59 protein-coding genes, 2 pseudogenes and 2 riboswitches (1 of these 63 running past the window's edge) are annotated in these 57,302 nt (G+C 41.2%); of the genes and pseudogenes, 23 read left to right on the forward strand and 38 right to left on the reverse strand.

Going from position 1 to position 57,302, the window contains the following annotated elements:
* Positions 1-201 precede the first annotated feature (201 nt).
* A complete protein-coding gene (locus AYJ08_RS17800) occupies positions 202-1,089 on the reverse strand; it encodes a nucleotidyltransferase-like protein (RefSeq protein WP_064018837.1) in 888 nt (295 codons plus the stop codon).
* Between the two features lie 247 nt (positions 1,090-1,336).
* Here AYJ08_RS17800 and AYJ08_RS17805 point away from each other — a divergent pair, with 247 nt between their 5' ends.
* Positions 1,337-1,753 (forward strand): DUF2614 family zinc ribbon-containing protein, encoded by a 417-nt coding sequence (locus AYJ08_RS17805; RefSeq protein ID WP_003335390.1) that lies wholly within the window; start codon positions 1,337-1,339, stop codon positions 1,751-1,753.
* A 90-nt stretch (positions 1,754-1,843) separates the two neighbouring features.
* On the opposite strand, the gene AYJ08_RS17810 is transcribed toward AYJ08_RS17805, so the two are convergent.
* The 3 genes from AYJ08_RS17810 to nth all read right to left on the reverse strand — a co-directional run bounded on the left by AYJ08_RS17810 (position 1,844) and on the right by nth (position 5,161).
* The gene (locus tag AYJ08_RS17810) at positions 1,844-3,580 is read right to left on the reverse strand and encodes a glycosyl hydrolase family 18 protein (protein ID WP_064018838.1); all 1,737 of its coding nucleotides are present in this window, start codon (positions 3,578-3,580) and stop codon (positions 1,844-1,846) included.
* A 269-nt stretch (positions 3,581-3,849) separates the two neighbouring features.
* On the reverse strand, positions 3,850-4,287 hold the full coding sequence (gene perR, locus AYJ08_RS17815) for a peroxide-responsive transcriptional repressor PerR (protein WP_064018839.1): 438 nt from the start codon (positions 4,285-4,287) through the stop codon (positions 3,850-3,852).
* 196 nt (positions 4,288-4,483) lie between these two features.
* On the reverse strand, positions 4,484-5,161 hold the full coding sequence (gene nth, locus AYJ08_RS17820) for an endonuclease III (RefSeq protein ID WP_064018840.1): 678 nt from the start codon (positions 5,159-5,161) through the stop codon (positions 4,484-4,486).
* A 245-nt stretch (positions 5,162-5,406) separates the two neighbouring features.
* Between nth and AYJ08_RS17825 the strand changes: the two genes are divergently transcribed.
* Complete coding sequence (locus AYJ08_RS17825; protein ID WP_064018841.1) at positions 5,407-6,333, forward strand: complex I NDUFA9 subunit family protein; 927 nt, start codon at positions 5,407-5,409, stop codon at positions 6,331-6,333.
* A 68-nt stretch (positions 6,334-6,401) separates the two neighbouring features.
* On the opposite strand, the gene AYJ08_RS17830 is transcribed toward AYJ08_RS17825, so the two are convergent.
* Genes AYJ08_RS17830 through bcp form a run of 4 tightly spaced genes read right to left on the reverse strand, consistent with a single transcriptional unit; the run spans position 6,402 to position 9,308 of the window.
* Positions 6,402-6,950 carry a cob(I)yrinic acid a,c-diamide adenosyltransferase gene (locus AYJ08_RS17830; RefSeq protein ID WP_064018842.1) on the reverse strand — a complete coding sequence of 183 codons (549 nt, stop codon included), beginning with the start codon at positions 6,948-6,950 and terminating at the stop codon, positions 6,402-6,404.
* Positions 6,951-6,993: 43 nt separating this feature from the next.
* Positions 6,994-7,746 (reverse strand): class I SAM-dependent methyltransferase, encoded by a 753-nt coding sequence (locus AYJ08_RS17835; RefSeq protein WP_081873151.1) that lies wholly within the window; start codon positions 7,744-7,746, stop codon positions 6,994-6,996.
* A 17-nt stretch (positions 7,747-7,763) separates the two neighbouring features.
* A complete protein-coding gene (locus AYJ08_RS17840; protein WP_064018843.1) occupies positions 7,764-8,813 on the reverse strand; it encodes a M42 family metallopeptidase in 1,050 nt (349 codons plus the stop codon).
* A 27-nt stretch (positions 8,814-8,840) separates the two neighbouring features.
* Positions 8,841-9,308: a thioredoxin-dependent thiol peroxidase gene (gene bcp / locus AYJ08_RS17845; protein ID WP_064018844.1), complete on the reverse strand. Its 468-nt coding sequence runs from the start codon at positions 9,306-9,308 to the stop codon at positions 8,841-8,843.
* A gap of 158 nt (positions 9,309-9,466) precedes the next feature.
* Here bcp and AYJ08_RS17850 point away from each other — a divergent pair, with 158 nt between their 5' ends.
* Together AYJ08_RS17850 and AYJ08_RS17855 are read left to right on the forward strand one after the other, a co-directional pair.
* Positions 9,467-10,093, forward strand: coding sequence for a helix-turn-helix domain-containing protein (locus tag AYJ08_RS17850; protein ID WP_081873077.1), 627 nt, complete (start codon positions 9,467-9,469; stop codon positions 10,091-10,093).
* A gap of 34 nt (positions 10,094-10,127) precedes the next feature.
* Complete coding sequence (locus AYJ08_RS17855) at positions 10,128-10,799, forward strand: HAD family hydrolase (RefSeq protein ID WP_064018845.1); 672 nt, start codon at positions 10,128-10,130, stop codon at positions 10,797-10,799.
* Positions 10,800-10,882: 83 nt separating this feature from the next.
* Here AYJ08_RS17855 and AYJ08_RS17860 read toward each other — a convergent pair whose 3' ends face one another.
* From AYJ08_RS17860 to AYJ08_RS17875, 4 genes are all read right to left on the reverse strand, one after another.
* Complete coding sequence (locus tag AYJ08_RS17860; RefSeq protein WP_031309436.1) at positions 10,883-11,524, reverse strand: ECF transporter S component; 642 nt, start codon at positions 11,522-11,524, stop codon at positions 10,883-10,885.
* A 279-nt stretch (positions 11,525-11,803) separates the two neighbouring features.
* Positions 11,804-11,958, reverse strand: a riboswitch (FMN riboswitch).
* 72 nt (positions 11,959-12,030) lie between these two features.
* Positions 12,031-12,819, reverse strand: a complete 789-nt coding sequence (locus tag AYJ08_RS17865; RefSeq protein WP_031411832.1) for an ABC transporter permease — start codon at positions 12,817-12,819, stop codon at positions 12,031-12,033.
* 4 nt (positions 12,820-12,823) lie between these two features.
* A complete protein-coding gene (locus tag AYJ08_RS17870; RefSeq protein ID WP_064018846.1) occupies positions 12,824-13,618 on the reverse strand; it encodes an ABC transporter permease in 795 nt (264 codons plus the stop codon).
* A 1-nt stretch (position 13,619) separates the two neighbouring features.
* Positions 13,620-14,615 (reverse strand): ABC transporter ATP-binding protein, encoded by a 996-nt coding sequence (locus AYJ08_RS17875; RefSeq protein WP_064018847.1) that lies wholly within the window; start codon positions 14,613-14,615, stop codon positions 13,620-13,622.
* Positions 14,616-14,769: 154 nt separating this feature from the next.
* Here AYJ08_RS17875 and AYJ08_RS17880 point away from each other — a divergent pair, with 154 nt between their 5' ends.
* The 4 genes from AYJ08_RS17880 to AYJ08_RS17890 all read left to right on the forward strand — a co-directional run bounded on the left by AYJ08_RS17880 (position 14,770) and on the right by AYJ08_RS17890 (position 22,223).
* On the forward strand, positions 14,770-16,065 hold the full coding sequence (locus AYJ08_RS17880; protein WP_003344121.1) for a glutamate-1-semialdehyde 2,1-aminomutase: 1,296 nt from the start codon (positions 14,770-14,772) through the stop codon (positions 16,063-16,065).
* 145 nt (positions 16,066-16,210) lie between these two features.
* Positions 16,211-16,369: a hypothetical protein gene (locus tag AYJ08_RS24085; protein ID WP_197490748.1), complete on the forward strand. Its 159-nt coding sequence runs from the start codon at positions 16,211-16,213 to the stop codon at positions 16,367-16,369.
* A gap of 317 nt (positions 16,370-16,686) precedes the next feature.
* Positions 16,687-21,267, forward strand: a complete 4,581-nt coding sequence (locus AYJ08_RS17885) for a glutamate synthase-related protein (protein WP_064018848.1) — start codon at positions 16,687-16,689, stop codon at positions 21,265-21,267.
* 272 nt (positions 21,268-21,539) lie between these two features.
* Positions 21,540-22,223 carry a zinc metallopeptidase gene (locus AYJ08_RS17890; RefSeq protein WP_064018849.1) on the forward strand — a complete coding sequence of 228 codons (684 nt, stop codon included), beginning with the start codon at positions 21,540-21,542 and terminating at the stop codon, positions 22,221-22,223.
* A 71-nt stretch (positions 22,224-22,294) separates the two neighbouring features.
* On the opposite strand, the gene AYJ08_RS17895 is transcribed toward AYJ08_RS17890, so the two are convergent.
* From AYJ08_RS17895 to fabL, 7 genes are all read right to left on the reverse strand, one after another.
* Positions 22,295-22,909, reverse strand: a complete 615-nt coding sequence (locus AYJ08_RS17895; RefSeq protein ID WP_064018850.1) for a DL-endopeptidase inhibitor IseA family protein — start codon at positions 22,907-22,909, stop codon at positions 22,295-22,297.
* A 52-nt stretch (positions 22,910-22,961) separates the two neighbouring features.
* Positions 22,962-24,167 (reverse strand): MFS transporter, encoded by a 1,206-nt coding sequence (locus tag AYJ08_RS17900; RefSeq protein ID WP_064018851.1) that lies wholly within the window; start codon positions 24,165-24,167, stop codon positions 22,962-22,964.
* A gap of 69 nt (positions 24,168-24,236) precedes the next feature.
* Positions 24,237-26,030 carry an ABC transporter ATP-binding protein gene (locus AYJ08_RS17905; protein ID WP_064018852.1) on the reverse strand — a complete coding sequence of 598 codons (1,794 nt, stop codon included), beginning with the start codon at positions 26,028-26,030 and terminating at the stop codon, positions 24,237-24,239.
* A complete protein-coding gene (locus AYJ08_RS17910) occupies positions 26,027-26,308 on the reverse strand; it encodes a hypothetical protein (protein WP_064018853.1) in 282 nt (93 codons plus the stop codon). Before AYJ08_RS17910 ends, AYJ08_RS17905 begins: the two co-directional genes overlap by 4 nt.
* Before the next feature lie 8 nt (positions 26,309-26,316).
* Positions 26,317-26,859 (reverse strand): DUF402 domain-containing protein, encoded by a 543-nt coding sequence (locus AYJ08_RS17915; RefSeq protein ID WP_064018854.1) that lies wholly within the window; start codon positions 26,857-26,859, stop codon positions 26,317-26,319.
* A 45-nt stretch (positions 26,860-26,904) separates the two neighbouring features.
* Positions 26,905-27,318 carry a GNAT family N-acetyltransferase gene (locus tag AYJ08_RS17920; protein WP_031411844.1) on the reverse strand — a complete coding sequence of 138 codons (414 nt, stop codon included), beginning with the start codon at positions 27,316-27,318 and terminating at the stop codon, positions 26,905-26,907.
* Positions 27,319-27,421: 103 nt separating this feature from the next.
* Positions 27,422-28,180, reverse strand: a complete 759-nt coding sequence (gene fabL / locus AYJ08_RS17925) for an enoyl-[acyl-carrier-protein] reductase FabL (RefSeq protein ID WP_031411845.1) — start codon at positions 28,178-28,180, stop codon at positions 27,422-27,424.
* Positions 28,181-28,718: 538 nt separating this feature from the next.
* Here fabL and AYJ08_RS24090 point away from each other — a divergent pair.
* Together AYJ08_RS24090 and AYJ08_RS24095 are read left to right on the forward strand one after the other, a co-directional pair.
* Positions 28,719-28,871: a hypothetical protein gene (locus AYJ08_RS24090; RefSeq protein ID WP_003344102.1), complete on the forward strand. Its 153-nt coding sequence runs from the start codon at positions 28,719-28,721 to the stop codon at positions 28,869-28,871.
* A 133-nt stretch (positions 28,872-29,004) separates the two neighbouring features.
* Positions 29,005-29,166, forward strand: a complete 162-nt coding sequence (locus AYJ08_RS24095; protein WP_197490750.1) for a hypothetical protein — start codon at positions 29,005-29,007, stop codon at positions 29,164-29,166.
* A 53-nt stretch (positions 29,167-29,219) separates the two neighbouring features.
* Here the strand turns inward: AYJ08_RS24095 and mutY are convergent, their stop codons facing one another.
* Complete coding sequence (mutY, locus tag AYJ08_RS17930) at positions 29,220-30,332, reverse strand: A/G-specific adenine glycosylase (RefSeq protein WP_064018907.1); 1,113 nt, start codon at positions 30,330-30,332, stop codon at positions 29,220-29,222.
* Between the two features lie 284 nt (positions 30,333-30,616).
* Here mutY and AYJ08_RS17935 point away from each other — a divergent pair, with 284 nt between their 5' ends.
* Positions 30,617-31,624 carry a metal-dependent hydrolase gene (locus AYJ08_RS17935; protein ID WP_064018855.1) on the forward strand — a complete coding sequence of 336 codons (1,008 nt, stop codon included), beginning with the start codon at positions 30,617-30,619 and terminating at the stop codon, positions 31,622-31,624.
* A gap of 51 nt (positions 31,625-31,675) precedes the next feature.
* On the opposite strand, the gene AYJ08_RS17940 is transcribed toward AYJ08_RS17935, so the two are convergent.
* Both AYJ08_RS17940 and AYJ08_RS17950 read right to left on the reverse strand, forming a co-directional pair.
* On the reverse strand, positions 31,676-32,590 hold the full coding sequence (locus tag AYJ08_RS17940; protein ID WP_064018856.1) for a cation diffusion facilitator family transporter: 915 nt from the start codon (positions 32,588-32,590) through the stop codon (positions 31,676-31,678).
* Between the two features lie 536 nt (positions 32,591-33,126).
* Positions 33,127-33,735, reverse strand: a complete 609-nt coding sequence (locus AYJ08_RS17950) for a superoxide dismutase (RefSeq protein ID WP_064018858.1) — start codon at positions 33,733-33,735, stop codon at positions 33,127-33,129.
* Between the two features lie 222 nt (positions 33,736-33,957).
* Between AYJ08_RS17950 and AYJ08_RS17955 the strand changes: the two genes are divergently transcribed.
* Positions 33,958-34,725 (forward strand): TSUP family transporter, encoded by a 768-nt coding sequence (locus AYJ08_RS17955; protein ID WP_031411854.1) that lies wholly within the window; start codon positions 33,958-33,960, stop codon positions 34,723-34,725.
* A gap of 123 nt (positions 34,726-34,848) precedes the next feature.
* Here AYJ08_RS17955 and AYJ08_RS24100 read toward each other — a convergent pair whose 3' ends face one another.
* A complete protein-coding gene (locus AYJ08_RS24100; RefSeq protein ID WP_022585652.1) occupies positions 34,849-35,025 on the reverse strand; it encodes a hypothetical protein in 177 nt (58 codons plus the stop codon).
* Between the two features lie 12 nt (positions 35,026-35,037).
* Positions 35,038-35,277: a YneF family protein gene (locus AYJ08_RS17960; protein WP_003335431.1), complete on the reverse strand. Its 240-nt coding sequence runs from the start codon at positions 35,275-35,277 to the stop codon at positions 35,038-35,040.
* Positions 35,278-35,424: 147 nt separating this feature from the next.
* Here AYJ08_RS17960 and AYJ08_RS17965 point away from each other — a divergent pair, with 147 nt between their 5' ends.
* Both AYJ08_RS17965 and AYJ08_RS17970 read left to right on the forward strand, forming a co-directional pair.
* Positions 35,425-36,162 carry an N-acetylmuramoyl-L-alanine amidase gene (locus AYJ08_RS17965; RefSeq protein ID WP_064018859.1) on the forward strand — a complete coding sequence of 246 codons (738 nt, stop codon included), beginning with the start codon at positions 35,425-35,427 and terminating at the stop codon, positions 36,160-36,162.
* 39 nt (positions 36,163-36,201) lie between these two features.
* Entirely contained in the window at positions 36,202-36,843 is a 642-nt protein-coding gene (locus tag AYJ08_RS17970; RefSeq protein ID WP_064018860.1) for a hypothetical protein, read from the forward strand.
* A 38-nt stretch (positions 36,844-36,881) separates the two neighbouring features.
* Here the strand turns inward: AYJ08_RS17970 and prpE are convergent, their stop codons facing one another.
* From prpE to AYJ08_RS18005, 8 genes and pseudogenes are all read right to left on the reverse strand, one after another.
* Positions 36,882-37,736 (reverse strand): bis(5'-nucleosyl)-tetraphosphatase PrpE, encoded by an 855-nt coding sequence (gene prpE / locus AYJ08_RS17975; RefSeq protein WP_064018861.1) that lies wholly within the window; start codon positions 37,734-37,736, stop codon positions 36,882-36,884.
* A gap of 96 nt (positions 37,737-37,832) precedes the next feature.
* Positions 37,833-38,462, reverse strand: coding sequence for a response regulator (locus AYJ08_RS17980; RefSeq protein ID WP_064018862.1), 630 nt, complete (start codon positions 38,460-38,462; stop codon positions 37,833-37,835).
* Positions 38,437-39,588 carry a HAMP domain-containing sensor histidine kinase gene (locus tag AYJ08_RS17985; protein ID WP_064018908.1) on the reverse strand — a complete coding sequence of 384 codons (1,152 nt, stop codon included), beginning with the start codon at positions 39,586-39,588 and terminating at the stop codon, positions 38,437-38,439. Before AYJ08_RS17985 ends, AYJ08_RS17980 begins: the two co-directional genes overlap by 26 nt.
* Positions 39,589-39,607: 19 nt before the next feature.
* Positions 39,608-39,895, reverse strand: a pseudogene (liaF, locus tag AYJ08_RS25060) (cell wall-active antibiotics response protein LiaF); the annotation flags it as partial.
* A 519-nt stretch (positions 39,896-40,414) separates the two neighbouring features.
* Positions 40,415-40,690, reverse strand: a pseudogene (locus AYJ08_RS25065) (LiaF transmembrane domain-containing protein); the annotation flags it as partial.
* Positions 40,691-40,743: 53 nt separating this feature from the next.
* Positions 40,744-41,295: a class I SAM-dependent methyltransferase gene (locus AYJ08_RS17995; protein ID WP_064018864.1), complete on the reverse strand. Its 552-nt coding sequence runs from the start codon at positions 41,293-41,295 to the stop codon at positions 40,744-40,746.
* A gap of 59 nt (positions 41,296-41,354) precedes the next feature.
* On the reverse strand, positions 41,355-42,059 hold the full coding sequence (locus tag AYJ08_RS18000; RefSeq protein WP_064018865.1) for a PspA/IM30 family protein: 705 nt from the start codon (positions 42,057-42,059) through the stop codon (positions 41,355-41,357).
* 44 nt (positions 42,060-42,103) lie between these two features.
* Positions 42,104-42,535 carry a LiaF transmembrane domain-containing protein gene (locus tag AYJ08_RS18005; RefSeq protein ID WP_064018866.1) on the reverse strand — a complete coding sequence of 144 codons (432 nt, stop codon included), beginning with the start codon at positions 42,533-42,535 and terminating at the stop codon, positions 42,104-42,106.
* A gap of 373 nt (positions 42,536-42,908) precedes the next feature.
* Positions 42,909-43,047, forward strand: a riboswitch (cyclic di-AMP (ydaO/yuaA leader).
* Between the two features lie 6 nt (positions 43,048-43,053).
* On the opposite strand from AYJ08_RS18005, the gene AYJ08_RS18010 reads away from it, so the two are divergent.
* From AYJ08_RS18010 to AYJ08_RS18020, 3 genes are all read left to right on the forward strand, one after another.
* Positions 43,054-43,506: a C40 family peptidase gene (locus AYJ08_RS18010; RefSeq protein ID WP_064018867.1), complete on the forward strand. Its 453-nt coding sequence runs from the start codon at positions 43,054-43,056 to the stop codon at positions 43,504-43,506.
* Positions 43,507-43,708: 202 nt separating this feature from the next.
* Positions 43,709-44,434: a response regulator transcription factor gene (locus AYJ08_RS18015; protein WP_064018868.1), complete on the forward strand. Its 726-nt coding sequence runs from the start codon at positions 43,709-43,711 to the stop codon at positions 44,432-44,434.
* A gap of 3 nt (positions 44,435-44,437) precedes the next feature.
* A complete protein-coding gene (locus AYJ08_RS18020) occupies positions 44,438-45,817 on the forward strand; it encodes a sensor histidine kinase (RefSeq protein WP_064018869.1) in 1,380 nt (459 codons plus the stop codon).
* 141 nt (positions 45,818-45,958) lie between these two features.
* On the opposite strand, the gene AYJ08_RS18025 is transcribed toward AYJ08_RS18020, so the two are convergent.
* The gene (locus AYJ08_RS18025; RefSeq protein ID WP_064018870.1) at positions 45,959-46,516 is read right to left on the reverse strand and encodes a hypothetical protein; all 558 of its coding nucleotides are present in this window, start codon (positions 46,514-46,516) and stop codon (positions 45,959-45,961) included.
* Between the two features lie 240 nt (positions 46,517-46,756).
* The gene (yhfH, locus tag AYJ08_RS23120) at positions 46,757-46,900 is read right to left on the reverse strand and encodes a protein YhfH (RefSeq protein WP_081873078.1); all 144 of its coding nucleotides are present in this window, start codon (positions 46,898-46,900) and stop codon (positions 46,757-46,759) included.
* A 443-nt stretch (positions 46,901-47,343) separates the two neighbouring features.
* Here yhfH and AYJ08_RS18030 point away from each other — a divergent pair, with 443 nt between their 5' ends.
* The 3 genes from AYJ08_RS18030 (at position 47,344) to AYJ08_RS18040 (ending at position 48,821) form a co-directional block, all read left to right on the forward strand.
* Entirely contained in the window at positions 47,344-47,931 is a 588-nt protein-coding gene (locus AYJ08_RS18030) for a TetR/AcrR family transcriptional regulator (protein WP_064018909.1), read from the forward strand.
* Between the two features lie 225 nt (positions 47,932-48,156).
* The gene (locus AYJ08_RS18035) at positions 48,157-48,504 is read left to right on the forward strand and encodes a DMT family transporter (RefSeq protein ID WP_064018871.1); all 348 of its coding nucleotides are present in this window, start codon (positions 48,157-48,159) and stop codon (positions 48,502-48,504) included.
* Between the two features lie 2 nt (positions 48,505-48,506).
* The gene (locus tag AYJ08_RS18040; protein ID WP_031411870.1) at positions 48,507-48,821 is read left to right on the forward strand and encodes a DMT family transporter; all 315 of its coding nucleotides are present in this window, start codon (positions 48,507-48,509) and stop codon (positions 48,819-48,821) included.
* 99 nt (positions 48,822-48,920) lie between these two features.
* Here the strand turns inward: AYJ08_RS18040 and AYJ08_RS18045 are convergent, their stop codons facing one another.
* Positions 48,921-49,751: a transglycosylase domain-containing protein gene (locus AYJ08_RS18045; protein WP_064018872.1), complete on the reverse strand. Its 831-nt coding sequence runs from the start codon at positions 49,749-49,751 to the stop codon at positions 48,921-48,923.
* A gap of 234 nt (positions 49,752-49,985) precedes the next feature.
* Entirely contained in the window at positions 49,986-50,327 is a 342-nt protein-coding gene (locus AYJ08_RS18050; protein WP_064018873.1) for a hypothetical protein, read from the reverse strand.
* Positions 50,328-50,633: 306 nt separating this feature from the next.
* On the opposite strand from AYJ08_RS18050, the gene AYJ08_RS18055 reads away from it, so the two are divergent.
* Together AYJ08_RS18055 and AYJ08_RS18060 are read left to right on the forward strand one after the other, a co-directional pair.
* The gene (locus tag AYJ08_RS18055; protein ID WP_064018874.1) at positions 50,634-51,584 is read left to right on the forward strand and encodes an RluA family pseudouridine synthase; all 951 of its coding nucleotides are present in this window, start codon (positions 50,634-50,636) and stop codon (positions 51,582-51,584) included.
* A gap of 352 nt (positions 51,585-51,936) precedes the next feature.
* Positions 51,937-53,469: an ABC-F family ATP-binding cassette domain-containing protein gene (locus tag AYJ08_RS18060; RefSeq protein WP_064018875.1), complete on the forward strand. Its 1,533-nt coding sequence runs from the start codon at positions 51,937-51,939 to the stop codon at positions 53,467-53,469.
* Positions 53,470-53,704: 235 nt separating this feature from the next.
* Here AYJ08_RS18060 and AYJ08_RS18065 read toward each other — a convergent pair whose 3' ends face one another.
* Both AYJ08_RS18065 and AYJ08_RS18070 read right to left on the reverse strand, forming a co-directional pair.
* Complete coding sequence (locus AYJ08_RS18065; RefSeq protein ID WP_064018876.1) at positions 53,705-54,970, reverse strand: MFS transporter; 1,266 nt, start codon at positions 54,968-54,970, stop codon at positions 53,705-53,707.
* Positions 54,971-55,169: 199 nt separating this feature from the next.
* Positions 55,170-55,529, reverse strand: a complete 360-nt coding sequence (locus AYJ08_RS18070; RefSeq protein WP_064018877.1) for a GIY-YIG nuclease family protein — start codon at positions 55,527-55,529, stop codon at positions 55,170-55,172.
* Positions 55,530-55,855: 326 nt separating this feature from the next.
* Between AYJ08_RS18070 and AYJ08_RS18075 the strand changes: the two genes are divergently transcribed.
* On the forward strand, positions 55,856-57,302 hold the 5' portion of the coding sequence (locus AYJ08_RS18075) for a formate--tetrahydrofolate ligase (RefSeq protein WP_064018878.1). The gene runs 185 nt beyond the window's last position; only the first 1,447 of its 1,632 coding nucleotides appear in the window; the start codon lies at positions 55,856-55,858; its stop codon lies off the right edge, out of view.

Genomic DNA, 57,302 nt, shown 5'->3' on the forward strand with positions numbered 1-57,302 from the left:
TTTACTGTTCAGTTTTCAAGGAACATTCGTTCGCTCTTCACTAGAGGCGACTCTTATATAATATCATGTCTCTTTTCGTTTTGCAAGTCTTTTTTTCATTTACTTGCGAAGCTTTTTTCGTGTACTTCAGAACATTGCGTCCGAGACAACGTAGATTAATATAGCATGTGGATACCTGTTAAGTCAATAGCTTTTTTATTTTTATTTTTCATGTACTGCCATATAGGCTTTTTCACGTAAAAACTCTACTTCTCCGGGCAAGAATAGCTCGTGTAATAACCCACGTTTAACCATCTTATCAAGCAAAAGTGGCATGCTTTCTTTATAGTCCTCTGATTTAAATAACTTAAGCATTTGCTCTAGTCTCCATGGACGATATTCATTTTGCATTTGTTCTAAAAGAAATTCCGATCCTATTTTTATTTTAGCCATCAATTGAATTTCGATTGGAAGCAAAAGCAATTCTATCCGCTTATCCAATAGTTCTAAACTAGTTATAACTTCTTCATATAACTTATACACCGTAGGAGCTATTGTTTTTACTTTATAAAATACAGGCTCATCAAATATCTCGTCAGCTTCTACTAGCTCAAGACATGCCCAGTGAAACAAAGCTTGCAAAGCGTTCTGAAAAGAGTCTGGTATCTTTTGTTGCTGCAATAGTTCCTTAGCTTGAGAGAAATGATGTAATAACGCCATATAGTGTTTATAAATAAGCTGCTTTTTCCTCTCTCTTGGCAATTGGAGAAGACAGGACATTTTATCTTTCATAAAATTAGATTTATCAAAGATTATATCTGCCTGTTTCAGAAGCTGTCTTGCTCGTTTGGGAGCCCCTTGTAAACACCATTGCTGAATTTGCCACTGACTAACAGTGTGCTCCTCCAATGCAATTTTTTTAAATTGGTACTGTTTGACCAGCCAATTAGGTTCGTGATCATTAACAATAATAAAGGATATGAGGTCAACACCTTCTGAAAGAAGTTCAATCTTTTCGGCTTGCTCAATAGCCATAACAGACACAACACCCGCATCCATGGTCTTTTCCCATAAATACTGCTGATGATATTCCAACAAGCTCTCTTTCATCGCTCCTCACCCCCCCAATCCGGTTTTCTTACTATATAATCACGAAAGCCTTAACTCCTTTTAACAGGTTCGCTATATCAGGAAAGTTTCCTTCTTCTCTATTAAAGTTACATCTCTGCAAAAACAACCTTGATCAGAATGAGTATGCTTAACTCTTAACAAGCACATTACAATATCCTGACTATGGAAATAACTATAAAACTTTTTTGAATCCTTATGCTATACTGACAACGGGAGGTATGCACTTATGAAAAATGTAGACCGTTTAAGTAAGATTAAGCGAATTCGCGGATGGGCTAATTGGAATATGCTGATCGGTATCATCCTCATGTACATAGGGTATATATCTTTTGCCGGTTATTTATTCAAATGGTTTGTCGACATTCCATTGCTTGGCACGCTTAGTCAACAGCTCAAAGGCTCTCATATGACTTTTACCATCATCCTGATTATCGGCTTTCTGATGATGATGGTCAGTACCGTTCTATATATGGTATCCGGTATGGTCTCAACAACATCCCCACAGGTGCAGTGCCCTTCTTGTGGCAAAGTAACTAAAATGCTGGGAAAAGAAGATGCTTGTATGTTTTGCGGCCAACCACTTTTACTAGAAGAGGATACTCCAGAACCTCCATCTTCTCTTGAACAGAAGATACGTTCTTAAAGTAGTACAAAAACCAACAGCCCGCCATGCTCTTTCCTCATCACATAGAATAAAAAAAGGCAGCGAGAAAATCTCCTGCCTTTTTTCATATTAATTTAAATTGCTATGAATATGCTGCCAAATCTCTGGCTCCTCAAAGCCGCGGCGCCATGAGGCAACTCCTGCCAAATCATATTTTTTGGAAACCTCAATCCGCTTTTTGAGTGAAGTCTCATCTTCTAGCCACATCTTGTATGTCGCGTTTTCTTGTTTATCAAAATAGCTCACATAATTTTGTCCAGTAGCTTCATCATAAGTGGCTTTTAGATTACGCTCCTCCATCCACTTTTTAGCCCCCGACATGTACAAAGCGCGTGAGGACACCTTTACACTGCCATCATCTTGCTTTACTTCCTTCCATAAACGGGTGTAGAAAGGCATACCTAGTAAAAGCTTCTCTTTAGGCACTTCCGTCAACACTTGCTTCAAGCCGTTCTCTACCCATGGCAGTGACGCTACAGAACCTGCTACAGGGCTAGAGCCCCAATGTTCGTCGTAAGCCATCAGCATCGTGTAATCCACTGCTTCAGCTAAAGCCTTGCGATCTAAGAAATTAGACCAACGATCGCTCCCATGCATCATGGTAACATCAACAGACACCGTTAACTCCTGCTCATGTAAATATGGTGTTAATTCGCGAACAAATTGAACAAATCGCTGCTTGTCATCTAAATATACATCCTCAAAATCGATATTGATCCCGTCAACCTGATACAAATTAGCATATTGCACAATCTGTGTAATCATCTTTTGACGAGTTTCAAAATCAGATAGCACTGCCTTAGTCCAGTCTGGATTAAATCCATTAGATACAACTGCCCATACTTTATATCCTTCGCGATGAGCCCATCTTACATAGGAAGCGTCCGCTTTATTGCCAACCGTTCCTTTGTCGTCTTTTAATTCAAACCAAGTAGGAGCTACCACATGCAATCCCTGCATTTTAGGGATGCTATCCAATTTAGGATTTCGGTTAACCACTTGCTCCCAAACCACATTTAATTTTTGTCCGTCCGGCTTCCATGCAGTATTTCTTTCCTTTGGAGCATCAATATTCACTTCTACCTGATAAGAATCTAATTTCTTAACCTGATCCATTGGCAAATAACCAAGAACCCCTTCATTCGATAAAAGATGATACCAGCCGTTTGTTTCGTTTAAGATTGTTACCTTTTGACCGTCTACAAGATCAGAGACAATGGGACTTTCTTTAGTTGCATCTAATCTCATTGGTAATGTCTTATCTTTTTCAGAGATAACCTGTCCTTGCTGAATGGTATCGCCGTTGTTTTCCACTGAAATAACATCTTTGCCTTCCATTTTCCGCAAATGAATACCATATATTTTTTCTAACGGGCTAACCGGAACGTATTTTTCTCCGTCAATAATTGTGACAGGTACACGTAAATCAACTGGTTTTTTATTAACAAATGCTTGTAATTTTTCGCTCGGCATTTGGATAACTTTATCTTTGGTAGTAATGATAACAGAGCGACTAGGTTCATCCCAATATAAGTGCTGGTCGATTTGTTCCTTTAAAAATGAAAAAGGTAACAGGACCTCGTCCTCTTTCATTTGATAGGATTGCAAAACTGCCTTTCCTTTATGTACGATTACCTGTTGGCGCCCATCATATGGAGTAACTCGCTGATGACTACCGTATTGTACATACATCCAGATAAAATATCCTACTACAGCAAGTATGACCAAAAATAGCAACTTAGGAAAAAGCCTATTCCTTCTTCTTTTTCGCCTTGGACGTTTTGACGTCTCTACATGTATGCTCATGACTCCTCCCAATGTATCTCAGTTCTGTTTGTTCTTCATTATAGAGACAGTTTTCAAAGCTATTTGGTTACAAACTTCTGTACATTTTGCAGTAAAATTCATAAAATGTCGAATCCTATTATGTATAGCCACTGGTTCCTTATTGCTCAGAATGCGGTTTAATGGAACTTATACGTCCGCCATGCCAATTATGCTATCAAAATATACAAAAAAAGAACCCTGCACGTCTCATACAACTGACATGAAGAGTTCTTCCAAAACACTTGTTATTACTTTGGCTTATTTTCTTGACAGCTTTGGCATACACCATAAACTTCCATACGATGTCCAGAAACATGAAAGTTAGCTTGTTCACAGGCTGCTGCCTCTACCTGAGACAAGTACGGGAAGTGAAAATCCTGAATAGCCCCGCACTCAGAACAAATAATGTGATAATGTTCATCTTCTACATTCGCATCGAATCGACTGGAAGCATCTCCGTATGTTAATTCGCGAACCAACCCCGCTTCTTTAAATACTCGCAGGTTATTATAGATGGTTGCCACGCTCATATTAGGAAATTTCCCTTCCAATGCTTTATAAATTTCATCAGCAGTTGGATGAGTCATCGTCTCAAGTAAATACGCTAATATGGCATGACGTTGCGGAGTCATACGAACACCTTGATTCTTTAAAATCTCGACAGCTCTCTCGACTTGTTGCATCATCGCCATGCACCTCACATAATATGACCTTTAAAAAGTACGTAATTAGAAATATTCTTATCCGTTAACAATAATCTAATTAGAATTGTTATAAATAAGTGTACGCTGATTCTGGAGGTTCGTCAATAACAAGCTTGAATTTGGGGCTTTGTTTCCCTTATTAGCTTGTCCAAGCCTCTCTTTTTTTCAAAAGTTACATTTAAGATGTCTTCTTAGCTGACACTCTTGGCTTCTTGTTTACTTTTCGAGCTTTCTTCCGCGTTGGGCATACATCCTCTAGGGGGCAAATGTCACATTGCGGGCTTTGTGCCTTGCAGTGATAACGACCGAAAAAAATCATTCGATGATGAGTGTCTGACCAATCCTTCTTGGGAATCTTTTTCATAAGAATTTCTTCTACCTGAACAGGAGTAGCATCGTCAGGACAGAACCCCAATCGTTTCGATATTCGCTCTACATGTGTATCTACAGCGATAGCAGGCACCCCAAATGCAACACTGACTACAACGTTAGCCGTTTTCCGTCCAACACCAGGCAGCTTTACCAGCTCTTCATGCTTGTTAGGCACTTCTCCTCCGTATTCTTCTAACAAAAGTCGACAGAGCGACTGGATGTGTTTAGCCTTGTTTTTGTATAGACCAATTTGTCTAATATCGTCTTGGAGCTCTTCTAGCGAAACCTTCAAATAGTCTTCTGGGGTCTTGTACTTTTGAAATAGGTGTTCTGTCACTTGGTTTACTTTTTTATCTGTACACTGCGCTGACAACAGTACCGCAATCGTCAACTCAAACGCGTTACTATGAGTAAGCTCACAATGCGCTTCAGGAAACATATCCGCGAGCGTCTGTAAAAATAATTTCATGGATAATCGACGCATTTCCTTTTCCCTCCTACTATACTCCGAACCAGTTTTACTTTATGCATGCGTTCTATTGTAACATATGAAAAAATTTGATGAACCCTCTTCCACTAGGGAATTCCATAGTGAAAAAAAGGGAAGAGAACATATGTAATAAGCGCCATGAGATTTGAATGTAATTCGGTTAGGGAAATGAAATAACAGGTAAATAGAGGCATGTCATAGAATGATGAATGGACAAGAGGTGTAGAGGAGGAACTTTCGTGAAAGTATTGATAACAGGCGGGTCAGGATTTGTAGGTCAAGGCATAATCGCCGCCTTACTAGAAGCTTCCCATGAGGTACACTGCTTACTTAGACAAGGCTCCGAATCAAAAATGAAAAAATTGCTTTCGAAGGCCGATCATCTCCATCTCCATACGGGCGACATTTTTGCGATAGACTCTCTCCGTGCAGCTATGCGAGATTGTGATGCGGTTATTCATTTAGTAGGTATTATAAGAGAACAGGCTGGTAAAGGAATTACTTTCTCCCGCATTCATATTGAAGGAACACGCAATGTACTGCAAGTAGCGAAAGAGCTGTCTATTCACCGCTTTCTATTCATGAGCGCGCTTGGTACGCGTCCTCAAGCTGTTAGTGGCTACCATCAGACAAAATATGAAGCGGAACAATTGGTGAAAGCATCTGGAATCCCTTATGTGATATTTCGTCCCTCCGTTATTTTTGGTCCAGGCGATGAATTCGTTACTATGCTGGCTGATTTAGTCCGCCTTCCTTTTACTCCTGTCATTGGAAGTGGGACATATCTCTTGCAGCCTGTGTCTCGCAAAACAGTAGCAGAGGTGTTTACGCAAGCACTCACTAGTGAGCTAGCTACTAATCAGATTTATGAAGTAGGCGGCCCACACCAGCTTTCCTACATGCAAATCCTACGGCACATTGGACATGCGATTGGAAAATCACATGTAAGGACGCTTCATGTACCACTATGGATGATGAAACCTATCGTTACAATGATGCAAGGGTTTTCCTTTTTTCCTATCACCACAACTCAATTAACGATGCTACAAGAAGGTAATTTTTGTGAAGATGGTGAAAAATTATACCAAGATTTTCAGATTAACAAAATTGAATTCTCTTCTGGTATATCCGAATATCTTTCACAGACTAGAACGAAGACCAGATAAATTGAAGGAGCTGGAATAAAAAACAGCCTTTCCTTATACACACATATAAGAAAAAGGCTGTTTGAGATTTATTCATGTAAATTAGGTTCAGCTTCTCCTAACTGACTATTAACATACCGAGCTGCTACAAATAAAAAGTCTGATAAACGGTTCAAATATTTAATAGCAATTGGGTTAATTGGTTCTGTCTCCATAAGCTGGGTTGCTCCGCGTTCAGCACGTCTTACTACCGTGCGAGCTACGTGAAGAGCAGCACCGGCAGGATGACCTCCTGGCAAAACAAAATTTGTCAGCGGAAGTAGCTTCGCATCTAAACAATCAATTTGTTTTTCTAAATAATCTACGTCCTCATCAACGATAGGCCAACCTACCTTTTTTCCTTCAGGTGTAGCTAGCTCTGCTCCAATATGAAATAACTTGGTTTGGATCAGATGAAACGTTTCTAACAACTCAGCCCACTTGTGCTCTTTAGGTAAAAAAGATACTGCTGCTCCAACATGCGAGTTAGCCTCATCGCACGTTCCGTATACTTCTACTCGTGGTGCATGCTTAGGAACACGTACGCCATAAACTAAAGATGTTTGACCTTTGTCTCCTGTTTTTGTATAAATCTTCATGTCATACCCACCTTTTCTTCATTTTTATAAGCAACGTAAATAATTACGCTGGGCTAGCCACTATAATGAATTCAGTACTAGTTGCATCAAATGGAGCTTTTGCAAAGCTACCGTAGCGCTCTAAAACCTTAAAACCGGCTAAACGCAATAAATGATGCAATTCTGTCGGGAAGACGTAACGCAATGTAAAGCGTCCAGTTACACGCTCCTGCATTTTTCCATTCTGATCTAGACGTTCATAGCTACGTGTCACTTCTGCTACTTGTTGAAAATAATCGTAGCGAGTAAAATCATACATCGCAACTTCCTGTCCATCCCCCAACGGATACATGCCACGAAGCGTCAATTTTTCACTCTCTTCATAGAGATGCTTGATATGTGGTACAAAGACATTAAAGACTAGCTTACCACCAGGCTGAAGATGCTCTCGTATGCAGCGCAATGCCTTCATTTGTTCCTGAATATGAAGCAAATGTAAAAAGGAGCGATAGGGTATCATGATTAAGCCAAACTTTTTTCCTAAGGAGAATTGACGCATATCCCCTTGAATAAAAGACAAACGCTCGATCACACCAGCTTCTTCTGCCTTTGTTACGGCTTTCTCCAGCATTTCCCGAGAAATTTCAAGCCCAGTCATGTCGATGCCTGCCTTAGCAAGCGGAATGGTTACTCGTCCAGTCCCACACCCTAATTCTAAGACTTCCCCTTTTGCTGCTTTAGCATATTCTTCATAAAAAGCCAAATCTCCTGCTAATCCTTGCTGTGTGAGATCATAATAGTCAGCCCAATGATACATATTCACCACTGACCCTCCTATACTACCAACTCGTCCGATAAAATATAAGCCATGACTAATTTAGCAGTATTGTCAAAAGCAGAGGAATGAGTACGCTCATGCGAGTGGGAGGCATCTACACCAGGTCCAATCAATCCATGAACAATATCATATCCAGCTCGCAGTGCGGCACTAGCATCGGAACCATAATACGGATAAATATCAACCTGATAATTAAGTCCGTTTTCATCAGCCAATGCAACTAATTTCTTGCGGAATCCATAATGATAAGGTCCAGAGGAATCCTTGGCGCAGATAGAAACACAATATTCATCGGTTGTTTGGCCCGTACCGATAGCTCCCATATCCACTGCCAAATACTCTACAGTAGCTGACGGAATGCTTGAATTACCGCCGTACCCAATCTCCTCATTATTACTGATCAAAAAATGTGTCGTGTACGGCAGCTCTAGCTTATCTTCCTGAACTGCTTTTATTATACCTAAAAGAATGGCTACGCTTGCTTTATCATCTAAGTGGCGAGATTTCACGAATCCGCTCTCTGTCACAGTCGTGCGAGGATCAAAAGAGACAAAATCACCAACGCTAATTCCAAGAGCCTTGACCTCTTGAGCATCTGTCACCTTTTCGTCCAGTCTGACCTCCATCAAATCTTCTGTACGCTCTGCCTTGCCGCTGTCGCGATACACGTGAACGGATGCTTTAGAGGTTAAAATCGTTCCTGTATAAATGTGTCCCGTAGCTGTTTCAATCTGGCAATGCTCACCTTCGATCGCATTCCATGCATAGCCACCCACCATCGAAAGCTTGAGGCGACCATTGCTTTTTATTTCTTTCACCATAGCACCGAGTGTATCTACATGAGCCGTTAATAAGCGATGCTTATCATTGTTGCGTCCTGATATTGTCGCTAACAATGCCCCTTTATTAGTCCGCTCAACATGTACACCGCTTTTGCTCAATTCCTCTGTTACCCAGGAAATTACTTGATTGGTGTTACCAGATGGGCTTGGGATTTGTGCCAATTTGACAAATGTATCAATCATGTAAGACAGGGACAAGTTCATCGAATCCTTCCTCTCCTCTTGCTGTTTTTAGACTAGATGTTCTTTTATGTATGCTACTACTTGCTGCACATGATCCTTTACTTTAACTTTGGGGTATATCTGTGCAATCTTGCCTTCTGTATCTAAAATAAAAGTGGAACGCTCAATACCCATATACTCTCGGCCATACATTTTTTTGAGTACCCACACTCCGTACGATTCTGCAACACTATGGTCTTCATCCGCAATTAAAGGAAACGGCAATTCGTGTTTTGCAATAAACTTATCATGGGAAGTAACGCTATCCGGACTTACCCCAAGCACAACTGTGTTAAGAGTGGCAAATTCAGCATGATAATCTCGGAAATCACATGCTTCCGTCGTACATCCAGGCGTGGAGTCCTTTGGATAAAAATAAAGCACGACGTTTTTGCCGCGATAATCTTCTAGGTTTATCGTTTGCCCATTACTTGCAGGTTTTTTAAAAGTTGGTGCTATTTGACCGACTTCCAACATGAAAATCCCTTCTTTCCTTCATTTTTTTTATTGTAACAAAAGTTAGGTTCAGGAAAAAGAAAAGGGAGAAGATGCATTGCACTTTACTTAATAAAACATTACGATTACATAATAGTAAAAATTCCGACCTTTCCAAATAGAAAAAGGAGAACCTGGTGGTGGCTAACGTGATAAAAGAAGTATTTGAAATAACAGATCCTGAGGCACTTAAATCCTTCGCTGTGCCTGAAAGAGTTAAAATTTTACAGCTTTTTGAAGACCTAGAGCCTCGAACTGCAAAGCAAATTGCTACTGAACTGGGGGAAAACGCGGCACGGCTACATTACCATGTTAAGGAATTGGTAAAAGTTGGTCTGTTACAACAAGTGGATACCCGTGTAAAAGGCTCCATTGTAGAAAAATACTATCAGCCAATTGCAAAAGTCATCAGGGCTAATTTGCACCTCGTTGTGGAGGAAAATGCTCAGCAATTAAGTGAAATCATGTTCTCTCCGTTACATGCGGCTGAACAGGAGCTTCTTTATACCATGAATCATCTGGCTGCATCTGACATTGATAAACGAAAGGACTATCAAGACACCTTTGCATACAACTTTGGGAATTTACATTTGACAAAAGAAGAACGTAATCAGCTTTTTAGTGAAATGAAGGATCTCTACCAGCGTTATAAAGACAACAAGCCGTCAGCCGATCGTCTAAACTTTCATTACCTAAATCTGCTTTTCCCGACTTCACCGCGTCAAGATGATCCAGATAATGCTGAATTCGTAGACGATGATGAATAAGTAGCCCAACCTATCCAGAAAGGAGCTGCCATGCATGCATAAGTCCGAAGCATACACCGTACTGTTTGATTTTGATGGAACGATTGCTGATACATTACCAGCCATTTTTACAGCCATGCGCCATACCTTTTATACGTTTCTGCAAGAGGAGTATTCTGATCAGCAGATTATGGAATTATTCGGGCCACCGGAAGCAGGAATTATCAAAGACAAGATTCCGTCTGAGAGATATGAGGAAGCTCTTCAATGCTTTTATGACAAATATGTAGATGAGCACCGCGGACTAGTAACCCCTGCACCTCTGCTCACTATGCTGGAAGCTTTAAAGCACGCAGGTATTCAGATGGGAATTATTACGGGGAAAGGCAGAAGAAGTGCCGATCTTTCTCTTGAGGCATTAAAACTGACCGATTATTTTCAAATTGTCATAGCAGGTGATGAAGTAACAAATCATAAGCCGCATCCTGAAGGCATTCTTCATGCAATGCAACAGCTCCGAGCCTGCCCGGAACATACTCTTTATGTAGGAGACAGCCAAGCTGATGTCACCGCGGCTAGAGCTGCCGGCATTTATGCGGTTGGTGTGAATTGGTTTCCTGCATCGCAGAGCAATGGGATTTTTGATCCTTCTCCCGATGTATTATTTACAGAACCTTTGATGATGATGGAATGGCTGTTAAAAAGATGGAATATAGACAGTAAATAAGCTCAAAGAAAAAAGAGGCCTCCCTTATCTAGCTAGGAGCAACCTCTTTTTTTCTTTCTGTTTTATGCAAAATTCGTCTTAGCTTACGAAATAACTGGTTTACTTGACGAAGCAGGATTGGTGACTAGTAAGCCAAGTCGTGCAGACATTTTGACAAATACCGGGTAAGCAATCAACGACAGCAGGACACCTTTGATAATATTAAAAGGTACAATACCAAGTAAGATCATACTCCACAGACTTTCCATATGGAACATCTGCAGTAATTGCTCTATCGAAATTGAGTAGAGTACCGCATAGAAAGGCAACAATAAAAAGTAGTTGGCCATAGCCATAATCACTGTCATAACAAGCGTACCTGCCGATAGCCCCAAAACAAAACCGACTTTATTTTTATATAAGCGCTGTGTATAAACAGCCAAAAACACAAAGCTTCCGCCTGCAAGCGTATTCGCAATTTCTCCAATAATAAAACCATCTGTGTTTTTTAGCAGAAGATGCAAGCCATTTTTTAAGACTTCAATGAGCACTCCCGCTGCTGGGCCAAAGACAAGCCCGCCAATAATGGCTGGTACCGTACTAAAATCAAGCTTTAAAAAAGTCGGCATCAACGGCACATGAAACTCCAGATAGTACAAAAGAAACGCAATGGCTGAAAGCATAGGGATCGTAACTAGCTTTCTCAGACGCTGTCTTTGAATCGTGTGACTTGTTTTTCCTTGCATGTTGACCATCCTCTCTTTATCTTTCTCCTTCTTGAGAGATGGCAACAGCAATCCGCAACCACGTGTTATTTTTTCACTCTACTGCAAAACAAACTTACGACGACTGTTCCGCTCTTAGAAAAGAATAAAAAAGCCCCCAAAAAAGCATCATGCTTCTTCAGGGGCATACTGACGATCTTTACCATAATCCAGAGGGTATAGGGAAACAAAGGGCTGTTTATCGAGCAGTCCTCTCCCTCAGCCGACACAACAAAATAAGCACGTGTGCATCGTACTGTCGTCATCCTTCTCCCATCCAGACTGTACTGTCGGCTCTGGATTCTCACCAGATCCTGCACACTTCTGCCTCATTTTGAGCAAAAGTGGCTCGCGGGCTAACGCTCGATATGCGCATCACCGCCGGTCGGGAATCTCACCCTGCCCCGAAGGAATTGTGAAATTTTTCTCACGCAACTATTATACTCTGAAATTCCACGTATGACAATATCATTTTATGCAGCTATTCCTCACGAGCCTGCACCGCTATATTTTTTAACCCCTTGGTTCCAGATTAAAATCCCTAAGGTAAAAAAGATGATTCCCATCACAGGAGTCAGCATTGTGTACCCATATAAATCCTCTTTTTTCAAAAAATAAGCAGAAGGATAGAAGCCTACAAATGCGAATGGCAAAATCCATTTCAATAAAATTGCGATTGCATTGTTGTAAATGTCTACTGGATATCGCCCATAGTTTTGAATATTCCAGATCATAGGAGCAATTCCCGTACGTGAGTCGCTATAAAAGCTCACGGATGCTATTGCAGTATAAACACCACCGTAGATCAAGGTACTGCTCAATACTAACAGGATAAAGATAATGGGATCGTACCAGGAGATTGTAAGCTGTAGCTTCCATCCCGCATACAGCATAATTAACAGCCCCGTCAGGACTCCAAATATACGATCTGGTGAAATGGATTCCAGCGAAATTTGCGCTAAATGATTGACAGGCCGCGTCAAGATGCGATCCATCTCTCCTCTGATAATATAGCGCTCATTAAAATCCCAAAAACCAAAAAACATCGTAAACAAGGCATAGGGAACTAAAAAGTATCCATAAATAAAAATAATCTCATACATCGTCCAGCCCTGAATGTTTGGAACATGTGTAAATACAACTAAAATGAATACCAGATTTAACAGTTCACTTACGATATTGGACAGCAATTCAGCGATGAAGTTGGCCCGATACGACAGTTTTACTTTAAAATACTGGCTGAGATAATCTTGAAACAAACGTATAACTTGCCCCATCTGGCTATCCTCCTTGCACGACCAAATTTCGTTTTGCACGTTGCCACAACAGAATAATTGGTATAAACAATAACGCGATCCAAATAACCTGTGTGCCAATTGCTATCCAGGCTTTCTCACCATGGAGTGCCCCTGTAAAAATCATACTAGGCGTAAAATTGATAGCCTGAAACGGCAGATATTGCAAGATCGTTTGGGTGACTCCAGGAAAGAAACTAATCGGAATAACAACACCTGACAGCAAATCTACCACCATGCGCTTTGCCATAATCATCCCTTCATTTCTCATGAAGAAAAACGTTAGTAGGCCTGTGAGCAAATTAATTTGGGTATTTACCACAAAACCAAGTAACAAGCTTGCACTGTACATCCCCCATATTTCCCCACTGTTCGGAAATTCGAACGGAATGAACAACCGAACGATGAGAAGTCCCGGAAAAGCAAAAAACACAAGGCGAAAAATCCCTTCTCCCAATGCTTGTGCTGTTTTGACTGACAGGTAATTATAAGGACGAATCAGCTCAGTAGCTACTTTTCCTTCTCTGACATCCTGACCTATTTCTTGGTCGATATTGTTAAAGTAGAAGGCACGAGACATCCAAGCAATTGCTACATAAGAGGTCATTTGAACCAAAGACATGCCAACGAGATTGTCCTGCCCGGAATAGATTGCTCCCCATAAGAAGTAATAAGCTCCGATATTAATCGCATAAATGATGATCCCGCTGTAGTAATTTACCCGGTAAGCAAGCATGGTCAGAAAGCGAATTCGTATCAGCTCTTGATAAAGTTTCCACATGCTAAAATCCCCCGCTTGTCGTCGAGTAAATGTTACGTACAATCTCTTCCGTGGAGGTTTCTTTGATTGTTACATCGGTTAGTTCAAAGCTAGCCATCACTTGCGTTAAAATGGCCGGCAGCTTTTCATGCTGAAAGGAAACAGATAGGGAGTATGCATTGATGCCCTCAATACTACATTCAAAATCAGATAAAGTAGCCCGCAGATTCTCTGCAGTCATTTTTTGTTTAAATTGGAATACTACTTCGGTTTTATTCCCCCAGCGTTCCTTCAAATCAGTTAAGAGTCCGTCAAAAATCAACTTGCCGCTGTCCATCACTAAGACTCGTTTACACAGTGCTTCAATATCAGATACATCGTGTGTAGTAAGCAAAACGGTGGTATTTTCTGTTTCGTTTAGACTTTTTAGGAAGTCGCGAATCTTTTGTTTTACCAGTACATCTAAGCCTACTGTTGGCTCATCAAGGAACAACAGCTTCGGTTTATGAATCAGAGCAGCAGCGATTTCACAGCGCATTCTCTGTCCAAGACTTAATTTGCGAACAGGCTGCTGAATGAATGAGCCCATGTCTAATTCTTCTATTAAACGATCCTGCCACGCCTGTCCTGCTTCCTCCTCTACCTTATAGACCCGGCGCAATAGACGAAACGACTCTAATGGAGACAAGTCCCACCACAGTTGTGAACGTTGCCCAAAAACAACCCCGATCGACTCAACATATTTTTCTCGATCCCGGTACGGATGATAGCCATTAATTAAAATCTCTCCGCTTGAAGGGGTTAAAATGCCTGTCAGCATTTTGATAGTTGTTGATTTACCGGCTCCATTTTCACCGATTAAGGCAAACATCTCACCTGCTTGTACCTCGAAGCTAAGCTCATGAACAGCACGAACTGTTTTATATTCTCGTTGAAAGAGATCGCGAAAAGCACCAGACAAGCCATTGCGAGCTTGGTGAATGCGAAATACTTTCTCTAATTGCGTAACATTTATCATATTTCTCGCGTTCCTTCCTCTCCTGCTTTATGATGTAACTGCCACGATAGATAGTGTATATGAGCCAAAGACAACTTGCAAAAAGAAACTTGCCCCAAATACACTTGGTATCCTATGTTATGATAAAAGGGTCGAAAAAGGAGTGAAAGAAATCATGAATCGTGAACAATCAACTAAACTGCATGAACAAGCTTACGGTGTTATTGTCGGGGGCGTAAACAGCCCTTCCCGTTCGTTTAAGGCCGTTGGTGGCGGTTCTCCTGTCGTCATGGCCAAAGCACAAGGAGCTTATTTTTGGGACGTAGATGGAAATAAATACATAGATTATCTGGCAGCGTACGGTCCCATCATTACTGGGCATGCTCATCCACACGTTACAAAGGCAATCGTGGACGCGGCACAAAATGGCACACTGTATGGCACGCCAACTCCTTGGGAGATTACCTTTGCTGAGATGATTCGGGAAGCCATTCCTTCCATGGAGCGTATTCGTTTTAATAACTCAGGTACAGAATCTGTTATGACGTGCATTCGTGTAGCTCGTGCCTATACCAATCGCACAAAAATCATTAAATTCGCTGGCTGCTACCACGGCCATTCTGATTTAGTCCTAGTAGCTGCCGGTTCTGGTCCTTCCACACTAGGTATTCCGGATAGCGCTGGTATCCCACAAAGCATTGCTAACGAGGTTATTACCGTTCCGTTTAATAATGTTGACGCGTATAAAGATGCGCTAGAAAAATGGGGACATGAAATTGCTGCTGTTTTAGTTGAGCCAATTGTTGGTAACTTCGGGATCGTAATGCCTCAAAAAGGATTCCTGGAAGAAGTTAATCGCCTGACTCACGAGGCCGGAGCCCTTGTGGTATATGATGAGGTAATTACTGCCTTCCGCTTCTGCTATGGTGGAGCACAGAACTTATTAGGAGTAGAGCCTGATTTGACTGCCTTAGGTAAAATTATTGGCGGCGGGTTGCCAATTGGGGCATATGGCGGTCGTCGTGAAATCATGGAGCAAGTAGCGCCTCTTGGACCTGCTTATCAAGCTGGTACACATGCCGGAAACCCTGCCTCCATTAAAGCGGGTATCGCATGCTTAGAAGTGCTCAAACAACCAGGCGTATACGAAGAGCTCGATCGTCTCGGCATGCTCTTGGAAGCTGGGATTAGTAAAGCCGCAGAAAGCCACGGCATAACCATTCGCATTAATCGCGTAAAAGGTGCTTTAGCTGTTTATTTTACCGATGCAACCGTTACGGATTATGATGGAGCCCAAAGTGCTGATGGAGAACAGTTTGCCCAATTCTTCCGTTTGTTATTGGACGAAGGAATTTGTCTGGCTCCTTCTAAATATGAGGCTTGGTTTATCACAACAGCTCATACTGAGTCAGATATTAAACAGACAATCGAAGCAGTAGACCGTTGCTTTGCTAAAATGGCACAGAAATAAAACATCACAAAGGCCTCCAAACGTGTAAGAGTATGGAGGCCTTTCTTATTTTCCATTTGGAAAAAAACGATCGGGGAAACTTCTGGCTTTCGGGGAAAACTACTGGTGTCTTCACTCAAAAAGCGTAATACAGGAGGGCTAGTCAATGTCCAGAGGTAAAAACGACTTTCCACAAGCACCAGAGCAAACCTTTACTGATCCCAAGATGAGTGCAAAGCCACTGGAATTTTTAAGCTTCCAGAATCCACGTAAAACAGAACATCACAAAACAAAGCAGCATAAAACAGAAAATCAGGACGAGTAGTCATGACAGCCCCCATTATAGGGGGTTGTTTATTTGTATAAATTATACAATTTCATACCAAAATATTGCTTATCAATTCGATAAACACACAAATATCAGAAAAAAGTTTGCATAAAAACGCTTACATTTGTATAATTAACTGTTTTGATATTGTTTTGCTTGCCTCTTTCGTGTTATTCTCAATGGTAACTAACGATATGCTTCCCCTGTTTGCACAATGAACATCCACATTGAGTCCAATCTTCTATAAAAAGGACTTATACTCAACTGTCTTAGAAGAACTAAGGAGGTGGAGGTCAGACCTACTGACCGTTACTATGCAAAAGAGAAATGAAAAGCATATGCACATCAGCAACTTTCGGAATTATCACACAACAGAACATGATAGCTGTGGAATCATCTGTATCATCGAAAAAACAGGAACACCTACAAGGAAAAATGTAGATGAAACGATTCGGACCTTAGTACAAATGGAGCATCGCTCTGGATTTATTGATGGAGAAGGTGACGGATGTGGTGTATTAACTGATATCCCTCGCTATCTTTGGGAGAAATATTTAGAAAACTCACTCTTCGAAAGTGATTTGGCTTATGATCCTTCCTTTGCAGTTGCTCATATTTTTGTTCCTCGCAAAGGACATGAGGTAAAAAAAGTCCAGGAAGAAATCGGCTTGCTTATCAAAAAACACGGCTTAACTATTTTAGCTGAGCGTGAAAATCAAGTTCATTCAAACGTGTTAGGAAAAAACGCACAGCAGGATGAGCCACTCTTTTGGCAAATCGCTTTAATGCCGGACCAAGCCATCCATCCAACCACATTAACGCCTGAACAATACGCCGGATTATTATTTGAACTCCATGTTGAAATTGAAGATACCTATCATGTACATGTTGCTTCCCTCAGCAATCACACCGTTTCTTATAAATTGATGGGTGCAGCGAACATCTTACCCCACTATTTCATAGATTTAGCTGATCCATCCTTTACCTCTACTGTTACAATCGGTCATAATCGTTACTCAACCAACACATTGTCTAATTTTTTCCGAGTTCAGCCCTTTTCTTTATTAGGACATAATGGAGAAATTAATACCATTAGTAAACTTGAAGAAGAGGCCCGCATGCTACACGTACCGTTAGTCGAAGGTGGCAGTGACTCTCAAAATCTAAATCGTACCATCGAAACCTTTATTCATCGCTATGGATTAACCTTATTTGAATCCTTAGAGGTTATTTTTCCACCTATCCACAATGAAATAAAATTATTTTCTCATGATTTACAGGATTTATACACGTACCTCCGACAGGCTTGGGGGCACTTTGCTCAAGGTCCCGCTGGTATTGTTTCTCGCTACGCCGATCAATGCGTCTTTAGTGTGGACTCCTTGGGATTGCGCCCCGTCTGGATGGTAGAAAGCGAAGAATCCCTTTATTTCTCCTCCGAGCAAGGCATTATTCCTGTGTCTGAAATGGTAAGCGAGCCAAAATCATTAGCCCCTGGCGAGAAAATTGGTGTACAGCTAAGCCAGCAAGGTATCAAAATCTTTAGTCATTCAAAGCTGCAAGAGCTTGTTAAAGCTAGCTTTCAGACAAAAATTTCCTGTCAACACTTCCGACAGCATTTACATTACGCCTATCAAAGCGAAATGGTCGCTCCTTCTTATGATTATGAAGCACCTACTGCTCAAGCATTTAGTGCATTTGGTTGGGATCGAGAGCAAATCCAGCTTATTGAGCAAATGGCTTCTAATGGTGCAGAGCCGATTCGTTCGCTTGGCTATGACGGACCACTCGCTGCCCTGTCCAAAGAACGCCAAAATATCAGCGATTACATTAAAGAAAGCGTGGCAGTCGTAACTAATCCGGCAATCGACAGAGATCGAGAAATTGAACATTTTTCAACGCGTGTGGTTTTAGGAAAAAGAACATTCCTATCACAAAAAGAAACCGAACCACATACTCGGATGGAGATCGCCTCACCGCTGCTCGTGGAGGGACAATCGTTCCAAGAGCTTGCATCTCCTCAAGGTATGATGACTTTAGAACAAATTATTTCTTGCTTCCATACAAATCCGCATAGTGTAGTCGTCTTGCCAACCGTATTTCGAGAAACAGAACGCTTATCGGAAGCTCTGGATCGCCTTGCTCAAGAAGCTTGTCAAGCTGTGGAAAAGGGAGCAACTTTATTAATTCTTGATGACTCAATGGTTCATATTGAAAATCAATATTTTATCGATCCTTTACTGATAACAGCCCATATTGACAGAGCGCTCAAGCAAGCTGAATCCCCTAGTCATAATCTACGCAGACAAGTAAGCATCATCGTTCGATCCGGTGCTATTCGTTCCTTGCATGACATCGCTCTTCTACTGGGAAGCGGTGCAGAGGCAGTGGCTCCACACATATTGTTTGCCACTGTATTTGCAAAGGGAGGAACAGAAGCAGTTCAAAATCTATTTAATGCTTTAACAAAAGGGCTCGAAAAAGTAACATCAACAATCGGTATTCATGAGCTACGTGGCTACGGTCGCCTTTTTTCTGCAATAGGTCTGCATGCGGAAGTAGCTAATATTCTACAAATCCCAACCTTCTGTGGTTCAGATAAAGCTGGCCTATCACTTGACCAGTTAGAAGAAGAAAGTCGTCAGCGCTACGAATTATATAAGGACGAAAAAGCACGTGAGGCACGAACCTTCCACCTATTCCCACGGTTATGGAAGGCTATCGGGCAAATTGCAAGCGCTGAAATTCCTTATGTCGACTACGCATTGAAATTAGAAGAAAATGAGCAGGAAAACCCGATCTCCATCCGTCACTTAACCGATATTGCCTATGAGAAAAGAAGCACTCAGCAAGATACGGCTCGAATTGAACCCGATCAAGTGAACAACAGCGTAGGGGAGCATTCATTGCCGTTTATGATTTCTTCTATGTCATTTGGCTCACAGAACGAGACAGCCTTCCGTGCTTATGCGGAAGCGGCAGATCTCCTGAATATGATTTCCATGAACGGTGAAGGCGGAGAAATTAAAGATATGCTGGGCAAATACCCACGCACCCGCGGTCAGCAGATAGCGTCAGGACGATTTGGCGTAAATGTTGAGTTAGCTAACTCTTCAAACCTATTGGAAATCAAAATCGGTCAAGGGGCAAAACCAGGTGAGGGCGGACATTTACCCGGCTCGAAGGTTACAGAAAAGATTGCTGCTGCCCGAAATGCTACCGTAGGGTCCGATCTAATTTCACCTTCCAACAACCATGATATCTACTCCATTGAAGATTTGGCTCAGATGATTACAGAATTAAAAACAGCCAATCATCAAGCAAAAGTATGCGTTAAGGTGCCTATCGTGCCTAATATTGGAACCATTGCTGTGGGAATAGCCAAAGCTGGTGCTGATTATATTACCCTGTCAGGATTTGATGGTGGCACAGGAGCTGCCCGTGTGCATGCCCTACAACACGTCGGGCTTCCCGCTGAGATTGGTGTAAAGGCGGCTCATAATGCCTTACTGGAGGCCGGCCTACGCAATCAGGTAGAGATTTGGGCAGATGGTGGCGTCAAAAGCGCACTGGATGTGGCTAAATTAATGATGCTGGGGGCTAATCGCATTGGCTTTGCTACGTTAGCTATGATTGCTGTGGGATGTACTACCTGTCGCGGCTGTCACTTAGATACCTGTCATGTTGGAATAGCCACGCAAATTGATAATTTGGAAGAAGCCCACGAAAAGGGCTTACGCCGTTTTGTTCCCCGTCAATTTGATTTGGCCGTATCTGGACTTACTAATCTTTTCACCCAATTTGGGCAAGAACTACAGCGAATTACTGCTAAACTTGGATTTACCCATTCACAGGACCTCGTAGGTCGATCCGATTTGCTAGTGCAGGCTCGTGGCTTAAACCAAATGGATTTGGAGTCACTGCTCTGTGTCCATCCCTTATTTACTACTCTTAAGCATCGTGGGGCTAGTTATGAATCCACAGCCGCGAAAGTCTTGGTAGCCGCAGGAGCAATAGAAAACGCAGAGCAAGTTCAGGAAAAAGATCACTATGTAAGCCACGATCAACCGATTCAGCAAAATTTCTCGGCCATTTTATCAGGAGAGCGAGTATTGGGAAGTCGTTGGTCAGGAGCACGTGTGAAGCCTTATTTAGACGGAAGCTATATGTCATTGCCAGAGGTATCCTTGCATTTTGATCACGGCAGTGTTCCGGGAAACGGGCTTGCGGCCTACAATGCAGAGGGTGTGAGAATTCGCGTACAAGGCGGAGCACAAGATGGTGTTGGTAAAACGAGCTTTGGAGGTGTTGTCTCCATTCTCAAGTCTAAAGGAGCCCACGGGCACTATATCAATGGTTCTGTCGGAAAAAGCTTTTGCTATGGAGCACAGAAGGGACTATTTATTGTTCAGGGAAATGCTGATTCTCGTGCCTGCATTCGCCTCTCCGGGGCAGACGTTGTATTTGGCGGCGCTATTACAGAGCCACTTCAAGATCATTTAGGAGGACTAGGGGCCCGTGCCAATCTAAAAGGCTTCGCTTTTGAATACATGACAAATGGCCGCGCCGTCGTGCTAGGTGATCCAGGCCCATGGATTTGTGCTGGAATGACGGGTGGTACTGTATATGTTCGACTACAACCAGAACTAGGCTTTGATGAGGATGCCCTGAAACGTCGTATAGCCAAAGGTGCCAAAGTTTTCATTTACAAGCTTGATGCCAAAGGTATTTCTGATGTATCCGAGCTAGTAACAAAATATAAAGAAGAGCTATTGGCCGCAGAACAATATGAAGAAGCAGGACTCATTCAAAAATTATTAGAGCATCCAGAAGCACATTTTGTACAAATTACACCTAAAAAAGAGCAAGCTGATCCTTCTGTATCAACTGAGTAAGAAAAGTACCGAAGAAGAGAAGAAGAAAAGCAAGCCCTGATGTGGGCTTGTTTTTTTATTTGATCATTTTTTGTGGTAATATCAAAATAAATGAAACCTTTTTTAAGTTAATACGTATGTAAATTAACTGGCAAGGCTGAGATAACGAGCTACCCAACGATTTATTTTCATAACAAAGATGTATTTTTGTGTCTTCTCACCATTTTTCGTGCACAATGAACATAGGATGAGAAGAGGACAAGAAGAATCATCATAGATAGGAGTGATTTTACATGCTTTTTACCCCTTGGACGATATTAATTTTGGCGGCATTCGGTCTAACGATGTGGGCGCAATTCCGTGTAAAAGGAACGTTTAGCAAATACTCGGAGGTACCTGTTTCTTCTGGAATGACCGGGGCTGAGGCAGCTAGACATTTACTGGATTCTAACGGTTTATCCCATATTCCAGTCGAACATATACCAGGCACTCTTACAGACCACTACGACCCAATGTCTAAAACGGTACGCTTGTCAGATCCTGTGTATTTTAGCGACTCCATCTCAGCAGTATCTGTAGCCTGTCATGAGGTAGGTCACGCAATTCAGCACAAGGTTGATTATCCAATGCTAGTTGCTAGACATCGTATTTTCCCACTAGTCAACCTTACTTCGGGAGTAGCCCCTTTCTTGTTATTAGGCGGTCTGTTCTTGAAAATCAGCGGTCTCTTCCTGCTTGGGATCATTGCTTTTAGCGTAGCCGTGCTATTTCAAGTCATCACATTGCCAGTCGAGTTCAACGCTAGCAGCCGCGCCAGAGATTTAATGATTAAAATGGGCTATATTCGCAACTCAGAAGAACGTAAGGTTAAGGCCGTACTTGGTGCTGCAGCTCTTACCTATGTAGCCGCAGCTCTCATGTCTGTACTACAGTTGCTTGAGTATATTTGGTTATTTAAACGAGACAGCGACGACTAACATTTCCTTTTATAAATCTACAAAAAAAGGCGTCCCATCAAGGGCGCCTTTCATTTTATTATTGATGCAATTTACTCCTTCACACCAGGAATGGTATCAAGCTTCCATGCCCCATCCTCTTGCTTCATACGAACAGAATAGCCTTTAAAATCAACTTCATTGCCTTCTCCGACAGGAACTTTAATTTCATACTCTCTGCCATTTTGATCTTCTGTAATCATTTCTGCCTGCCCGCCTTCCCATTGAAGCACACTGGTTCTATCTACGGTTGGTTGAGCCAGCTTTCCTTCTTTTTCAATTAGCTTGAGATTGTCTATGACTTTATCTCTTGCAGCTTTTGTATAGATATTCTCCAGGTATTTCATCAGCTTTTCTTTCGTATCTATATCGCTTCCTACAAAGCGATAGTCTTTTCCATCATGAGAAAAGCTCTTACTTTTATCTGGCTCTGTTTTTCCTCCGCGTAATACATACTCATAAGCGTTTGCTCCCTCAGCTGCCAACGCGACAGCTTCTTTTTCATCCATATTGGTATGCTTATTTCCAGCCGGTTTTGTCATCTCCGAAGCTGGTTGAGCAGTTTCTGTCGTTGGAGTTGTAGGCTTCTGTTCGGGCTGATTGCCTGTACAACCTGCCAATGCTACAACCAATGCTGATAAAATCAGAAAGCCTGTCCATTTTTTCATATTGTTTCACTCCTTTTTCAGTATGACGCCAAAACATGGTGGCACGTTACGCCTATTCACTCGATACTGCCTCAAAACCATGTCGAACCGCATACAAAAACCATATAAAATTTAAAAACAGGAGAATGCTCGTCATTAAGAATACACCGTTTAAGCCTACAAATCCAGCTAGAAAGCCTCCCGTCATGGGTCCAAGCATATTGCCAAGACATAAAAAGCTGTTATTATAGCCAAATACTCGACTAACCATATGACTCGGGGTAGCTTTTCGTAACAAGGAATTAACAGCCGGCAATAGTCCACCTACACATAATCCTGCCATGAAACGCAAAATAAGTAATTGCCAGAGCGTTTGCACCATCGCCGTTGGAATATAGACAATAGCAGATGCAAGCAAGCAGCCAAGCAATACTTTATGCGAACCAATCCTATCTCCCAATTTGCCTAACTGAGGGGAAGCAATAACATTAGCTATTCCTGTCATAGCTGTAACCAATCCTGCAAAAAAGGCCACTCTCTCGCCACTTCCAATCAGCTCTTTAACAAAAATCGGGAGAATCGGAACAATTCCATTAAGGGCAAATTGAACAATTACCGTTACGCCAAACAGAACCGGCAGTGTTTTGCTTGCAAACACCATTTTAAAGTCCTCTCGCAAACTTGTCTGTTCTGTTTTGGGCAAAGGTGTAAAGTCTTCCTTTACGGTAAACGTAATGATAAGCGTTGCTATAAATAATAAACTGCCTGTTACCATAAACACAGCACGGTACCCAACTAAATCTGCAAGCAATCCTCCAAAGAAAGGCCCCATAATCGAACCAGATACAACACAGGATTGCAAAATGCCTAAGGCCCATCCCGAACGCTCCTGAGGCACACTAGAGGCTACTAAAGCATTGCTGGCAGGAATGATTCCACTAATCGTTCCGTTTAATAAACGCAGGAATAATAAATGCCATACATTGCCTGCCAGTCCAGTTAGCCCAATCGTAATTGACATTAAAAAACCAGAGCGGAGTATCATTATTTTACGTCCATACTTATCTGCCAAGTTCCCCCAAACAGGTGACACTATTCCAGCCGTTAAAAAGTTGGCTCCAAATATGATCCCAGACCACAACGTTGCGTCGCGAGTGTTCGTGATATGTAATTCTTCCTGAATAAAGAGCGGGAGAAATGGCATTACCATACTCATTCCTACCATAACGATAAACAAAGCACCACAGAGAACAAATAAATTACGTTTCCAGGTCTCCATACCCTCACTCCTTATTTTAAGCCAGTGAAAAAGTCAGAGGCTGTTTTTCTAGGTTGGATGTTTAACTACTCATCCCTTCGACGAAATAGCTTCTTGAGCCATGTTGCCAAAGTCCTGAACGTTCCATAAGGTATGATAAGCCCCTTGCTGCTGTAGAAGCTCTTCATGTTTCCCCATTTCCACAATGCGTCCATCCTTTAACACAACAATCTTATCTGCATGCGTAATGGTAGACAGACGATGGGCTACAATAATAGTCGTTCTGCCCTTTGCCAGATGGGCTAAGGATTCTTGAATCATGTGCTCTGATTCCAAATCTAATGCGGAAGTAGCTTCATCCAAAATTAAAATGGCGGGGTCCTTCAAAAAGACGCGAGCAATAGCAATTCGTTGCTTCTGACCTCCCGAAAGCTTGACCCCTCGCTCACCTAATTCAGTATCGTAGCCCTCTGGCAGCTCACTAATGAATTCATGTGCATTCGCCGCCTTGGCTGCTGCTACTATCTCTTCTTCTGTCGCTTGCGGATTCCCCATTGAAATATTCATTCTGGCTGACTCGCTGAATAAAATGTTATCCTGCATGACAATTCCAATTTGCTCACGCAGGCTTTTTTGAGTAACGTCCCGTACATCGATGCCATCAATGAGAATTCGTCCACCCGTCACATCCCAAAATCGTGGAATTAAACTAATAAGAGAAGACTTTCCACCTCCTGACATACCGACTAATGCTACCGTTTCACCCGGTTCAATCCGTAATTGTACGTCATGTAGAACTGGTTCATCTTTCCCGTTATAAGCAAAAGTTACCTTATCAAATTCTACACGCCCGCTAATCCTTTTTGTTTCAGGATTTACGGGCAACGTACAAGCTCCCGGTCTATCCACGATATCATATTGCTCATCAATAAAATCAAACATACGATCCATAGAAGCGATCGCTTGCGTCAATGTAGTCGATGAATTAACCACCCGTCTGAGTGGCGTATATAGTCGCTCCAAATAAGCGTAAAAGGCCATGAGCGTTCCAATGGTTAACATACCTTGGATGACTTGATAGCCTGCAAAGCCAATAACTAAAAGCGGTGCAATATCAGTAATAGTATTAACCACAGAAAAGGTATAGGCATTCCAGCTAGTTTGCTCTAATGCCTTATGTAAGAATCTTTGATTTTTCTTTTCAAATTGCTTCGCCTCATACTCTTCCAAAGCAAAACTACGAGTAACGGAAATTCCATTAACTCGTTCGTGGAGATGACCTTGTAATTCAGCTAGCTTCTGCGAGCGCTCCCTCATTAGTTGGCGCAATCTCTTATAAAAATACTTAATCGAAAATCCATACAAAGGAAACACAACAATAGCAATCAAAGTTAGCTTTACATCCATAAAAAGCATAATGGAAAGCGTAATAACAATGGTCACTAAATCCAACCAAATATTCATAAGGCCTGTTTCAATAAAGCTTTTTGTCTGCTCTACGTCATTTACAACCCGTGAAATAATTTCTCCTACCTTATGATTGTTGTAAAATCGCATGGATAATTTCTGTAGGTGGCTAAATAATTGGTTACGAATGTCAAATAGAACACGGCTGGAAATCCATTGAGCATAATATTGGCGATAATACTCTACAGGGGCTCGCACGATTGTAAACAGAAAAAAAGCTGCACACATTAACCAAAACAATTGATATAGCTTATCTTCCTTAGGCATTGTTCCCGTAACTAAGGTGTCTATTACATATTTGAGAATTAATGGCATTAATAATGGGATCCCAAATTTTACAATACCGATACCAATGGTTAAAATAATTTTCACTTTGTAAGGTCCCACATAACGTAAGTATCTGCGTATGCTATTCATAGCACCACTCCTGCTGTTAGTATGAAAGATGAATGCGCCGCTTTAATTCCCTGAAGCCTAAGTCTCTGTGAAACCGATTTTACAACAGATAGACGGTTATGTCTTGTTGTCAAGTATACGGTAACAGCCCATTTACCTCCAATAAATTCACTTTTCTTTTTCTTTTTAGCCGGTTTTCTCTGTTTTCTAACTATTGAACGCGTATGGGATTCAAAAATACCCCTGTTATCGTTGCCAAATTTCGCTTGACCGATAACAGGGGTGTGTATCCGTGACATGTAATTGACTACTCTTCATCATTGTGCTTTAGCAGTTGGTACCGTTCATACCATCTTTGAACAAATCCGCTTTGGAAAGGCCCGCGTCTTGCTTTGATCCATTCCAAAACCTCATCCAACGCCAAGTGAACCCGTTCCTTCACATATGGAGGGTAATTCATTTGCGCGCTATGTAGAGCATATTCTTCTTCATCTAATACCGTATACGTCATATCCGGATAGACTTTCACATCCAGATCATAGTCGATATAGCTAAGTAAATTTCCTTTTAAACTGAAAGGAGAACCGATGTTACAGTAATAGTAAATCCCGTCATCACGGATCATGGCGAGTATATTAAACCATTGTCCTCGTCCAAATGTACAGATTGCAGGCTCTCTTGTACGCCATTCACGCCCATCAGACTCTGTGACTTTGACACGATCATTACCGGCTATCACTACTGTATCGCTCGTATGAATGAGCGTAGTACGATCCCAAGTACGGTGTAAGGACTGATTATGTTTGAAGCTTTCAATGCGTATAATGGAACCTGGTACTTGCGACGACATGACTCTCTCCTTTCTTCCATTTTCATCTTTCAAAGAAATATTTCCTTAGGAGGAAATTTTTTTAGAAAGCGTAATATACTGTTGCAACTCATATCCCATGGCTTGGTAAAAAGGCAACACCCGTTCATTCGCCTGATTGACCATAATAAGAATTTGATTGACACCGCGCTGGTGAAAACGATTCTCTAGGGCTTCTACTAACTTACGGCCGATGCCCCTGCCTTGGGAAGAAAGTGAAACAGCTAAACGATAAAAATAAGCACGAGTTCCATCTATCGTGCCGACAATAACTCCTACAACTTCTCCATCTTCCTCAGCAACCATAACCAAGTCGCTGTCCCAAGCTAATTGTTTAGCAAGAGAATCCATCGTTTCCGTATCAGTTCGATCTAATTCTGTTTCTTGCCAAATACGAGTAATTGCCGCATAATCGCCCAGACGAAACGTCCGAATAATCATAATAGGCGCCTCCCTTAGACGGCTTCATTTTTCTATTGTACACTACTGAGGAAAGTTTGTCCCCTTAAACACAACATACATTGTAGCAGTTTTCTAACAGGAACTAAACTAGTAAAGAAATACCGCCATCCACAATAATCGTTTGACCGCAAATCATTTTTGCTTGGTCAGATAACAAAAACATAACCGTATTAGCCAAATCCTCTTCTTCTACCATACGCCCTACCGGAGTTCGCTTAGCAGATGCTTCCAATAATTCTTCGCGGTTTGGGAAATGCTTTAATGCTCCTGTATCAACAACGCCTCCAGACACAGCATTTACAGAGATGTTATACGGAGCTAATTCTACAGCAAGATAACGAGTTAAAGCCTCTACAGCAGCCTTAGATACTCCCACTGTTGTGTAATTTTCAATGACACGAATAGAGCCCAAACTGGACAAGCTTACGATTTTACCGCCATCATTGGTTTTTTGCATTAATTTTGCTGCTTCTTGCGCACAGAATAATAATGCCTTGCTGTTAATTTCCATAGTCCAGTCCCAGTGACTCTCTTCTAACTCCATTAAAGGGCGTAGCACACCAGAAGCTGCATTGTTCACCAGTATATCTAAACGGCCGAATTCCTCATCAATCTCTTTAAACATCTCTTTAATTTTAGCAACATCTCCAACATTGGTTTTTACCAAATGAACGCGAACACCCTTCGCTTCCAATTCAGATGCTGCTTCTCTTGCTGCTGTACGATTACGCAGATAGTTAATGACTAAATCATAGCCTTGGTCAGCTAATTGGTGAGCAATCGCCTTCCCAATACCTCTGGTTCCACCTGTAACTAACGCTACTTTTCCATTTCTACTCATATATTTCTTCCCTTCCTTCCTAAAATGTAAAAAAGAAACGTTCCATCTACCAGCTATTAACATCTGGTACTAATTATCTTCTATATTATACAAGCTATACCATCGCATCGCTACGTGCAAATGTAGATCAGGTGTAGTCTTTATAACCAATTATTGCCTTCTTATGAAAAAGACTTCAATCTTTTTATTTTCTTTAACAAATCATTCATTTTATACTTTACAAATTGAAAATAATACCATACTATTAAGGAATAATGCTAACACTTGGAAAGGAGGTTCGGAAAAATGATGGTTATGGGAATCTTTACACAATTAGCTGGCAACAATAATGCTATGCATAATTTCATAACATCTTCTCTCCTCGCTTCCAGACAGGTGATGGTTGTTTAGCTGTTGTTTACACCTGATAAGCAGATCGTAGGAGAGGTATCTCTTGCGGCGCATATTTTCTTTTACACGCTCAGACCGTGAGATATCCATATCTTACGGTCTTTTTATGCTCTTTTTTCATAAAAATTGAAAGGGGGTGACACACGTCATGGTATTTCATTTTTTCATGTTTTCTGTTCAGATCAAACGCAACAAACCGCCTGTTGAAAGGCAAACACAGCTTTATTTCCAGGAGCAATGGATTAAAGAACGCGATGAAAAGCGTTACATGTTGGACGCGCAATCGCCGTATATTATGTAAGTATTCTTCATTTTGATGGGAGGAATGTTGATATGAGAAGTGTTAAACGTAAGCAACGCATGAAGTATGTAGGTGTAAAGGCGCTAGATGGGACCTGACTGAATGAACAAAAAATAAAAGGAGGATGTGCACTGTGCATATTCCAATGATCTTTTTTACCATTATTATTGAACGTAAAAAGAAATCACCGGAGAAAACATATCGAGATTATATACAGCATAAACGCATTGAAAAAATCCGTGAAGAAAACCAACAAAGATGCATGGAACATCATTATTTAATGAATCGTTTCTAAGCGTCTACCATAAAGCAGCAAAAAGCCCCCTCTGTATGAAGGGGCTTTCTGCGTTACCATTTTTCTTCCTTCGCTGTTATTTCAGCAATGATTTTATTGTGTAAGACTGGGAATGCATATTGTGACATTTCCTCTGATGTGACAAACACAGCATTCTCTTTTAGCGGCTCACCTGAGATGTGCTCCATTACATACACATCAACATTCCAATGCAAATGCGAGAAGGTATGCTGTACATTCATCAGGTAATCCCCCAAATCGACTTGTAGTCCATATTCCTTTTCCAAAAGCCGGAGCAATTGTTCTTCGTCATCTTTCGTCCCTGCATCCTCTACCATGGGAAATTCCCATAAACCTGCTAATAATCCCTGTTCAGGACGTTTTTGAATCAGATATTGGTTTCCACGCTTTACTACCGCTGTCAGTAATTGGACGGGACGCGGCGGCTTTGCCTTTCCTTTGACAGGCAGCGTACCCTGCACGCCTTCCCTTCGAGCTAAACAGTAATCAAAGACGGGACAGGTTAGGCATTGCGGATTTTTAGGCAGACAAACAAGTGCCCCTAATTCCATAATGGCCTGATTAAAATCCCCTGCTCGTCCGATTGGGATCGTTTGTTTAACCAATTGTTCCATTTTGATCCGTGTAGCTGGTTTAGCAATATCATCATCCATCAGTAGAAGTCTGGAAAACACACGCATCACATTACCGTCTACTGCAGGTACAGGAACTTCGTAAGCAATACTTAAAATAGCACCCGCTGTATAGGGGCCTACACCCTTTAACTTGGAAATTTCTTCAGGTGTATCTGGAACCACGCCACCATACGATACTGTGACCTCGCGTGCTGCTGCTTGCAAGTTGCGTGCTCGGGAATAATATCCTAGTCCTTCCCATGCTTTTAAAACCTCTTCCTCAGGAGCCGCCGCCAGCGCTTCCACTGTAGGAAATTTTTGCATAAAATTTTGATAGTAGGGTTTAACCGTTTCGACACGGGTCTGCTGTAGCATAATTTCTGAGACCCAGACACGATAAGGATCTCGATTTATTCGCCATGGTAAATCTCGCTTTTGGGCATCATACCAATATAAGAGATCCTGAGCAAAATCAAACGCTTGAAATTCATCGGGCAGTGTATAAATAGTTGGTTGTTTTTTTCTTGTCATGCTTTTCCTTTGTTTCCCCTTTGTTCTTTTCAGGTTTACATCCAATTTTATATAACAGTTCGTGCAAAGATCATCTACTCCCATCTTGCCAAAAAAAACAGGTTTGAACAAGTTTCTCCTACATTTGCCATCCTGATTTAGTGGCTTGGCCAATTGTAAAAGAAATGTTACACAACGAAGCAATGTTTTTGAAGAATGCATACTTTTTTTAGAAAGGATTGAAGAATTAAGTAAGTTGTGCCATAATTTTTCCACCATCCCCGTGCGAAAGGAGAAATCTTCTAGTGGATACTGCCACGCATTTTGCCATCGGTTTTGGTTTAGCTGCCCTTGCTCATCTAGATCCTGTAGTAGCAAACGATCCGGGTTTAGCTGAAGCGGTAATGATTGGAACAGTCATCGGTCAACAAGCACCCGATTTTGATGGATTTACTCGTCTACTGGGTAATGCAACATATATCCGCAACCATCGGGGAGCTTCTCATTCGATACCCGCTATTTTCATTTGGACACTCTCCATTTGTGGACTTATCCAATATTTCATTCCGCAACAGCACTGGGGGCATTTACTCGGTTGGACATTCTTCGCTGTCTTTTTACACGTTTTTGTCGATATATTTAACGCCTATGGAACACAAGCACTACGTCCCTTTAATCGAAAATGGGTAGCCCTTGGCACCATGTTTATCTTTGATCCGCTGATTTTTGCCTTGCACATCATCGGGCTGCTATTGTGGGCGGCTGGCGCTGAGCCTGGTAAGCTGTTCCTGGTTATCTATCTATTTATTGCCCTTTATTATGTAAAAAGGTATCGGGTACATGCTCGTGAGCTAGCCTATCTGCAATCCTCATTGGGGCTAAAAGGAGAGTATACGCTAATCCCTACTTATTCGTGGAGTAACTGGACATTTGTGGTTAAAACCACGCAGCAATGGTATGTAGGAGAGCTGCATCAGGGCTCCGAACCATTGGTGCTTGATATTTTCCCGATTCCAAAAGAAGAACCTGAGCTGATTACCCTCACGAGACAGGATAAAAAAGTGCAAGCATTTCTTTCCTTTACCCACCATGTTCATGCAGAAGTCATACAACGCTCTTTTGGCTATGAAGTCAAATGGAAGGATTTACGTTATCGAGCTAAGCATATGGGCAAATCCCACTACATGCTGGTAGCTGTCGTCTATCTAGATCAAAATAAACAAATTCGTGATTCATTCGTAGGCTGGATTCACCATAGTGAAGACCAGTTAACCAAAAAATTAAATCCTCAAAAAGAGATTCAAGTCAATTAAAAAGAAAAAAAAGCTCCTTCTTCGTGAGGAGCTTTTTCCTTTTGACACATTTTATGTTCGAGATTTATTCGGTCTACGCGAAGCTGGTTCTACATGAATCAGCATTCGTTCAATTCCTTTAAAGCCTTTCAAATACTCTTCAATTCTATCCGTAACATCATGACTTTCTGCTACAGTTAATGATGAAGGCACTTCAATAATGCAATCAACATGAACAGCGCTTCCATGATAACGGGCCCGTAAATCAGTCACACGGCTAACGCCATTCACTTCCATAATACGATCATGAATCTCCTGCCATTTATCTTCTTCAAAGGCATCCATCAGGCTATCGACAGCCTGTTTTCCTACCACATATGCCGTCTTGATTATGAGTAAGCCGACGATGAGTGCCACTAAAGCATCTGCCCATAGCCAGCCCATCCGAGCTGTACCAATACCAATTAATGTTCCAATACTGATAATCGCATCACTTCGATTATCATAAGCAGCAGCCATAACTGCCAGATTATCTGTTTCTTTACCAACCGCCATATTGTAAAGAGATAAGAGATATAGAATAAGGGCACCGCCAAAAGCTACATACATTGATAAAGGATCGGGAGCCATTACTTGTGCTTCTGGTCTCCATAATTTTATAAAAGCATCCTTTAACACATCTATCCCTACCACTGCCATCATAAAAGCAGCTAATAGGGCTGCTGTCGTTTCTGCACGAAAATGTCCATATCGATGATTGTGATCAGCTGGTTTCTGGGAAATATACATACCGATCATCAGGGCAATAGACGCCAACACATCTGATACGTTATTCCATCCATCTGCTGTCAATGCCTCAGACTGAGCAAACATACCAGCCAGAATCTTGCTTACAGACAGGATCAAATAAAGAAAGATGCTAATCTTAATGGCTCTGCTTCCCTTTTTGTATTTCAGGAGCTTGGAGCTCCCTTCTATACTTTCCACAGTAAATTTCCTCCTCATTCCGAACTTTCTATTCTAATGGTAACGATCCAAAAGCGTGTTAGTCCAGAGAAACGTTTTTGCAAAAAGGCAGGATTGCATCTATAAGGAAAAAGATTTGCATGAAGGAAACCCTATGTAAGCTAGATACAATTGGGCTTGTAGGAATGCAAGGCTCTGATTTTTGGGAAAGCCTTTTAAACCGTTTCTTTATTAAAATTTGTATGTCAGTTCTTTCTGAGGATGTTACACACTACTTACATGGTATTGGATCACCTAAAAAATTCGTCATACTGGGACGAGGAAACAAAACCCAACCTCTAGATTTATTTATATCTTAAAGATACGAAAAATGTGAGCAGAACAAACGAAATTAATGGGTTTATGCGGAAACTTTTTAAGTCAATGATTGACAATCCGTCACATGCTTATAACTAACGCGTAAGCCGCCTTTTCTTTATAGCATGACAACAAAAAAGGGTAAGCATACCTATTAGATGTGACTAATAGGAGCCTACCCTTTGTCTTTATTCCATATATTAGCGAGCTGCTGCGAAACGTTTGTTTACTTCATCCCAGTTAATCAAGTTCCAGAAAGCATTGATGTAGTCTGGGCGTTTGTTTTGGTAGTTCAGGTAATAAGCATGCTCCCAAACGTCTAAGCCAAGAACAGGAGTTTTCCCTTCCATAATTGGGCTATCTTGGTTAGGAGTGGAAGTGATTGCTACTTTATCACCGTCTACAATTAGCCAAGCCCAACCAGAACCGAAACGGCCTGTAGCTGCTTTTGCAAACTCAGCTTTAAAGTTATCGTAGCTACCGAATGCAGCATTGATTGCATCAGCAATAGCACCTGTTGGGTTTCCACCGCCATTTGGGCTTAGGATTTCCCAGAATAAGCTATGGTTCGCATGTCCGCCACCATTGTTACGTACGGCTGTCCGAATAGCTTCTGGAAGTGCATCCAGATTAGAAATTAATTCTTCTACGCTTTTACCTTGAAGATCAGTATGTGCTTCTAAAGCAGCGTTTAAATTGTTAACGTAAGTAGCATGATGACGATCATGGTGGATTTCCATTGTTAATGCATCAAAATGTGGTTCCAATGCATTGTTTGCATATGGTAGTGCAGGTAGTTGATGTGCCATTACAAAAACTCCTCCTTTATGTAAGTAAAAATTCCTTTACTCTTGCTTTACTCCTTAATTATAGCGTAAACGACCGGATTAATGCAACTAAAATGTATTGAAAGTATAGTAAGGTAATCCATCCTACATTCACTGAACGCGAACTCTTGCAAACCCGATCACTCATGATAAACTGTACATTATCAAATATTTCGCAATTGAATAAAGGAGTCTGACTTTCAAATGGAACTGGACATATCAACCATTGTTTTACTTGCTTTAATCGGATTTTTAGCTGCGTTTATTGATAGTTGCGTTGGTGGAGGCGGATTAATTTCTCTTCCTGCTTTGCTGGGGTTAGGCCTTCCTCCTCATCTTGCGCTGGGAACAAATAAGCTCGCTGGCACCCTTTCATCCCTAACCAGCTCGATCACCTTCATTAGCATGGGGAAATTCGATAAGAAGCTAATGTTGATTCTCACACCCTTTTCATTAATTGGCGCTTGGATAGGTGCCCTAACGGTTCTAGATATTCCACAAGGCTTTCTCAACACGCTAGTTATTATTATGATGGGTCTTATCTTTGTTTATACTCTGCTAAACAAAAAGTTTGGCCATGAAGCAAATTTTAAAGGGTACACAACCTTTACGGTTAGCTGGGGCATTTTATTTGCCCTTTTGATTGGTTTCTATGATGGTTTTTTCGGTCCTGGCACAGGCTCCTTCTTTATTTTCCTAATGGTGCTACTATTCGGCTATGACTTTGTAATCGCTGCTGGCAACGGTCGTATCCTCAATCTAGCCAGCAATATCTCGTCACTTGCTGTATTCATCTGGAATGGAAAAGTTCTTTTTTCTACTGGATTGGTTATGGGCTTGGCCATGATTTTAGGCGCAACTATTGGTGCCCGCGTGGCCGTTATGACTGGTGTTCGCTATGTTCGCCCGCTGTTTCTTATCGTGTCAGTCTCTCTCATTACAAAAATGGTATATGAATTAATAATCAAATAAGAGCAAGCAAAACGGCGTGCACCACTTAGTGGTTACACGCCGTAATTTTTTACTAAAACAGGTTGACTTTCTCCTGTTTAATCGCTGAAGCATTTTTAGCTAATTGGGCACCAGTTCTCCCCGTTATTTTCCGTCCCTATGCTGCTTTATACGGGCAATGATTCCGTCCGTTAATAGGCCAATACCTGCACCGTAAAAAGGCGCTGCCATTCGAAATCCTGTCGGTAAATCTTTTAGAAAAAACAGTATGACTCCAATGATAAAGCCTAACATCATAAAGCGAATACGCGTGGAGCCCAAGCTACTTCCCTCCTATTTTGATTTAGGTTTAGGGAATTTGTTCGGCATTTTCATGTTTTTCATGTTGCGGCTCATTTGTTTTAGCTGCTTTTGATTTAAATTCATCCCCATAGAACGTGCCATGGTTTGAATTTGCTTTTCATCCATTTGCATGTTGGCTACTTGCTTTTTAAGATAGTGAACTCCACCATAGAACCCACCAGCTAAACCTAAGAGTAGCGTAACAATTGGAATAACCCAGTTGTACCACATGTTCCATTACCATCCTTTTTTAATATCTTATCCCGTCCATTTTACCATAAGAAGCTTTCCTGTCCATGTAGATTTGTGTCGTACGGTATGAAATGAGGATAACTTTTTATGATAGGACCTGCATATACTGTGCCGAGGTGATGAAAAATGACTGCTTTCGTTGTGATCGATCCTGGACATGGTGGCATTGATCCAGGAGGGGGAACCAACAGCTTGTTTAAAGAAAAGGACCTCGTTTTAAAAATTTCCCTTTATCAGCACCAACGCTTTTTAGAATTAAATGTTCCAGCTTTACTTACTCGCTCTACAGATATAACGCTTGAAAGCGACCAGCGTGCATCATCGGTTCGCAACAGCGGCGCACGTTATTGTCTCTGTAATCATATTAATTCAGGCGGCGGTCGAGGTGCAGAAGGAATCTACTCTATTCACGCCTCCTCAGCCATGTCGCGTACTCTTTTCGAGGAAATTGAGACAGTCGGCATGCCTGTAAGGCGTATCTATACGCGTACTCTTCCCAATAATCCCCAACTTGATTACTATTTTATGCATCGAGACACAGGAAATGTGGAAACGGTCATAATCGAATATGGATTCGCAGACAATCCAATAGATGGTGAGTTTTTAAATACGAAGTGGAAGGAGCTAGCAGAAGCCGTTGTTCGTGGCTTTTGTGAGTTTACCAATCTGCCTTATACTCCCCCATCGACCGCTTCACCAAAGCCTGAACCACCTGATGACTGGAAACAAGAGGCCGTTAACTGGCTTTATCAGGAAGGTATTTTGACCAATGAGGAATGGCGGCAAAACATTGATAAACCTTTGCCATTATGGGCAGAAGCCATCGTGCTGCGTCGTTTATACGAAAAGGTAATGAATAAATGATGATAGCTTTCGCATGATCAAATAAAAGGAGACATTCCCATGAGCTTAGACATTGGTGCAATTATAGCCATCTCTATGGCGGCAACCTCTACTCTGTCCGACTGGTTACGTATTCCTGTGAAGTTAAGAGCCTGGACTACGCTGGGTTTTATTTTGCTACTAAAGCTGGGCTACGATTGGTTATACGGCCCTGTACCGTTTATCTGGAAGGATTCACTCATGCATGGAATTACAGCTGGACTAGCTGCCGTAGGAATTTATTCCACCACGAAAAACACCCAACAGCATATGCAACAGCTCAAAAATGATTGGAGCAATAACGAGCAAAATGCTAAGATGTTGTCGAATAATATTGATCCCACAACGCTTGTCCTCTCGTCAGAAGACCAGGAAGCATTTCAGCCTTCTGTGCAGTCATTCACTCCATCTCAATCACAGGTTGCACACTTACAAGCACAGAGTCCAATAGATAAGCCTACCACAGAACAGCAAACATCAGTTGAAATCGCATTGAACCAGCCTCTGCACTCCACCTCAGCCCCTTCTTCTAGCCTCTCCTCCGATCCAGCCAGCCTGTCTTCTACTAGCTTCAAATCGTCGAGTGAAGTACCTTTTAACGTATCTGCTCAGCCATCTCATGATTCCTCCGATATAAAATCTTCCTACGAAGACTATGTCTAAAAGCGAGCCAAAGTTGACTGGCTCGCTTTTAGATACAGCTATTCCTTTTTCACATACCGTGTAAGAGGAGTATCCTCCAAGCCGGAATAATTGGTTTTGGCCAAAACGCTGACAAGCTCATCTTCTGGAAAACGATAAGCGGTTAATTTCCCTCCAAACACACATCCTTGATCAATATTAATCGCATTTTGCCTCTCACTGCGTTCTGGCTCTGGGCGAGGGTCATGCCCCCAAATGACTAACATATCCGATAAATGATCTACCGTCCAATCTTTGCGGATGGGCCTTCCATCTGGACCTAAGCCTGCAACGTCTCCATATCGACAAAAGTTCTGGATAGCAGGTGAATCCTCCCCAATATAACTGTCCTTAATACCGGCATGCACGGCAACCAGGGCCTTTTTACCTCGATATTTCACAATAATATGAGATGGTGCTGACATGAGCAATTGCAAGCTAGCATAGCGAAATTGAGCATTGCGTCGGGCACTGTGCTCCACCTCGTAACGCGCAAATTCCTGTTCCACCAGCTCATCACCATGCGCCAGCGTGACCCTTCTCCCATCTAGCCAACGTGCAATTTTCCAGCCATGATTGCTGTCTACCATCTCAGCTAGCCCTTCTTTAATATGCCTGATAAAAAAATCAAGCAGCTTAAGTGATTCAGGCCCTCTACTCGTAATATCCCCTAGTGACAATATCTTTCTTCCCATAGGATGTTTATATAGCTGATCCTTTGCATCGAACGTGTAACCGAGCACCGACAACAGTTCAATAAATTCTTCATAGCAACCATGTATATCTCCGATGACATCTACTCCGTTATTTGCTGTAAAGAATTTGGATCGCTTCGGTATAAATTTTTTCACGCGACCAACCCCACTATTTTCCATATTCTTATAGTATTACCCTAAGTAGTCCTATTTGATAAGTAATATAAAGAAAAACCCGAAGACTCGCTCCGGATTTTGGTGGGTTGCCTATTTTTATTACTGTAGCTGATGCTTATGGACATATATTGCCGCTTGTGTTCGATCTTCTACACCTAGCTTTGATAAAACATTACTTACATGTGTCTTTACCGTTTTAATGCCAATAATTAATTCATCCGCGATCTCTTGATTCGATTTTCCCTGCCCAATCAACAACAGTACCTCCAACTCACGAGGGGTCAAGTGCTGATGAGCCGGCGTCTGCGCGCCTGTACGGAACCTAGCCATGATCTTACTGGCTACCCGTGACTCTAATACAGGCTCTCCGTCTACTGCGGAACGAATGGCTTTTACGATTTCAGATGCACGGGAGGTTTTTAACAGATAACTAAATGCTCCTGCTTCAATAACTGGATATACCTTCTCATCGTCAATAAAGCTGGTAAGTACAATAACCTTCGTCTGCGGCAACACTTCCCGAACTTTCCTTGTTGCCTCAATACCTCCCATGCCCTCCATGACCAAATCCATGAGTACGACATCCGGTTGCATTTCCTCAACCAGACGTACCCCTTCTTCCCCGCTTGAAGCCTCCCCTACTACTTCTATATCATCCTCTGTGGATAAATAAGAAGCGAGTCCCATACGCACCATCTCATGATCATCTACTAACAATACCCGGATCATTCTCTCCATCTACTCCTTTTGGGTGTACGTCCAGCAGTAACGGGACGCGTATTTCGATCTGTGTGCCATTGCCTGGTGATGAGTAAATCTCCATTGCACCGCCGATTTCATCAACCCGCTCACGCATGGACACCAATCCATATGAGGTCATTTTTTCTCCATCTGGATCAAAGCCAATACCATCATCCGCAATACGTAAACGTACATGCCCTTGTAGCGTGAATAATTTTACTGTAATGCTATGTGCCCTGGAATGACGCAAGGAGTTGGATAGTGCTTCCTGAAGAATGCGAAACAGTTGATCCTCAATACCATTCGGGATATTGGCAATGTTACTGATTTCCCAATTAATATCCAACGTATGTTTGATCTTCAACTCTTCTAGTAGCTCCTCAACCGCTTCACCCAGTGATTTGTTTTGTAATGTAGCCGGACGCAAATGCAACAATAATGCTCTCATCTCTGCCTGAGCTCCTGCTGCCATTTCCTCTACCAGTTCAATCTGCTGTGCCGCTCGACTCGGATTTTTATCAATTAACCGTTTGATAGCAGCAGTGGTCATCGCGATAGCAAACAACTGCTGACTGACAGCATCATGCAATTCACGTGCAAGCCGCTGGCGCTCTTCTGTCACCGCGGCAACTTTAACCTGATCATGCAATTCTGCATTATGCGTGGAGAGTCGCTGTAACGATGCCACTTGCCCCTCCCATTTAGCTGCAAGTCGATTTAACTGCCAGCCCAATTCGCCAATCTCATCCGAGCCTAATTCCGGTACCCGATAGGATAACATACCGCGTTCTAAATTCATCGTCGCCTCCCATAAGGAATGCAGGCGCTTTTTTAACAGATTGCCAGCGATATAACCGCTGACTAACCCAACAACTGTAGCCACTACTAATCCTACAACCAATTGAAAAAAGAAAATACGCCAGCTAAAATCGACGTTCACTGATACATGTAGATATTTAGCCAACCACTCATTGACCTCCGGACGATCCTTACTAAAATGACCGATCCATAGGAAAATACCAAACATCGTCAACACCGTGCTGTTTGTCCAGAACAGCGCTTGTTGAACCGCCTGCCACTGAATACTTTTTAATGTCGAATAGGATTGTTTCATACGTCTGTACACCCTCTCATCAGATGTACTTGACATCAATATCGCCCACCCAGAGCGAAATGATGATTTTTACTTTTTCAGTAGCTTCTGCGTAGTTATGAGTGGACAGCATCACCTTACGCGTAATCCCATTTTGACGATGGCCTAGTACTTCCAATTCTCCAATAGTCACCTCTGCCATCACCTGCACTGGCATATCGACCGGAACATAGATCGTGACATCTCCAATCCAGCCGTTGATGACTAGCGTGCCTTCCTTTTCAGGAATGACAGCGCGGGACAGATCAATAACCACATCGCCGATCCCCTGCCAAATCCGCATATTTTTTAGCTCAAAACGACCAGAAATCAATTTATAATCACCAATTAACGAGCTACGTGTATCCTGTGGATTATGAATGTGCACGTGATCGTAAAACGTCTTATCAAAGCTCTTATGAAAGGATTTATCGCTAGATTTGCGCTGTTCTCTATGCGTGCCATCTTGAGCAGAAATTGGTTCATCAGGCCCCGTATCAGAATAATAAGAACCAGAATAGCATTCGCCTTCAATCTTAGGCCCAAACTGTGAATAGGACTCCTTCTTTGCCTTTTGATCATTCTGCTCGCCTGTATAAAAGCTTTGACCCGTAGGCTGTGTCTGAATATCAGCCTGCATTTTTTCTTGTGCCTTTTTCCGCTGTCTCTCCTTTAGTAACACATCCATTTCAAGATCGAGATCATCTTGCTTAGCTGTTTCTGCTGATTGATAATAAGCGGTTGTTTCTTGCAGCTTCTCTTCCGTATAAGTAAAGTCTTGGCCAAAATCATTCTGATTTCGACCTTTACGACGTATTAATCGAATGCCATAGTAAATAAAGAACATGGAAAAAATAAAGCCGAACAAATTGTGAATGGCAATACCAAACCATTCCTGAAAAATATTAAGAATACCAATGGTTAATAAGATACCACCGGTAATTTTTCTTCCTCTTTTCCAAAATCGATACCCCCAAAAAATAAAGAGCAGAGGCCATAAGGAAAAAATGCTGAAAAAAATCAGCCCTAAATTATTGAGGAAGAGGCCTAAACCGACAAAGATGATAATGGTACCTGCCACCATTTTTTCTACGCGAGAAAATTTCAAACGAAGCCTACTCCTCTCTCAACTGATTTTTATCTTTTCTTACATACATATACAAAAGCTGGCGGGATATTAAACGGGGTAAATTTAATATCTACCTTAGAAAACCGCAATTCCAGTTCATTCTTCAGTTGCAAGGAGTACTGAAAAGTAACAAAAACCCCATCCGGTTCAAGGGATTCTACCACACAATCTAAGATATCACTGCGTAGCTTTTCAGGGAAAACAGCAAATGGCAGTCCAGAAACAATAGCGTCTAGTGAAGGAATATTTAATTCATTCATATACTCTGATAATCTTACCGCTTCCGAGCAAATTGGCACCTGAGGAAAACGATGATGCAGCATTTGCTGGAATTGCGGATCACGCTCCACGATAAAAAACCGTGCATCCTTCTTCATCTGTGTAAGAATAGCACGTGTAAAAACACCGGTTCCTGGCCCCAATTCGGCAATATGTCCTACTTGCTCCCATGGAACATTTTTCATCATTAGACTACTTAAAAAACGCGAACTGGGGATCACGCTCCCTACTTGTCCCGGTCGGGAGACAAAGCGTCTCAGAAACACAAGTAAATCTGACATCTAGTAAACCCTCCTAGGGGAAAAGCAGCCCTAAACAGGGCTGCTGTGTGTAATAATATCTAGTTCTTTGTTGCTGACTCTATTTCTTCCCTGTTTTCAGCGGATTTTCCTGCCAACTTCTCCTTTAATTTTGCTAATTCATCATCTAACTCGTCTTTTTTGTCCAGCTTTTTCAATGAACGGTGGTATTCAGAGTCCTCATACATACCGCTCATGCTAGCTTCCGCTTCCATCTGCATTACTTTTTCCTCCATACGATGAAAACCGCGGGCCGCATTTTCAACACCTATGCCTGTTACATAAGAGTTTACTTGTTTTTGTGTACGGGCTACTTGAGCTCTGGACATTAACATATACTTTTTAGCACGCATTTTATAGAATTCTTCTTTTAGTTCAGCTAATTTTTCACGCATTTGCTGAGCAGCATTACTAGACGAATCCAATAATTCTTTTAATTCGAGTGCACGTGATTCATATGTCTTCTGATCCAATAAAGCACGTCTAGCCAATTCGTCCTCGCCTTCAGTAAGAGCAAGCATCACTTGGCGCTCGCGTTTAGCTGCTAAAGTATTCGCCTCTTCATATTGTTGGCGGAATTTCTTCTCCTGAGCCACCTGACGAGCTACCGCTACTTCGACTCGACCAATCTCTGCTTCCATATCACGCATGTATTGTGTAAGCATAACAACCGGATCTTCTATGGAATCAATCGCATTATTTACGGAAGCCACCGTTACATCACGCAGTCTTTTAAAAATACTCATTTTAGAATTCCTCCTTAGAGTTTATCATTTTTTGGTTTTTGTAATCAAAACAAATCCTTATGTTGACGTTTCTTTAACTCGTTTTCCCAACGATCTAGCTTATCTTCTCGCAATACACCTTGTGCCCATTCTCTCTCCCACACCGATGGAGTTGATTCATACGGAGCCGTATGTCGTTGGCTTTTCATAAGCTTAAATCCAAAGTAGATGATCGCAATTGCTAGCAAGCAACCAAATAGCAAGCTCAATTTATTTAAGAGCATTAATAGCCCGAAGAGGAAAACAAATATTCCCCATCCTTTATTTCCTGTTGAGCCAGCGCTTAACACCTTTTTGCAACCATAGACCATTAACAGTCCTGCGATAAACATGGGGATTAACCTGTCGATTCCTAGCCCTAGTTTGTCAAGCAATACCAGTACCCCTACGACAATCAGCGTAAGCCCCAGAAATAATTTTCCGGATTGCCCTTGCAAGTGTTTTCCCTCCTTTTTTCATTCGCTTGTTGTTCATGACCTTATTGTAGTCGACCCTGAAATAATCTATAACGGGCGAGCGGATGGTTTTCGACTCAGCCCTGAGTCGGAGAGAATGTCCATCCCTGAAAGGAAAGATAGATTACCCTATTACATGGATAAGAAAATTAGATAAAGCAACAGGAAACGACAGAAATTTTCACCTTGTTTCTACTAATAGAAAATAGAAGAGAAATGTCACTCTTATCAAAAATAGATAAGACGGGTATTCTCCAAAAAGATTACTTGAAAATATGTCGAAATGGTGAACTTTAATATAAAAAAAAGGGAAATCGCGACGAAAGTAGAATTTAATCTCTCTGTGTAAAAAAAAATCGAAAATTAGCCGAGTTCCAGACAATGGAAACGGGGGAACCATACTTTGGGGTGAATAGCTGTTCTTTCAAAACAGCTTAGGGAAACCTTTCGACCGAACCCATCAGCTAACCTCGGAGGCTTAAAAGGAAGGGGCTCTTTCGTTGCGCAAGTTTGTGTGTTCCATACTAACGACTGCATTACTAGCCGTAGGTGGAGGTTCTGTATTCGCATCCTCCGACTCATTAGACAAGACCATCAATCCTTTGTATGGCGTACCTTACAAAGCAGCCGGTAAATCTACTTCCGGTTTTGATTGCTCCGGATTTACCGGATACGTGTTTGGGGCTTTAGGTGCAAAACTTCCAGCTTCTTCTTCTGCCCAATTTGAAATCGGGGAATCAGTAGATCGAGAAGATCTAAAACCAGGAGATTTAGTGTTTTTTAACACGAATGGAAGAAGCATCTCACACGTAGGCATCTATATTGGAAACAATATATTTGCTCACTCGGAAACAGGAATTGGAGTAACGAAGACAAGCCTTGATGATCCCTACTATTGGAGCAAAAAATACGTAGGCGCTAAACGTGTAGCAATTCCAGAAATGGAAGACTAAAATCTTTTTCACTGAAGATGAAAAAGAAGCACAACCTTTTTATACAAAAGCCAGGGACATAAGTCTCTGGCTTTTTCTGACTGTAATTAGTACCAGCTCACATGATAAGACTATATCTTTCCTTATATTTAATTGTGCCATACACCCTTATCCATGATATGATGAAAATAACTGCATTTCGTAGAAACTAGGAGGGTCTCCCTTGAAAGATCATATTTTTGTCGTGGACGATAACCAAGAGATTGTCGATCTGCTCCAAGATATTCTTGAGAATGAAGGTTTTGACGTTTCTCATGCAAATAGTGGAGAAGAAGCACTTGCAAAGCTAGATAGCGGGCTAACCCCCAACCTCATTTTACTTGATATTATGATGCCACATATGAGCGGGTATGAACTATGCGCGCAAATTCGCCGTGAACGGGAAATGCCTATCATTTTCTTAAGTGCAAAAGGTAAACCAGTAGATAAAGTTGTAGGACTAGAAATTGGTGCTGATGACTATATCACCAAGCCTTTTGATACAGAAGAATTGTTGGCTCGCATCCGTGCTCATCTTCGCCGCTATGACCGTTTGAGAAAATTAACTGCCCAGAATGAACAACTAGACAAGGAAGCCGGAAATTCAGCTCTCACCATCTTAAAATTCAAAGGGTTGGAAATTCATAAGGAAACTTACTCTGTCTATGTAGGGGAAAATAAAATTGATTTATCTACAAAAGAATTTCAATTATTAACCTTTCTAGCAGAGAATCCGGGTATTGTTTTTACCCGAGAGCAAATCTATGATCGCGTATGGGGCTATGGTTATGGCTCACTTAATACTGTTACGGTACATATTAAGAACCTGCGCGAAAAGCTAGAAACCGATCGCACATTTATTAAAACACAATGGGGAACTGGTTACGTCTTTATTGGGGAGCGTATCTAATTCGTGAAAATCAGCAATAAAATACTGCTCGCCTTTTTAGCTGTCATCGTGATTCATATTTTGGCCTACCGCTTTGTTTTTCAAAACATTATTGTGGATCAGCTTAAAACAGATCGCCACGAGCAGTTTTTGCTGGGAAAAGAAGTGGCCGAGAGAGTCAGCTTTAATGAAGTGATTCGTCGTTCCTTGTTTAAAGATCCCAATGAATTAAAAGAATTAACGAAACAGTTACCAGAAGACCTGATGTATACGATTGTGGTAGAGGATGAGAATGGACATGCCATTACCACGAAAACCTCCGAAGCCTATAATGCAAAAGGCAAAGGATTAAAAAAGGTTATAGCAGAGTATTCCATTGATCGTAGTGCTCCTGTGCAAGGTAGAACTGTTGTCCGATTTTATACAGATGATTATGATATTCTCGCTTCTAAAGGAGTCACCATGATCATTGTGTATATTTATGTCAGCTTAATTTTCATAGGTATTATACTATTTATTGTGGTCATTCGTTGGATACTACGCCCTGTTAATGAGCTTTCTCGTGTTACTCAGGAAATTAAGCTAGGCAAACGAGATGTTGCCTTTTCTTATCAATCTACCGATGAATTTGGGCAACTATTCCGCTATTTCGATGACATGGTGGAAGAGCTCAATTTTGTCGAGGAACGACAACAAGAATTGATGGCTGCGATTGCGCATGATTTTCGCACGCCTTTAACTACAATTAAGGGATATGCCTCTTATATTGCTTCAGGTCGGGTTACCGATCTTGAGCGAATACAGAAGCAAATGGCAAAAATAGAAGACAAGGCTCTTGATTTGGAAAACCTATTGGATGAGCTACAGGACCATAATCAATTGATGGGTCGCTTTCCACTAAACCTAACCCGCATTCATATCCGAACATTCGCTAGCAACATCGCTGAGGAATACGCCGCCCGTCTGGAGCAAAGCCCCATCAGCTTTTCCAGTAAATTCCGTGTGTCTGATTCATTACATATGGAGGCGGATGAGCAAAAACTACGACGTGTTTTAGAAAACCTACTAAATAACGCGATACATTATAATAAACCTGATGGAAGTATCCTGTTTACCTGTGATATGGGAAACAATGAGGTGAGCTTCTCTGTCATTGATAAAGGTGACGGTATCGCGGAAGAAGATTTATCGAAAATCTTCACTAAATTCTACCGTGCGGAAAAATCACGTAATCGCAATAGTGGTGGTACAGGATTAGGCTTAACAATTTGCCAGCGACTTGTTGAACGGCATTCTGGAAAAATCACTGTAAGCAGTCAGGTAGGTATAGGAAGCGCCTTTACCGTAACCATTCCGCTTAAACAGAAAAAACCAGCTCCTGATCTGCCTGTACCACAGGATTAGGAAAACCCACCGTTTTTCCTACAGGATAATCAACTAAGAAGGTCGCTATAAAAAATACCGCATCCGAGCTATGAACTTGGATGCGGTATTTTTTTATGGCCGTGTTCGTTTCTTTACTGCCATACAGACTGTATCCCCAGATTATGCCTCTCGTTCCTCAAGTAATCGCAAGGATTTAATACAATACTCCACAATTTCATTTATATCAGGGATATTTCCTTCATCGATCTTCCGATGAAAATCCAGTTTAATTCGTACCTGAAATTGTTCAGGCGGCCATCTAAATTCCTGATGCTCGTCTACTGTAAACATGACCTGTTGTGTAATATGCGGTCGATGTCCCCAAATTTCATTTAACAAATCAATTACTTGAACAGATTCGTAACGTACATCCCTCATTGATACACCGAAATGAATGCATATCCGACAGCCCATCGGTACAGCAAGCGTTTGCTCTAACTGCTCACTTGCGATATCAGCTAGTTCCGTTAAGAGCTGAATTTCGGCAGTAACCTTATGCTTGCTGGTGTCTTCCTTGGAAGACAATAAATGAAATTGAATATGAAAATAGCGTCCAAATTTAGCCAAATCAACAGCATCTACTCGATTTATTACCAAAATATCGCCATCCAAATCATGATCATAAACAGCGCCTTCTAATACAACCTTTATATTGTCATAAATAATTGGATGAAACATCAAAAAGCTCCTCTCCATATTCTGTTCTTAGAATGCCCTGTTTTTTTGACTGGTGCAAGTAAAACGAAAAGAAAAATGAATGACTTCAATCCTTTTTTTTCATTAACAGATACACGAATACACAAAGATGTATACCGATAAAAAAAAGCCACTCTGCTTGACTGGCAGAATGGCTTAAGAAAGGGTGTGTATAGGGAGAAAAGAAAGGGTTCCATAAAAGAGTATTTTAAAACAAATTGATTAAGCTTCTACGATGATGTACTTCTTCTCGGAGCACTCCAAGCATTCGGACATATAGGATTCGGCTTGTTCTGTAATCGGTTGGCCACAGCATTCACATTGTTTTGGTCCCAATGTAGCAAAGAAATGAGTCAATTTCTCCATGTTAATCGCCTCCGTATGTTTTCGTGCTTCAATTGTCATTTGTTGATTTTATTGTACTACAACAGCATCTAAATAAAAAACCTTGTTATAGCACATTTTACAGCGATTATCCGGTATTTGATTACCATATCTCTCGAATACTCTTTATTTCTCTGTATTAATACTATTTTTACTAAATAATACTGTTATAATACAAGAAATAATATCCAGTGCTGAAAAGGACTGGGGAAACAACAGGTTACTCCGTTAGAAGGAAAGGAAAAATGAATTCATGCTTACTAATTGTTTAGTGTAGCTTCTAAACGAAAACATTCTTGAACCTGCCCACTTCTTTCGTCATGACGCAATGGATTAACATAGATGCCTTTGATTTTTTGACATTACATTAAGGCTACTATATAATGAATGATAGTCATTCATTTCTCGGAAGGGAGGTAATCAATATAGCTAACACTTCTGACGATAAATACAATAAAATTTTAAAAGCTGCCATTGACGTCATTTCAGAAAAAGGACTCGATAAGACTTCTATTTCAAATATCGTACAAAAAGCAGGAGTTGCACAAGGAACCTTCTATTTATATTTTTCATCTAAGAAAGCCTTAATTCCAGCCATTGCAGATAATCTTCTCACCACCACTTTAGAAAGAATTAAAGAAAAGACTCAAGGGAAAGAAAACTTTTGGGACGTCTTAGAGGTTGTGATTGACGAAACCTTTCACATAACCGATTCTTACAAAGACATTATTGTCCTTTGCTATTCCGGTCTTGCCATCGATCATTCCATGGAAAAATGGGAAGCGATATACCGTCCCTATTATCATTGGTTTGAAGTTATATTAAACAAAGCCATAAACGATAACGAGATTATCAGTGATATTAATATTGAGCGAATGGCAAAAATGATTATTAACCTTGTTGAGAATGCGGCTGAACGATTTTATATAGGGCGTGATCAGGATGATACTGTGGATATAGTTAAAGCTGAGACCTATAACTTCATCAAGAGATCACTGTTACAAAATAAATAAAGCTATCAGGTATGTGCCATATTTTTTTTAAGACAAAAATGACTGACGTTCATTCATTTCTTGGTGATAAAGCATAACCATTACGTGTAATTTCATTAGAACCTACAGACAATAAAAGCAAAGAAGTACATGAAGAAGAGGCCGATTACGTAACTAATTCTTTGCGCTTTTACCGATCATTTTGAAATGAGTGATTTACAATTTTAAAAAAAGGAATGATTGTTTATGAATAGAGCTTGGATTTATGTCATGTTAACTTGTTTATTCGAATTGCTTTGGGTTTATGCTTTTAACGTGGCAGCCGCATGGTGGCACTGGGCTATTGTGGTTGTCATTATTATTGCAGATTTTTATCTACTCTCTAAAGCATGCGAAACATTACCAACGGGTACAGTTTATGCTATTTTCGCAGCAGCAGGTACAGTAGGCACTGCCCTTATGGATATTTTTATCTTTGAAGGGGTATTCAGCTTGGCAAAAGGTCTATTTATGGGGCTTCTAGTCATTGGCGTGATTTCATTAAAGCTTGCAGACAATAAAGGCGGGAACGCACAAGGGAAAGGAGCTGCTTAATTATGGGTTGGTTATTTGTTTTTCTAGCGGCAATATTTGAATTAATGGGAGTAATAGGCTTAAAAAGATTTAGTACAAATAAAACATTGATAAATACGGCTCTTTTCTTTGGAGGGTTCGGTGCCTCTTTTGCCTTTCTTTACACATCTCTTCAATATCTTCAGTTAAGTGTAGCCTATGCCGTTTGGATTGGTGTGGGAACAGCCGGTGCAGTACTAGTAAATATGATCTTTTTCAATGAGTCAAAGAGCATAGGACGTATTATAAGCCTCATCATCATTATCATCGGTGTAACTGGACTAAAAGCAGTGTCTTAACCTACAGTACTATCGAGTAAAAGCAACAATAGCCTTTCCATCATGGAAGGCTATTGTTTTATTTAAAATCAGATTTATTACCAGTGGGGACCTGACAGCTTAAGACTGCGAGGCGGCTCTGGAAAGTTCATTTCCTGTTGCTGGTACATTTATTTTTTGCTTCAAAAAATTCTGTTCCTGCTCATCTGTGATATAACCTAGCTTTTTCATTCGGCTTAATACCACATGTTGCCGGGTCATTGCCTTGTCAGGATATTTGATTGGTGAATAATTTTCTGGTGCTTTTGGCAAGGCTGCAAGCATTGCTGCTTCACTTTCATTAATTGTTTTTAGCTTTGGATCATGTAATCGTACCGTTTTGCCAAAATAATATTGTGCTGCTGCTTCAATGCCATATTTTCCATGACCAAAATAGATATTGTTTAAATACATCTCTAGGATTTCATCCTTAGAATATTGGCGTTCTAAATTCATCGCAATGAAGGCTTCTTTTAGCTTGCGTGTATAGGTTTTCTCATTTGTTAAAAATAAATTTCTAGCTAGTTGCATGCTAATCGTGCTTCCGCCTTGCCGCTTGCTTTCTGACATCGTGTTAATCCATAAAGCTCGTCCAAATGCAATGTAATCAATTCCTTTATGGTAATAGTAGCGATGGTCTTCAATCGCAATAAAAGCGTCCTTCAGATAAGCAGGCATCTCGTCTGTGGCAACATATGTCCCTTTGCCTCCTAAACTACTCCCTACCGTCTTACTTAAGATCTGTTGGTCTATTAAGTAAGAACCGGCTATCGTTACAATAGAGTATGCAATAATCTGGAAAAAAAGCGCAGCAATCAACAATATTACTAACCACTTTGGTACACGTGTACGTCGGGCTTTAGGCTTGCTCTTTTTTAACGGTTGTGCAGTTCCTTGTAAGACATGATTCATGATTGCTGCCTCCTTTCTATTTATAGGACGTTGTTTTCTTCGACATGTTTCGACTTTTGCCTCGTTGTAACCTAATTGTAGTCCAACAATCTTGCCATTACCTATTGATAAGTCTTACAGAAACCTTAAATTTTTGTAAGGTTTCTTGGTTTATAGATGGGTACTATAACAGAAAAAAGCCTGACTCCCATAAGGAATCAGGCCTTACATAACCTAATCGGATAAAGCGCATACCTACACAGCTTCGTAAATTTCCTCGTAACGCTTACCGATCTCTTCGTCGTTTAAACCGAATTCTTTCATACGTTTAATCATTGCTTGAGCCCAAATGTTTGTGCGTTCAGCAATTTTAGCGAATTTCTTTGCTTCTTTTCCTTTACGCTTAGAGCGCTCTTCGCTGTTTGCCTTTAAGTTATCAAGAATGAAGATCATACGCATGGTATCTTCTTCGGTCAAGTTTTTCCATTCACTATCTAAAAATACCAATACGTCTTTATAATACTTATCAAATTCAAGGAAAGAGATTTCTGTATCCATGTTTAGATATTCTTTCAATTGGTCAAACAATGCATCCATCTTTTTGTAACACTCCCTTAATTGGCTTAAGCACCATTATAACAAAAATGAAGAAGACAGGGAAAGAAAAAAGCACGAATGTTATGAAGTAGTAATTATTTCAAACAGACGTTTTCGCAAGAATCTCTTTCCAAATATACCCTGATACTCGCTAACTTTCTCTTCTCAGTATCTCTCATCTCTCACCTGGAATACCTGCTTTGCTCGGTTCTGCTTGGTGGATTGTTTTTTATTTGTTAGTATAGAAGCTATCAGTTACAATTTCGTGTAGCGTGTATCGTAGTTTCTAAGAAAGAGGTTTGTCTCATGAATAATAGAAGGAACCACCCCAAACAGCACTTTACAAAAAACAACAGGAAATTTACCAGTAAAAATCAGGCTCCAGCCAAACAATATACGGTAAAAGAACCGTCTGAATTACTACCGTTTTTATTACAGCATATTACAAATCTCAGCCGTAACTCCATTAAGTCCCTGTTAACACGTGGTCAGGTATTAGTAAACGATAAAGTTGTGACAACCCATAATCATGTATTGCACCCTGGGCAAACGGTCTGTCTACAGAATAAGAAGGTTTCGGAAACGCCTCCGATGATTGGCATCAAGATTTTATATGAAGATGCTGATGTAATTGTTGTCCAAAAAGAAGCCGGCTTGCTATCAATTGCTTCACCGCAAGAGAAGGAATTAACTGTCTATCGTCAATTAATGGCCTATGTTCGTCTTGAGAATCCCCAAAATAGGATTTTCGTTGTGCACCGCCTAGATCGAGACACATCTGGCGTTATGATGTTTGCTAAAAGTGAACGTGTTCAACAGGCACTCCAAAATTCCTGGAAAGACAGTGTCAAGGAACGCTTGTATGTTGCCCTTGTGGAAGGTAACGTGAAAAAGCAAGAGGGAACGATTTCATCCTGGCTAAAAGAAAGTAGTACATTAAAAATGTATTCCAGTCACCGTCCAAATGATGGACAGCATGCTATTACTCACTATAGAGTGCTCCAGTCTGATCGGAATTTCTCCTTGCTGGAAGTCCAACTAGAGACAGGCCGGAAAAATCAAATCCGCGTCCACATGGAAGATATAGGACACCCTATAGTAGGTGACAAGAAATACGGCGCTAAATCTAAGCCAATCGGTCGATTAGGGCTACACGCACGAGTCTTAGCCTTTGTGCATCCTTGTACGGGCGAACTGCTGCGTTTTGAAACAGATATTCCTAAGACTTTTTTTCATCCATTTAAGAAAGAAGTCTAACACGAAAAGTAAGCAAAACCGGTCTAGTTGCTTGACATTCCAATAAACATTTACATATACTGTAAGTGTATAAAAATCTAACATGATAATGAGGTGTAGAAAAGGATATGATGATTTTATCGACTGTTCTTCTAAGAGATTAGGCTTACTACGGGAGAAGTCTGCCCATTTTTCATAAGCCAATGGTGAGAACAGTAGATAAAAAATCTTATTCCTTTCTTACTAACATTATTGGGTAGTGGGTAAGGTATATTCGCCTTACCCATTTTTATGTTCAGCTAATTGAATATTGTTTTTATCATGCTGTTCTCTCGTTGGCTTTCCATGTGAAAGAATAAGGAGAGAATACGTAATGAGCATATTAGCGGTTGAAAATGTTACACAGATGTATGGGGATAACATTATCTTTCAAAATATAAGCTTTCGACTACTTCAAGGAGAGCATGCCGGTCTAGTTGGCAGCAACGGAGCGGGAAAATCAACTCTCCTTCGCATTTTAGCAGGGGAACTCCTCCCTGGTTCAGGGACAGTGAAGTGGCTCTCTCATCTCAAAATAGGTTACCTACAGCAGCATATTCATTTACAGGCTGGCACAACCATTTTGCAGTATTTACAAGGAGCTTTTGCCCATCTGTATGAGATAGAAAAAAAGCTGCTTCAAGTAACAGAGGAAATGGCTACCCCTAAAAATAACCTTGAACAATTGTTAGCTCGCTATGGTGAGTTGCAAAGTATCCTGGATCACTCTGACTTTTATCAGATAGAAGCTAAAATAGAAGAAATTGCTTCTGGACTAGGCATTTATGAGCTTGGTATGGATCGCGATGTGGAAACGCTCAGCGGTGGCCAACGAACAAAGCTTTTGCTTGGAAAGCTTTTATTAGAAGAGCCCCATGCTTTGTTACTGGATAAGCCAACAAACTATCTTGATGACGCACATATTGCATGGCTTATCAATTATTTAAAAAGCTATCAGCATGCCTTTCTTGTGGTCTCACATGATCAGCGGTTCCTCAACGAAATCACAACTGCCATCTATCATTTAGAGCATCAGACGATCAAACGATATGCAGGTAACTATGATTATTTCCTAACAAGCTATGCCCAAAATAAACAGCAACTACAAGATGCATATGAACGGCAACAAAAAGAAATATCCAGGCTAGAGAATTTTATTGAAAAAAATCGTGTTCGCAAGGCTAAACAAGCAAAGAGTCGTGAAAAGGCATTAGAAAAAATAGCTCGTATGGAGAAACCCACCTCCTTAATGCAGCCATGCTTTATGTTTCACATTCATTCGGAGCCAGTTAACCAGATTTTAGAAGCACGCAATTTACAAATCGGCTATACAGAGCCTTTATTGGGGCCAATTGATTTACGAGTAACCCGCGGTGAAAAAATCGCAATTGTAGGCTATAACGGTATAGGTAAATCTACCATGCTTCGCACATTGCTAGGGTATCTGCAACCGTTAAGTGGTACCGTACGAATTGGGGAACGAGTAAAACCAGCATATTTTTCGCAAGAAGGATCGGCTTCGAATCAAACACCACTTGAGCAAGTGTGGTCATTACGGCCTGATTTAACACAAAAGGAAATAAGACAGGAGCTAGCAAGATCCGGTCTTAGTGAACAGCATATTCGGCAAAAGGTCTGCTCATTGAGCGGTGGAGAACAAGCGAAGGTCAGACTATGCGAGCTCATGCTAACAAACAGCAATGTACTCGTGTTAGATGAACCGACGAATCATTTGGATACTGGGGCAAAAGAGGCTTTTAAAGAGGCACTCAAACAATATAAGGGTACAATACTGCTTGTTTCTCATGAGCCTGCATTCTATGAAGACTGGGTTACGCAAATCTGGCGAGTACAGAATTGGTCCTAATCGTAAAAGAAAAGGCTTCAACGGGAGTATACGCTCCGTTGAAACCTTTCTTACCATTAATCTGAACATTGCCAATTATTTGACTTAGATCATTACACGAAACGTTTGCTTCGCTCCATGAGGCAAACGTTCACACTACGTTAACTGCTGAAGAAGATACAGCGCTGAGATTAGCTACTATGTACATCTTCAAATGGCAAAATTTTCACGCTCGTTTGTAGCTTCCCGTTAGGACTTAACTCTCTGCTCCTCCTTCTTGCTCTACTAATGTCTCACCGGTATCTGCTTGTTTTTGCAACTGCATTTTAAATAAAGGAATCACTACACAGACCGCTATTATGAATAATAATCCGGAAATTTGATAGCTTGCTTGTAAAGAAACGGCCTCTTTAACCACCCCTGCTATGCTCATTGTTACGACCATCATTCCTGAAAACAAGGGGCTCAGAACTCCGTTAACCCTTCCAACAAATTTTTGCTCAGAGGAAAACAAAATCATGGTATTAATCCCAATTTGAATACAGGGGAAAAATAGCCCGTTTACAAATTGAAAGATCAACACAATCCAAAAGCTTTGCGTAAGGCTAATACCAAATACGGAAAATGCACTGCTCAAAAGCCCCAATGCTAGCAGTTTTTGTGGAGAGATTTTTTTGGAAAGGCCCATTACCACTGCCCCTCCAAGGAGCATAGCTGCCCCCGTCGTTGTGAACAACCATTGCAAGTTCTCTTTCGGTAATCCTAATTGTTCTACAACTACAAAAATACCTAATGGCTGGATAAGACCTACAGCCAGACCCACTCCTATGAAACACATGCTTAACCGGCGTAAGACAAACTTAGACCATACATACCGTAAGCCATCCCCCATTTCTTGGAGCAGGCTTGTTTGACCATGGTTCTGTTCTGGACGCTGATCTTTTGGCAATTGATACAGGACGGCTGCCGATAATATAAATGCAATCCCTGTTACTCCAATAGAAATTGTAATGCCGAAGCTTTGATATATCATTGTTCCAATCGCTGGACCAAGAATCATAAAAATTGCTATCAGGGTTTGAAACATAGCCATTCCAGCCTGCATTTGTTCAGCTGGTACATGCTGTTTAAACAACTTCATGGCTGACGGCTGTGAGAATTGCGATAAGATCGCAGAAAACAATGTAACAAAAAAAATAGCCTTCCACGATCCAAACATCAGCGTTCCCAATACACAAAACACAGAAATGGCACTTAATATGTCGCACCATACCATTGTCCGCTTTGGTCTCCAGCGATCAGCAAATGTCCCACCAATAAATGAAAAAATAAAGATGGGGGCAAACTCTGCCACTGATATCAAAGAGACGACATACGGGTCATTATTTGTAATCTCCATGACGTAGAGAAGTACAGCAAAATTACGAACCCACGTACCAATCTGTAGAAAAATTCCTGATAAAAGAATAACGCGTATAAACCTATGTGAAAAAATATGCGGTTGTTTTATTGTTTCCACCATATTTCCCCCTATTTTTTAAAGAAAAAAGAGATAGTCACAGGTTGCTATCTGCATTCATCCCCTGTTGAAAATTTTTATTCGTAAAAAGCTACTGGTATAACTATAGAACGCCTTCTCCTCTGAAAAAACTTCAAGCGAAGATGTATCTATTACTACCTCAAGGGGGACTTTCAATTAGCGAAAAACTACACTTCAGCTCCTATTGTGCTGCGCTATGATAACCCGCTTCCCCATAAGGTTGTAGCTTGACTAACCACTTTTCGTACATCTTGTTTAATTCATCAGCAGGATCAAAATATCCCTCTGTCTTTTCCTTTAGCTCCTCCAAAACCTCAAAAATAAAAGCTTCCTCTCCATATTCATTCCAGTCCTGCTGTAGTTGCTTATTTGGATGAGTACCTGTTTTTAATTGAAAGAGCCGACCGTTCATCATCTTTAAATTAGGCGTACTTCCTACGAATATTTTTTGATTGCGGATGTTTTTAATTTGATATACCCCTCCCACTGGCTTGGTTTCTTTGTATTGACGTTTCAATTCCGATTTTCTGCTTGTAGACATCGTAATTTTCCTTTCTGTGTAAGATATGACTGTCGGAAATGTTCTCACCTAAAATCAAACATGTTTTTCATTTGTTTATATAATAATAGACATTAACTGTTTTTGTCTACAACTAAATGTGATTATTGATTTATGTTACCCATTCTTTTTTTCATTCGTCCCCTTTTTCATCAGCTTACTGTTGTCATAGCAAGTTAACCGTCTAATTGCGGAGAAAAACACTTTGCTTCTCCCTCTATTGGTAAATTTCGTTTTCTCCTTACCTACATAGGAGCTATAATGGGGTGGATGGACAGAATATCACCTAATGGAACAGGAGGTAGCAAATGAAGCCGATTGTAGAAGTTGCAAATCACGTAGGTATTACTGAGGATGATCTGGAGCTGTATGGGAAATACAAGGCTAAGCTGTCATTAGATGCATGGGAAAAACGAAAGGATCAAGCAGATGGAAAATTAGTGTTAGTGACTGCCATGAACCCTACGCCTGCTGGTGAAGGTAAAACACTGACAACTATTGGACTCTCTCAGGCACTAAATCATATTGGTAAAAAAACAATAGCCGCCTTACGCGAGCCTTCACTAGGTCCATGCATGGGGATGAAAGGCGGAGCTACAGGCAGTGGCAATGCTCAAATACTACCCGCAGAAGAAATCAACCTACATTTTACAGGCGATATTCATGCCATTACAGCAGCGCATAATTTATTATCTGCCCTTATTGATAATCACCTTTTTCAACATAATTCGCTGCGACTTAATCCAAGCAAAATCGTCTGGAAACGAGCACTCGATATGAACGATCGTTCACTTCGACATATTGTAGTTGGATTAGGCGATACGAATGGCATAGTTCGTGAAGACGGCTTCATGATCACTACAGCATCTGAGATCATGGCCATCCTTTGTTTAAGCGAAAGTTTGGAAGATTTAAAAGAACGTCTGGGTCAGATCATTATCGGTTATGACATGGATGATAAGCCAGTAACAGCTAAGCAATTAGAGGCTATCGATGCTATGACTGTTCTTTTAAAAGAAGCAATCAAGCCTAACTTCGTACAAACCACTGAAGGAACTCCTGTCATTGTGCATGGTGGGCCTTTTGCCAATATCGCTCACGGCTGCAGCAGTGTAATTGGTACCAAACTTGCTCTAAAGCTAGCCGATTATGTAGTAACGGAAGCTGGATTTGGCGCTGATCTTGGTGCTGAAAAATTCTTTGATATCAAATGCAGGAAAGCTGGCCTCACACCTCAGGCTGCTGTACTGGTCATTACTGTAAAAGCAATTAAATATAACGGAGGTGTAACAAAAGACGAGCTGCAAAAAGCCAACCTTCCTGCTTTGGAAGCCGGTTTTGCTAACGTGCAACGTCACATCGAGAACTTACAAAAATTTGGTGTGCCTGTGGTAGCAGCGATTAATCATTTTGCAACAGATTTTCCTGAAGAGGTCGCTTTTGTCAATGAGAAATGTCAGGATCTCGGCATTGAAGTGGCAGTCTCAAATGTGTGGGCAGATGGTGGTGCTGGCGGTGTGGAGCTTGCTGAGAAGCTAGTTAGTGTGCTGGAGGAAGCTCCTTCTCACTATAAGCCACTGTACGACTTAAACAAACCCATAACAGATAAAATCAAAACGATTGTGACAGAAATCTATCGTGGCTCTGATGTTTCCTTCTCACCAGCAGCCATGAAAACGTTAGGTAAAATTGAAGAGTTAGGGTTGTCAGACTTGCCTATTTGCATGGCTAAAACACCTTATTCCTTCTCAGATC

The sequence above is a fragment of the Brevibacillus sp. SKDU10 genome, from assembly GCF_001645205.1.
GTDB lineage: Bacteria > Bacillota > Bacilli > Brevibacillales > Brevibacillaceae > Brevibacillus_B > Brevibacillus_B halotolerans.

What these genes read in the sequence shown, in the direction of transcription:
- AYJ08_RS17800 (WP_064018837.1), bottom strand. Translation starts at nt 1,089, where the DNA reads ATGAAAGAGAGCTTGTTGGAATATCATCAGCAGTATTTATGGGAAAAG.
- AYJ08_RS17805 (WP_003335390.1), top strand. Translation starts at nt 1,337, where the DNA reads ATGAAAAATGTAGACCGTTTAAGTAAGATTAAGCGAATTCGCGGATGG.
- AYJ08_RS17810 (WP_064018838.1), bottom strand. Translation starts at nt 3,580, where the DNA reads ATGAGCATACATGTAGAGACGTCAAAACGTCCAAGGCGAAAAAGAAGA.
- perR (WP_064018839.1), bottom strand. Translation starts at nt 4,287, where the DNA reads ATGATGCAACAAGTCGAGAGAGCTGTCGAGATTTTAAAGAATCAAGGT.
- nth (WP_064018840.1), bottom strand. Translation starts at nt 5,161, where the DNA reads ATGCGTCGATTATCCATGAAATTATTTTTACAGACGCTCGCGGATATG.
- AYJ08_RS17830 (WP_064018842.1), bottom strand. Translation starts at nt 6,950, where the DNA reads ATGAAGATTTATACAAAAACAGGAGACAAAGGTCAAACATCTTTAGTT.
- AYJ08_RS17835 (WP_081873151.1), bottom strand. Translation starts at nt 7,746, where the DNA reads ATGTATCATTGGGCTGACTATTATGATCTCACACAGCAAGGATTAGCA.
- AYJ08_RS17840 (WP_064018843.1), bottom strand. Translation starts at nt 8,813, where the DNA reads ATGAACTTGTCCCTGTCTTACATGATTGATACATTTGTCAAATTGGCA.
- bcp (WP_064018844.1), bottom strand. Translation starts at nt 9,308, where the DNA reads ATGTTGGAAGTCGGTCAAATAGCACCAACTTTTAAAAAACCTGCAAGT.
- AYJ08_RS17855 (WP_064018845.1), top strand. Translation starts at nt 10,128, where the DNA reads ATGCATAAGTCCGAAGCATACACCGTACTGTTTGATTTTGATGGAACG.
- AYJ08_RS17860 (WP_031309436.1), bottom strand. Translation starts at nt 11,524, where the DNA reads ATGCAAGGAAAAACAAGTCACACGATTCAAAGACAGCGTCTGAGAAAG.
- AYJ08_RS17865 (WP_031411832.1), bottom strand. Translation starts at nt 12,819, where the DNA reads ATGGGGCAAGTTATACGTTTGTTTCAAGATTATCTCAGCCAGTATTTT.
- AYJ08_RS17870 (WP_064018846.1), bottom strand. Translation starts at nt 13,618, where the DNA reads ATGTGGAAACTTTATCAAGAGCTGATACGAATTCGCTTTCTGACCATG.
- AYJ08_RS17875 (WP_064018847.1), bottom strand. Translation starts at nt 14,615, where the DNA reads ATGATAAATGTTACGCAATTAGAGAAAGTATTTCGCATTCACCAAGCT.
- AYJ08_RS17880 (WP_003344121.1), top strand. Translation starts at nt 14,770, where the DNA reads ATGAATCGTGAACAATCAACTAAACTGCATGAACAAGCTTACGGTGTT.
- AYJ08_RS24085 (WP_197490748.1), top strand. Translation starts at nt 16,211, where the DNA reads ATGTCCAGAGGTAAAAACGACTTTCCACAAGCACCAGAGCAAACCTTT.
- AYJ08_RS17885 (WP_064018848.1), top strand. Translation starts at nt 16,687, where the DNA reads ATGCAAAAGAGAAATGAAAAGCATATGCACATCAGCAACTTTCGGAAT.
- AYJ08_RS17890 (WP_064018849.1), top strand. Translation starts at nt 21,540, where the DNA reads ATGCTTTTTACCCCTTGGACGATATTAATTTTGGCGGCATTCGGTCTA.
- AYJ08_RS17895 (WP_064018850.1), bottom strand. Translation starts at nt 22,909, where the DNA reads ATGAAAAAATGGACAGGCTTTCTGATTTTATCAGCATTGGTTGTAGCA.
- AYJ08_RS17900 (WP_064018851.1), bottom strand. Translation starts at nt 24,167, where the DNA reads ATGGAGACCTGGAAACGTAATTTATTTGTTCTCTGTGGTGCTTTGTTT.
- AYJ08_RS17905 (WP_064018852.1), bottom strand. Translation starts at nt 26,030, where the DNA reads ATGAATAGCATACGCAGATACTTACGTTATGTGGGACCTTACAAAGTG.
- AYJ08_RS17910 (WP_064018853.1), bottom strand. Translation starts at nt 26,308, where the DNA reads ATGTCACGGATACACACCCCTGTTATCGGTCAAGCGAAATTTGGCAAC.
- AYJ08_RS17915 (WP_064018854.1), bottom strand. Translation starts at nt 26,859, where the DNA reads ATGTCGTCGCAAGTACCAGGTTCCATTATACGCATTGAAAGCTTCAAA.
- AYJ08_RS17920 (WP_031411844.1), bottom strand. Translation starts at nt 27,318, where the DNA reads ATGATTATTCGGACGTTTCGTCTGGGCGATTATGCGGCAATTACTCGT.
- fabL (WP_031411845.1), bottom strand. Translation starts at nt 28,180, where the DNA reads ATGAGTAGAAATGGAAAAGTAGCGTTAGTTACAGGTGGAACCAGAGGT.
- AYJ08_RS24090 (WP_003344102.1), top strand. Translation starts at nt 28,719, where the DNA reads ATGGTATTTCATTTTTTCATGTTTTCTGTTCAGATCAAACGCAACAAA.
- mutY (WP_064018907.1), bottom strand. Translation starts at nt 30,332, where the DNA reads ATGACAAGAAAAAAACAACCAACTATTTATACACTGCCCGATGAATTT.
- AYJ08_RS17950 (WP_064018858.1), bottom strand. Translation starts at nt 33,735, where the DNA reads ATGGCACATCAACTACCTGCACTACCATATGCAAACAATGCATTGGAA.
- AYJ08_RS17955 (WP_031411854.1), top strand. Translation starts at nt 33,958, where the DNA reads ATGGAACTGGACATATCAACCATTGTTTTACTTGCTTTAATCGGATTT.
- AYJ08_RS17960 (WP_003335431.1), bottom strand. Translation starts at nt 35,277, where the DNA reads ATGTGGTACAACTGGGTTATTCCAATTGTTACGCTACTCTTAGGTTTA.
- AYJ08_RS17965 (WP_064018859.1), top strand. Translation starts at nt 35,425, where the DNA reads ATGACTGCTTTCGTTGTGATCGATCCTGGACATGGTGGCATTGATCCA.
- AYJ08_RS17970 (WP_064018860.1), top strand. Translation starts at nt 36,202, where the DNA reads ATGAGCTTAGACATTGGTGCAATTATAGCCATCTCTATGGCGGCAACC.
- prpE (WP_064018861.1), bottom strand. Translation starts at nt 37,736, where the DNA reads ATGGAAAATAGTGGGGTTGGTCGCGTGAAAAAATTTATACCGAAGCGA.
- AYJ08_RS17980 (WP_064018862.1), bottom strand. Translation starts at nt 38,462, where the DNA reads ATGATCCGGGTATTGTTAGTAGATGATCATGAGATGGTGCGTATGGGA.
- AYJ08_RS17985 (WP_064018908.1), bottom strand. Translation starts at nt 39,588, where the DNA reads ATGAAACAATCCTATTCGACATTAAAAAGTATTCAGTGGCAGGCGGTT.
- AYJ08_RS17995 (WP_064018864.1), bottom strand. Translation starts at nt 41,295, where the DNA reads ATGTCAGATTTACTTGTGTTTCTGAGACGCTTTGTCTCCCGACCGGGA.
- AYJ08_RS18000 (WP_064018865.1), bottom strand. Translation starts at nt 42,059, where the DNA reads ATGAGTATTTTTAAAAGACTGCGTGATGTAACGGTGGCTTCCGTAAAT.
- AYJ08_RS18025 (WP_064018870.1), bottom strand. Translation starts at nt 46,516, where the DNA reads ATGTTTCATCCAATTATTTATGACAATATAAAGGTTGTATTAGAAGGC.
- yhfH (WP_081873078.1), bottom strand. Translation starts at nt 46,900, where the DNA reads ATGGAGAAATTGACTCATTTCTTTGCTACATTGGGACCAAAACAATGT.
- AYJ08_RS18035 (WP_064018871.1), top strand. Translation starts at nt 48,157, where the DNA reads ATGAATAGAGCTTGGATTTATGTCATGTTAACTTGTTTATTCGAATTG.
- AYJ08_RS18040 (WP_031411870.1), top strand. Translation starts at nt 48,507, where the DNA reads ATGGGTTGGTTATTTGTTTTTCTAGCGGCAATATTTGAATTAATGGGA.
- AYJ08_RS18045 (WP_064018872.1), bottom strand. Translation starts at nt 49,751, where the DNA reads ATGAATCATGTCTTACAAGGAACTGCACAACCGTTAAAAAAGAGCAAG.
- AYJ08_RS18050 (WP_064018873.1), bottom strand. Translation starts at nt 50,327, where the DNA reads ATGGATGCATTGTTTGACCAATTGAAAGAATATCTAAACATGGATACA.
- AYJ08_RS18055 (WP_064018874.1), top strand. Translation starts at nt 50,634, where the DNA reads ATGAATAATAGAAGGAACCACCCCAAACAGCACTTTACAAAAAACAAC.
- AYJ08_RS18060 (WP_064018875.1), top strand. Translation starts at nt 51,937, where the DNA reads ATGAGCATATTAGCGGTTGAAAATGTTACACAGATGTATGGGGATAAC.
- AYJ08_RS18065 (WP_064018876.1), bottom strand. Translation starts at nt 54,970, where the DNA reads ATGGTGGAAACAATAAAACAACCGCATATTTTTTCACATAGGTTTATA.
- AYJ08_RS18070 (WP_064018877.1), bottom strand. Translation starts at nt 55,529, where the DNA reads ATGTCTACAAGCAGAAAATCGGAATTGAAACGTCAATACAAAGAAACC.